This window comes from Vibrio sp. LaRot3, assembly GCF_027587025.1.
In the GTDB taxonomy this organism is placed as follows: Bacteria; Pseudomonadota; Gammaproteobacteria; order Enterobacterales; family Vibrionaceae; genus Vibrio.
The window spans coordinates 863484-921154 of sequence record NZ_JAPPTI010000001.1 but is presented as its reverse complement, the minus strand read 5'-3'; the positions used below and the strand labels follow the sequence as shown (position 1 = coordinate 921154).

55 protein-coding genes (2 of these 55 cut by a window edge) are annotated in these 57671 nt (G+C 44.5%); 23 read left to right on the top strand and 32 right to left on the bottom strand.

Annotated features, from left to right (window positions below):
• Window positions 1–186: the 3' portion of a DNA ligase gene (locus OH461_RS04235; protein ID WP_270019369.1), read on the top strand. 666 nt of this gene lie to the left of the window's left edge; 186 of the gene's 852 nt are visible here — the last part of the coding sequence; its start codon lies beyond the left edge, outside the window; it ends in the stop codon at window positions 184–186.
• 80 nt (window positions 187–266) lie between these two features.
• On the opposite strand, the gene OH461_RS04230 is transcribed toward OH461_RS04235, so the two are convergent.
• On the bottom strand, window positions 267–1268 hold the full coding sequence (locus OH461_RS04230; protein ID WP_270019368.1) for a DUF3080 domain-containing protein: 1002 nt from the start codon (window positions 1266–1268) through the stop codon (window positions 267–269).
• A gap of 149 nt (window positions 1269–1417) precedes the next feature.
• The gene (locus tag OH461_RS04225; protein WP_270019367.1) at window positions 1418–2788 is read right to left on the bottom strand and encodes an MATE family efflux transporter; all 1371 of its coding nucleotides are present in this window, start codon (window positions 2786–2788) and stop codon (window positions 1418–1420) included.
• A gap of 185 nt (window positions 2789–2973) precedes the next feature.
• Between OH461_RS04225 and OH461_RS04220 the strand changes: the two genes are divergently transcribed.
• Window positions 2974–3588 carry a riboflavin synthase subunit alpha gene (locus OH461_RS04220; RefSeq protein WP_270019366.1) on the top strand — a complete coding sequence of 205 codons (615 nt, stop codon included), beginning with the start codon at window positions 2974–2976 and terminating at the stop codon, window positions 3586–3588.
• A gap of 51 nt (window positions 3589–3639) precedes the next feature.
• On the opposite strand, the gene OH461_RS04215 is transcribed toward OH461_RS04220, so the two are convergent.
• Both OH461_RS04215 and OH461_RS04210 read right to left on the bottom strand, forming a co-directional pair.
• Entirely contained in the window at window positions 3640–3843 is a 204-nt protein-coding gene (locus tag OH461_RS04215; RefSeq protein WP_260258428.1) for a CPXCG motif-containing cysteine-rich protein, read from the bottom strand.
• 202 nt (window positions 3844–4045) lie between these two features.
• The gene (locus OH461_RS04210; protein ID WP_270019858.1) at window positions 4046–4912 is read right to left on the bottom strand and encodes a fructosamine kinase family protein; all 867 of its coding nucleotides are present in this window, start codon (window positions 4910–4912) and stop codon (window positions 4046–4048) included.
• Between the two features lie 323 nt (window positions 4913–5235).
• Between OH461_RS04210 and OH461_RS04205 the strand changes: the two genes are divergently transcribed.
• Window positions 5236–5577, top strand: a complete 342-nt coding sequence (locus tag OH461_RS04205) for a DUF3802 family protein (protein ID WP_270019365.1) — start codon at window positions 5236–5238, stop codon at window positions 5575–5577.
• Between the two features lie 8 nt (window positions 5578–5585).
• Here the strand turns inward: OH461_RS04205 and OH461_RS04200 are convergent, their stop codons facing one another.
• Window positions 5586–6095: an NlpC/P60 family protein gene (locus OH461_RS04200; RefSeq protein ID WP_270019364.1), complete on the bottom strand. Its 510-nt coding sequence runs from the start codon at window positions 6093–6095 to the stop codon at window positions 5586–5588.
• Window positions 6096–6189: 94 nt separating this feature from the next.
• Here OH461_RS04200 and OH461_RS04195 point away from each other — a divergent pair, with 94 nt between their 5' ends.
• Window positions 6190–8232 (top strand): methyl-accepting chemotaxis protein, encoded by a 2043-nt coding sequence (locus OH461_RS04195; RefSeq protein ID WP_270019363.1) that lies wholly within the window; start codon window positions 6190–6192, stop codon window positions 8230–8232.
• Window positions 8233–8278: 46 nt separating this feature from the next.
• On the opposite strand, the gene OH461_RS04190 is transcribed toward OH461_RS04195, so the two are convergent.
• A complete protein-coding gene (locus OH461_RS04190) occupies window positions 8279–9067 on the bottom strand; it encodes a sterol desaturase family protein (RefSeq protein WP_270019362.1) in 789 nt (262 codons plus the stop codon).
• Between the two features lie 81 nt (window positions 9068–9148).
• Here OH461_RS04190 and OH461_RS04185 point away from each other — a divergent pair, with 81 nt between their 5' ends.
• Together OH461_RS04185 and nagK are read left to right on the top strand one after the other, a co-directional pair.
• A complete protein-coding gene (locus OH461_RS04185; protein WP_270019361.1) occupies window positions 9149–9886 on the top strand; it encodes a tRNA-uridine aminocarboxypropyltransferase in 738 nt (245 codons plus the stop codon).
• 108 nt (window positions 9887–9994) lie between these two features.
• The gene (gene nagK, locus OH461_RS04180; protein ID WP_270019360.1) at window positions 9995–10903 is read left to right on the top strand and encodes an N-acetylglucosamine kinase; all 909 of its coding nucleotides are present in this window, start codon (window positions 9995–9997) and stop codon (window positions 10901–10903) included.
• A gap of 74 nt (window positions 10904–10977) precedes the next feature.
• On the opposite strand, the gene OH461_RS04175 is transcribed toward nagK, so the two are convergent.
• The 6 genes from OH461_RS04175 to OH461_RS04150 form a co-directional block, all read right to left on the bottom strand.
• Window positions 10978–11241 (bottom strand): DUF2960 domain-containing protein, encoded by a 264-nt coding sequence (locus OH461_RS04175; protein WP_260258436.1) that lies wholly within the window; start codon window positions 11239–11241, stop codon window positions 10978–10980.
• A gap of 80 nt (window positions 11242–11321) precedes the next feature.
• Complete coding sequence (locus tag OH461_RS04170; protein WP_270019359.1) at window positions 11322–13091, bottom strand: bifunctional molybdopterin-guanine dinucleotide biosynthesis adaptor protein MobB/molybdopterin molybdotransferase MoeA; 1770 nt, start codon at window positions 13089–13091, stop codon at window positions 11322–11324.
• A complete protein-coding gene (gene mobA, locus OH461_RS04165; protein ID WP_270019358.1) occupies window positions 13088–13672 on the bottom strand; it encodes a molybdenum cofactor guanylyltransferase MobA in 585 nt (194 codons plus the stop codon). Before mobA ends, OH461_RS04170 begins: the two co-directional genes overlap by 4 nt.
• Entirely contained in the window at window positions 13650–14366 is a 717-nt protein-coding gene (locus tag OH461_RS04160) for an energy-coupling factor ABC transporter ATP-binding protein (protein WP_270019357.1), read from the bottom strand. Before OH461_RS04160 ends, mobA begins: the two co-directional genes overlap by 23 nt.
• An 8-nt stretch (window positions 14367–14374) precedes the next feature.
• Window positions 14375–15073, bottom strand: coding sequence for an ABC transporter permease (locus tag OH461_RS04155; protein WP_270019356.1), 699 nt, complete (start codon window positions 15071–15073; stop codon window positions 14375–14377).
• Window positions 15074–15079: 6 nt separating this feature from the next.
• Window positions 15080–15895 (bottom strand): substrate-binding domain-containing protein, encoded by an 816-nt coding sequence (locus OH461_RS04150; RefSeq protein WP_270019355.1) that lies wholly within the window; start codon window positions 15893–15895, stop codon window positions 15080–15082.
• A 302-nt stretch (window positions 15896–16197) separates the two neighbouring features.
• Between OH461_RS04150 and OH461_RS04145 the strand changes: the two genes are divergently transcribed.
• Both OH461_RS04145 and OH461_RS04140 read left to right on the top strand, forming a co-directional pair.
• The gene (locus tag OH461_RS04145) at window positions 16198–17634 is read left to right on the top strand and encodes a sigma-54-dependent transcriptional regulator (protein ID WP_270019354.1); all 1437 of its coding nucleotides are present in this window, start codon (window positions 16198–16200) and stop codon (window positions 17632–17634) included.
• A 4-nt stretch (window positions 17635–17638) separates the two neighbouring features.
• Window positions 17639–19660 (top strand): sensor histidine kinase, encoded by a 2022-nt coding sequence (locus OH461_RS04140; RefSeq protein WP_270019353.1) that lies wholly within the window; start codon window positions 17639–17641, stop codon window positions 19658–19660.
• Window positions 19661–19720: 60 nt separating this feature from the next.
• Here OH461_RS04140 and OH461_RS04135 read toward each other — a convergent pair whose 3' ends face one another.
• The 3 genes from OH461_RS04135 to OH461_RS04125 form a co-directional block, all read right to left on the bottom strand.
• Window positions 19721–20596: a mechanosensitive ion channel family protein gene (locus OH461_RS04135; protein WP_270019352.1), complete on the bottom strand. Its 876-nt coding sequence runs from the start codon at window positions 20594–20596 to the stop codon at window positions 19721–19723.
• A gap of 1 nt (window position 20597) precedes the next feature.
• The gene (locus tag OH461_RS04130) at window positions 20598–22943 is read right to left on the bottom strand and encodes an AAA family ATPase (protein ID WP_270019351.1); all 2346 of its coding nucleotides are present in this window, start codon (window positions 22941–22943) and stop codon (window positions 20598–20600) included.
• Between the two features lie 194 nt (window positions 22944–23137).
• Window positions 23138–24112 carry a DUF2860 family protein gene (locus OH461_RS04125; RefSeq protein WP_270019350.1) on the bottom strand — a complete coding sequence of 325 codons (975 nt, stop codon included), beginning with the start codon at window positions 24110–24112 and terminating at the stop codon, window positions 23138–23140.
• 202 nt (window positions 24113–24314) lie between these two features.
• On the opposite strand from OH461_RS04125, the gene OH461_RS04120 reads away from it, so the two are divergent.
• Complete coding sequence (locus tag OH461_RS04120; RefSeq protein ID WP_270019349.1) at window positions 24315–25907, top strand: ABC-F family ATPase; 1593 nt, start codon at window positions 24315–24317, stop codon at window positions 25905–25907.
• Between the two features lie 236 nt (window positions 25908–26143).
• A complete protein-coding gene (locus tag OH461_RS04115; protein ID WP_270019348.1) occupies window positions 26144–26941 on the top strand; it encodes a substrate-binding periplasmic protein in 798 nt (265 codons plus the stop codon).
• Window position 26942: 1 nt separating this feature from the next.
• Here the strand turns inward: OH461_RS04115 and OH461_RS04110 are convergent, their stop codons facing one another.
• From OH461_RS04110 to OH461_RS04100, 3 genes are all read right to left on the bottom strand, one after another.
• The gene (locus OH461_RS04110; RefSeq protein ID WP_270019347.1) at window positions 26943–28985 is read right to left on the bottom strand and encodes a putative bifunctional diguanylate cyclase/phosphodiesterase; all 2043 of its coding nucleotides are present in this window, start codon (window positions 28983–28985) and stop codon (window positions 26943–26945) included.
• 310 nt (window positions 28986–29295) lie between these two features.
• Window positions 29296–31179 (bottom strand): methyl-accepting chemotaxis protein, encoded by a 1884-nt coding sequence (locus tag OH461_RS04105; RefSeq protein ID WP_270019346.1) that lies wholly within the window; start codon window positions 31177–31179, stop codon window positions 29296–29298.
• A 162-nt stretch (window positions 31180–31341) separates the two neighbouring features.
• Window positions 31342–32166, bottom strand: coding sequence for a formate dehydrogenase accessory sulfurtransferase FdhD (locus tag OH461_RS04100; protein WP_270019345.1), 825 nt, complete (start codon window positions 32164–32166; stop codon window positions 31342–31344).
• A gap of 260 nt (window positions 32167–32426) precedes the next feature.
• Between OH461_RS04100 and OH461_RS04095 the strand changes: the two genes are divergently transcribed.
• From OH461_RS04095 to OH461_RS04055, 9 genes are all read left to right on the top strand, one after another.
• Window positions 32427–32888 (top strand): DUF3305 domain-containing protein, encoded by a 462-nt coding sequence (locus tag OH461_RS04095; protein ID WP_270019344.1) that lies wholly within the window; start codon window positions 32427–32429, stop codon window positions 32886–32888.
• Window positions 32878–33465 carry a DUF3306 domain-containing protein gene (locus OH461_RS04090; protein ID WP_270019343.1) on the top strand — a complete coding sequence of 196 codons (588 nt, stop codon included), beginning with the start codon at window positions 32878–32880 and terminating at the stop codon, window positions 33463–33465. Before OH461_RS04095 ends, OH461_RS04090 begins: the two co-directional genes overlap by 11 nt.
• Before the next feature lie 178 nt (window positions 33466–33643).
• Window positions 33644–35305, top strand: a complete 1662-nt coding sequence (locus tag OH461_RS04085) for a 4Fe-4S dicluster domain-containing protein (RefSeq protein WP_270019342.1) — start codon at window positions 33644–33646, stop codon at window positions 35303–35305.
• 11 nt (window positions 35306–35316) lie between these two features.
• Window positions 35317–35940 (top strand): TorD/DmsD family molecular chaperone, encoded by a 624-nt coding sequence (locus OH461_RS04080; protein WP_270019341.1) that lies wholly within the window; start codon window positions 35317–35319, stop codon window positions 35938–35940.
• A gap of 70 nt (window positions 35941–36010) precedes the next feature.
• A complete protein-coding gene (locus OH461_RS04075; protein ID WP_260258456.1) occupies window positions 36011–36208 on the top strand; it encodes a twin-arginine translocation signal domain-containing protein in 198 nt (65 codons plus the stop codon).
• A 10-nt stretch (window positions 36209–36218) separates the two neighbouring features.
• Window positions 36219–39074, top strand: coding sequence for a formate dehydrogenase subunit alpha (locus OH461_RS04070; RefSeq protein ID WP_270019340.1), 2856 nt, complete (start codon window positions 36219–36221; stop codon window positions 39072–39074).
• 11 nt (window positions 39075–39085) lie between these two features.
• The gene (gene fdh3B / locus OH461_RS04065; RefSeq protein ID WP_260258458.1) at window positions 39086–39694 is read left to right on the top strand and encodes a formate dehydrogenase FDH3 subunit beta; all 609 of its coding nucleotides are present in this window, start codon (window positions 39086–39088) and stop codon (window positions 39692–39694) included.
• 14 nt (window positions 39695–39708) lie between these two features.
• Window positions 39709–40761, top strand: a complete 1053-nt coding sequence (locus OH461_RS04060) for a formate dehydrogenase subunit gamma (RefSeq protein ID WP_270019339.1) — start codon at window positions 39709–39711, stop codon at window positions 40759–40761.
• Window positions 40745–41161, top strand: coding sequence for a hypothetical protein (locus OH461_RS04055; protein WP_270019338.1), 417 nt, complete (start codon window positions 40745–40747; stop codon window positions 41159–41161). Before OH461_RS04060 ends, OH461_RS04055 begins: the two co-directional genes overlap by 17 nt.
• 53 nt (window positions 41162–41214) lie before the next feature.
• On the opposite strand, the gene OH461_RS04050 is transcribed toward OH461_RS04055, so the two are convergent.
• Complete coding sequence (locus OH461_RS04050; RefSeq protein WP_270019337.1) at window positions 41215–41370, bottom strand: hypothetical protein; 156 nt, start codon at window positions 41368–41370, stop codon at window positions 41215–41217.
• Between the two features lie 137 nt (window positions 41371–41507).
• Here OH461_RS04050 and cobB point away from each other — a divergent pair, with 137 nt between their 5' ends.
• Entirely contained in the window at window positions 41508–42239 is a 732-nt protein-coding gene (gene cobB / locus OH461_RS04045) for a Sir2 family NAD+-dependent deacetylase (protein WP_270019336.1), read from the top strand.
• 42 nt (window positions 42240–42281) lie between these two features.
• Here the strand turns inward: cobB and OH461_RS04040 are convergent, their stop codons facing one another.
• The 6 genes from OH461_RS04040 to potA all read right to left on the bottom strand — a co-directional run bounded on the left by OH461_RS04040 (window position 42282) and on the right by potA (window position 48274).
• Entirely contained in the window at window positions 42282–43061 is a 780-nt protein-coding gene (locus OH461_RS04040) for a GGDEF domain-containing protein (RefSeq protein ID WP_270019335.1), read from the bottom strand.
• A 107-nt stretch (window positions 43062–43168) separates the two neighbouring features.
• Window positions 43169–44206, bottom strand: coding sequence for an extracellular solute-binding protein (locus tag OH461_RS04035; RefSeq protein ID WP_270019334.1), 1038 nt, complete (start codon window positions 44204–44206; stop codon window positions 43169–43171).
• Between the two features lie 174 nt (window positions 44207–44380).
• On the bottom strand, window positions 44381–45415 hold the full coding sequence (locus OH461_RS04030) for an extracellular solute-binding protein (RefSeq protein WP_270019333.1): 1035 nt from the start codon (window positions 45413–45415) through the stop codon (window positions 44381–44383).
• 114 nt (window positions 45416–45529) lie between these two features.
• Entirely contained in the window at window positions 45530–46300 is a 771-nt protein-coding gene (potC, locus tag OH461_RS04025; protein ID WP_270019332.1) for a spermidine/putrescine ABC transporter permease PotC, read from the bottom strand.
• The gene (gene potB, locus OH461_RS04020) at window positions 46300–47157 is read right to left on the bottom strand and encodes a spermidine/putrescine ABC transporter permease PotB (protein ID WP_260258466.1); all 858 of its coding nucleotides are present in this window, start codon (window positions 47155–47157) and stop codon (window positions 46300–46302) included. The genes potC and potB overlap by 1 nt, the downstream gene beginning before the upstream one ends.
• Window positions 47141–48274, bottom strand: coding sequence for a spermidine/putrescine ABC transporter ATP-binding protein PotA (potA, locus tag OH461_RS04015; RefSeq protein WP_270019857.1), 1134 nt, complete (start codon window positions 48272–48274; stop codon window positions 47141–47143). The genes potB and potA overlap by 17 nt, the downstream gene beginning before the upstream one ends.
• 421 nt (window positions 48275–48695) lie before the next feature.
• Here potA and OH461_RS04010 point away from each other — a divergent pair, with 421 nt between their 5' ends.
• From OH461_RS04010 to OH461_RS04000, 3 genes are read left to right on the top strand one after another with little or no spacing between them, the layout of a single operon-like run.
• Window positions 48696–49502, top strand: coding sequence for a hypothetical protein (locus tag OH461_RS04010; protein WP_270019331.1), 807 nt, complete (start codon window positions 48696–48698; stop codon window positions 49500–49502).
• Entirely contained in the window at window positions 49495–50316 is an 822-nt protein-coding gene (locus OH461_RS04005) for a glucosaminidase domain-containing protein (protein WP_270019330.1), read from the top strand. The genes OH461_RS04010 and OH461_RS04005 overlap by 8 nt, the downstream gene beginning before the upstream one ends.
• Before the next feature lie 3 nt (window positions 50317–50319).
• Window positions 50320–50976, top strand: coding sequence for a DUF2987 domain-containing protein (locus OH461_RS04000; protein WP_270019329.1), 657 nt, complete (start codon window positions 50320–50322; stop codon window positions 50974–50976).
• 74 nt (window positions 50977–51050) lie between these two features.
• Here the strand turns inward: OH461_RS04000 and ttcA are convergent, their stop codons facing one another.
• The 7 genes from ttcA to OH461_RS03965 form a co-directional block, all read right to left on the bottom strand.
• Complete coding sequence (gene ttcA / locus OH461_RS03995) at window positions 51051–51983, bottom strand: tRNA 2-thiocytidine(32) synthetase TtcA (protein WP_270019328.1); 933 nt, start codon at window positions 51981–51983, stop codon at window positions 51051–51053.
• A 164-nt stretch (window positions 51984–52147) separates the two neighbouring features.
• Complete coding sequence (gene uspE / locus OH461_RS03990) at window positions 52148–53095, bottom strand: universal stress protein UspE (protein ID WP_270019327.1); 948 nt, start codon at window positions 53093–53095, stop codon at window positions 52148–52150.
• A 143-nt stretch (window positions 53096–53238) separates the two neighbouring features.
• Window positions 53239–53988, bottom strand: coding sequence for an FNR family transcription factor (locus OH461_RS03985; RefSeq protein WP_260258473.1), 750 nt, complete (start codon window positions 53986–53988; stop codon window positions 53239–53241).
• Window positions 53989–54079: 91 nt separating this feature from the next.
• Complete coding sequence (locus OH461_RS03980) at window positions 54080–54751, bottom strand: sulfite exporter TauE/SafE family protein (protein ID WP_270019326.1); 672 nt, start codon at window positions 54749–54751, stop codon at window positions 54080–54082.
• Window positions 54748–54924: a cbb3-type cytochrome oxidase assembly protein CcoS gene (gene ccoS / locus OH461_RS03975; protein ID WP_270019325.1), complete on the bottom strand. Its 177-nt coding sequence runs from the start codon at window positions 54922–54924 to the stop codon at window positions 54748–54750. Before ccoS ends, OH461_RS03980 begins: the two co-directional genes overlap by 4 nt.
• Complete coding sequence (locus tag OH461_RS03970; RefSeq protein ID WP_270019324.1) at window positions 54925–57297, bottom strand: heavy metal translocating P-type ATPase; 2373 nt, start codon at window positions 57295–57297, stop codon at window positions 54925–54927. It abuts the gene before it with no gap.
• 7 nt (window positions 57298–57304) lie between these two features.
• Window positions 57305–57671, bottom strand: the 3' portion of a protein-coding gene (locus tag OH461_RS03965) for a FixH family protein (RefSeq protein WP_270019323.1). 119 nt of this gene lie beyond the right edge of the window; 367 of the gene's 486 nt are visible here — the last part of the coding sequence; its start codon lies off the right edge, out of view; it ends in the stop codon at window positions 57305–57307.

The following is a 57671-nucleotide window of genomic DNA, read 5'->3' as shown; positions in this document are numbered from 1 at the left end:
GGTATGATGGGGTCGATTTTGGTGAAATGGCAAGATGGAGTCGAGTTCTACATTGGCAGCGGATTTTCAGAGCAACAACGTAAGAACCCACCGCCCATCGGTAGCACGATTACGTTTCGCTACAATGGGTTAACGCAAAATGGTGTGCCTAAGTTTGCCCGCTACGTTCGAGAACGAGTTGAGTAGTGCGTTAATCCATTGCCGCTATGGCTATATTGCCTTTCCACTAGGGGCTTTTGTTATTACCAAGCTCTCTAGCGTAAGATCTACTGTCCAACCTTAACACCACATCGCTTAAACAATCCTTGCCAATACTGAACATGGTCAAGGGTCGCTTTGCGAAACGCTTGATGCGCTGACGCTAATGGATATTCATAATCAGGATGCGCTGATTGTAATAGTTGTGCAAATGGCTCTATTTGTAGATAGAGTTTATCTAAATTAGCTAAGTAGGGCTGAACCTTAGTTAGGAAGATTCGGTTAAACACGTTATTTAAATAGCGGAACTGCTTTTTGTCTCGGTTTGCTTGGCAAACTACCCGGCTATCATAGAAATTGAGCTGCTTAGTCACCGTATTCAAATAGGCCGTACTCAGCGTTAATGAATACCAAAGTTTGCCGAGCATCGGCGCTTTATCCAGTGTTTCTTGATGGAGTGTGATTGGTCGATAGCCTGCATCTTGGCTATAGGGTTGGTCAAATGAGCGTGAGGTCTGTAGCATGACGTCAAGCGCAGTAAGCAATTGATGAGGGACAACTTGCTGTTCGTCAGATAGCCAACCATTTGGACTTAGCTGATTTCTCATTGCATCACTGGCGAACAATAAGTTGGCAAAGTGCAAGGCAATGTGCTGCTGCTTTTGAACCAAAACGGTCTTCAGTTGATTGCGAAGTTCTAGGTCAACTTGTGGATCGTGTACACAATGGTTTAGCCCAGTGATCAGCGCATTTTGATAATCAAAGTCACGAAATGGGTCTTGTACCTTACCCAGCACAGAGTTCTTCTGAGCGATAAGCTCAAACAAGCCACATTTACGCAACTGATAGCTGTCGAGCAAGCCTATCGATATTGGTTCAATCTCTATATGTAGGTCTCGTTTTTCAGGTAAGGTGACCGTGTCACCTTTATCAACGACTAAAGCGTCTTGTCCCTGCACCGTCGCAATGCGTTGTAAGTAATCGTTGAACAGTTCGTCGTTGGGGGGCGTGCGAAACTCGCAACCCACGAGTGTAATAGTGAGCAGAACAACAGCGGTTTTCCACATCATGCGTTACCCATATAGATGATTCAATACACTTTAATACTTAACTATGGTGAGAATAGTTTATTTGGGGCAGCTAAATGACTTTGGCTTAGTACAAGTATGTAGCAAAAAGGCCAGCATTGCTGGCCTTTAGTAAGGAAGAGGATGGGAGTTTACTTAGCCGCGAGGTTCAGTTGAACGTCAGCGGGTTGCTTGTGCATCCAGCGCAGTCTTAAACCGAGCATGACCGCCGCTGATGACAAGCCAGTAATGAAGCCGATCCAGAAACCGTGAGCGCCCATAGGTTCTACGATCCAATCGGTCATACCTAATACATAACCCGTCGGTAAGCCAATAATCCAATATGCGATAAAGGTACGGTTGAAAATCGCCGCCATATCTTTATATCCACGCAGAGCACCCGCAGCAACGACTTGAATCGCATCGGTACATTGATAAATTGCCGCTAGCAGAAGAAGCTGCATCGCTAACGTAATTACCTCGGTATTATCCGTGTATAGAAGCGAAACTTGTTCGCGGAATACAACCGTAAATAAAGCGGTAATAAGCGCTAGACCTAAAGCAACTATCAAACCAACGTGTGAGGCAATTCGCGCACTTTCAACACTGCCTTGACCCAAGCGGTGACCAACGCGAATACTGGTGGCTGCACCAATACTCATTGGTAACATGAAGATCAATGATGAGAAGTTGATCGCTACTTGGTGCGCCGCAACAATTAGAGGCCCAAGTGGCGCAACCAATAGTGCAACCACAGCAAATAATGTCACTTCGAAAAACAATGCTGCTGCAACTGGAAAGCCGAGTTTGAACAGACGAACCAGTGCTTTACCTTGTGGTGCGTGAAAGTGTTTAAACAACTCGATATGAGCAACACGTTTCGCGGTTAACACGTAGAGCAGCATTAGCGAAAACATGATCCAGTAAACAATTGCGGTAGCAACGCCACAGCCGACACCACCAAGCGCTGGCGCACCAAATTTACCGTAAACAAATATCCAGTTAAGTGGGATGTTACAAAGTAGGCCGATAAAGCCAATGAACATCGCAGGCTTAGTCAGTGAAAGGCCGTCGGTAAAACTGCGCAATGCTTGGAATAACAAAAACGCCGGAACCGCGTACATCACCGCATGCATGTAGCCGTTGGTTTTGTCGGCCATGACTTGTTCCACATCCATTAAATTAAGGATGGTTTGAGTTTGGAACAAGACACCAACGATCGGCAGAGAGATTACCAAAGCCATATAAATGCCTTGTTGAATCTCGTATGGGATCTGTTTGTAGTTTGCAGAGCCATTTAGCTGGGCAACAACAGGCACAAGCGCCATTAGCAAGCCAACTCCGAACAGAATAGAAGGTAGCCAGATACTCGCTGCGATAGATACTGCCGCCATGTCGGTTGCGCTGACGCCACCGGCCATAACGGTATCAACAAAGCCCATACCAGTTTGTGCGACAGAAGCGATCAATACCGGTGTAGCCAACTTAATGAGCGTGTTGGCTTCTTGCTTATAACGATGCACGAAAAAACTCCAAAAAAGGGAAGAACAACATTCGTGTTGCTGTGTCTCAATGACGGCCGCATTATACAGAAACAAATGACTAAAAGTGATCTTTCAATGTGAAGTGAAGCGTATTTGGTTTTGTCGCTACACAGGCTACGAAAATTACGTTAATTTATGCTCATCACGAATAATTGGGAATCTTCATGTTTACAGGAATCGTTCAAGGTATGGCAAGCGTCGTATCGGTGGAAAAGAAGCAAGACTTTCAAACTCACACGGTTAAGTTAACCGATGAACTCGGCGCAAACCTTGCGATAGGCGCTTCGGTTGCTCATAACGGTTGTTGTTTGACGGTCAGTAAAATTGAAGGTGACCTGGTGAGTTTTGACCTCATGCAAGCGACGTTAAAACTGACCAACTTAGGCGAAGTTGAATCCGGCAGCTTAGTAAATATCGAGCGTGCAGCCAAGTTTGGCGATGAGATCGGTGGTCATAGCATGTCTGGTCATATTTCACTGATGGCGACGGTTGTCGATGTGATTGACTCACCAAACAACCGAACCATTTGGTTTGAGCTGCCAAGCGATAGTATGAAATACGTGTTGGCAAAAGGCTATATTGGCCTTGATGGCTGCTCCTTGACGATTGGCGAAGTAAACGAAAACAAGTTCAGCGTTCATCTTATTCCGGAAACGTTGCAACGCACTTTATTTGGTCAGCGTAAAGTAGGGGATAAAATTAACGTCGAGTTTGATCCTCAAACTCAAGCGATTGTCGATACGGTAGAACGTGTTCTGGCGGCTAAACAGTTAGGCTAGGGCTGAACGAAACATAAAAAGAGCGCTTTTCAGCGCTCTTTTTTGATGGGTTTAGAAAATTTGTTCATCATCCGCATCGATAGAGAGATCGATACGATTCATTTGCTCATTAACCACTAGATTATAGTGAACGGCATTACAACAAGCTGGGCAATCATCATAGAATTCTTGATTGCCATTGGAGGCGTCGAGGGTGATACCAATAGAGTGGCCGCAGTGAGGGCAAGATACCTGTTTCTCAGTGAAGTTACGCATGGACATTACCTCTTTAAAGACTTCAAGTTGCTAGCTGAAAGTGAGAGATTTCACCTAGCGCTTAATTAAATATTATCGATAGAAGTTAGTAATGGACGTGAATTAAGTACAAAGTTTGACTAGCGACAGAAAATAACAATAGAGGTGGTTTAAAAACCACCTCTATTGTTGCAAAACGTTGCTAAAACACTTTGAAAATTGCTTAAAAAGCCTGAATTCGTTTAATTAAGGATTCAGCTTGCTCAAGGTAATGACCACCAAACAAATTGTAATGATTAAGTACGTGGTACAGGTTATAAATCGGCATACGTTGTTGGTAGCCCGAATCGAGCGGACTGACACTTTTATAGCCACGATAAAACTCTTGGTTAAAGCCACCAAACAGTTCGGTCATGGCGAGGTCACACTCTCTGTCGCCCCAATAGCAAGCGGGGTCATAGCAAATTGGCCCGAAAGGCGTATTGGCAACGTTTCCATACCAAAGGTCACCATGAAGTAGTGAAGGGCGCGGTTGATGTGAGGCGAGTTGTTCTCTAATAACCTGAGTGAACTCATCAATATCGACAAGTTTAATGCCTTTTTCACTCGCTAACTGCAATTGCCAACCAATGCGTTGTTCGGCAAAGAAGCGGCACCATTTTTTGTCCCATTTATTGGGCTGAAGGGTGTGCCCAATGTAGTTATCTTGGTCAAACCCAAACTCTTTTTGTTCACCCCATAAATGGAGTTCTGCCAGCTTTTGCCCAAACGCATAACTGTTGTCTGAGTCATCGAGATTTTTCGTCGGTAAATAATTGAGGATAAGGAAGGAGTTATGTTTGCAGTGTCCAATATGAACCAGCTCTGGCACAAACACGGTAGAAGTATCACGCAGCGCTTTGATATTGTCAGCTTCAACTTGGAATTGAGGTAGGAACTCACGCTGATTGATCTTGATGAAATAGCGCTGCTCTCCATCACTGATCATATAAGATTCACTAATATCCCCGCCACTCAACCTCACCTTCTCATGGATGGTGAAATCAAACATCAAGGTTTCAGACAATTGCTCTGCGATCGCTTGCCACATAGTACGCCCTTCAATCAGATGATGACTGGAGTAATTGTAGGTCATGCTTTGATTAAAAACCGAACGATGCAGCAAAGAATTCAACGATTTGGGCTGAAATAAGCAACTGCATTTATAAAGTGTGAAGAACATCAATAGATTAAGATATCTTGCGGAAGGTTGATCTGCATTCCGTTAAATGCACGCGAGAACTGATATGTTTTCGCTTCGTTTCTATATTTGTGTTGTATTTATAAGCAACTGGCACCAGAGTCATTGTTAAGTGACTGAACAATGCCGTAGTATAGGCAAGTCATCTAAAATTATAATTAATGGAGAGGAATGTGGTTGTTGATACTGATGGCTATCTAGCTCTTGTAGAATATCTTGCATCAAACCTTGATGTGTTCGCTGCTGACGGCGATACAGGAACAGAAAGTATTGAAGATGTTGTCACTGATATGGTGGCTTCCAATATTATGTCTATTTTCGAGCAAAACCCAGAGCTGCATTCAAGTGTACGTTTTAAGCTTCTTAAAGAAGCGGATTCTGTTGTTGCCGATCTTGGCGAAGTCCTTGCGGGTGTATGGGGTAAACCAGCTGCCAATGAGCAAATTGCCTTTCTTGATGAATACATCGCGCTAGTAAAAAACCTGTTTGACAGTGCAGTCGCTAAATACGACTGATTCAAAGGTTATAAAGGCGGGGACATTACCCGCCTAAACTGCCAGAAATTCCCCGCCCAATATGGGTTATCCAATCTAGAAATAATCACCCCTTTTGACGTAGAAGCATGCATAAACTGCTTGTTGCCTAAATATATGCCAACGTGCCGAGTGGTATAAGACGTCTTAAAGAACACCAAATCGCCTACTTTAGCTTGGTCATAATCCACTGCTCGTCCAATTTCTACTTGTGTCTTTGTGGTTCTAGGTAAGTTGACTTGTAATCCATTTGAGTAAGCCGTTTGCACAAATGCCGAACAATCAACACCATTTAGGCTTGTTCCACCTAAACGGTAGGGCGCACCTTGCCAAATTTGGTACACATCCATCAGCTTCTGTTTGGTTTGTAACTCTTCCGGGCTCAAACTGGACTGGTTACTGCGCGAAAAATCAGGGCTTGAAGAACACGCGACTAACAACCCGATGGCACAAATTGCCGACACACCGCGTGATAGATGAGATAGAAGATTAAGAAACATAAAGTATTTCATCGTCCTTAATGACATTTAACTGTAATAGTCCGGCCATACACTGCAAAAAATTGACTTAAGTATTAAACATAATTGCATAGTAATGGAATCTAAAAAAAATCAATTTTCACTCTCGCTGATCCAATCAATCAGTGCGATTTTTATTTGCTTCGCACTGCTCATTACCGGGCTATCAGTATTGAGCCAACGAGGATTAGAGCGAGTAGGTGTTCAATTTACCGGGCTTTCTGACCAAGCGTTACCTCTTTCTTTAACAAATGCGAAGCTAACGCAATCTCTATTAGAACAAGCAAAGCAGCTAAGTTATGCAACTCAAGTGAGTTCGGAGCAAGAACTACAGACGCTAGTGAATACAATGAGTGTATTGAGCGAGTCATCATTGCAATATCGCAAACAGGTCAACGAAATACTAAAAACCTTACCGCAAGTCGTTAGCCAACAGCAAAAACAACAGCTTCTGCAAGATTCTGAGCAATTAGAAACGTTATCCGATTCGATTTTGTCAATGCAACAGAGGTTACTTGCCTTGCAAGGCGAAATTGACAGTAAAGTCGGTGAGTTTCGGTATGGCATTAGCTCGATTGGCCCAGAAATGAACCGAATTTCTTCATTTTTAGCCATCGAGAATCCAGAATCTTCCGATGCCGCAAACCGTTTTATCGCCAGCGCGAGTTCAATGGAAAGCACTTTTCTTATGCTGCTGATGCAACAAGATCAAGACAAAGCACGTAAAGAGCTCAAGCAGATGAAGTATCGTAATGCCGCCATCAATCTCGCATATGATGATTTCAAAGAGTGGCACCCTGAGGTGACTGAATTTTCAAGCCTGACTGCGCCCTATCAAATGGTGCAAGCTGGATTTTCGAAAGATGGCGTACTCAATCTCATCATGACCAAGTTAGAACTGGCTGAGCAGCAGAATGATTTGCTAGCAGAGGTTCGCGTTAAAACGGCGTCTGTGGTTGAAACGTTAAATCAAATATCAGCAAGCTCAGAAAACCTCATTGTTCAGAGCGAGCAAGTGGTGAAGGGTACGATCACAACGATCACAACAACGCTGATTAGCTCGACGATTGTGATTGGCTTGCTGGTTCTGGTGGTTTGGTTCGGGCTAAAACGCTGGGTTCAATCAAGCTTAAAGCAAATTATCAGCCATTTATATCTAGTCACAAAACATGATTTAAGCGGTAAAGTGCCGATGACTGGGCCAAACGAAATGCGAGAAATCGCCGAACATTTGAATGAAGTGATTGTTTCAACCGGCGATTCTTTGCAAAGCGTGACTGAGAATAGCCAAACGCTTAATCAATCGGCAGCCGATAATTACCGCGCGGCAGAAAAGTCCAAATCCAGCTTAGCGCGTCAAAATCAATCTCTCACTGATATGGTCACCACGGTAAATCAATTGGAAGCGTCAATCCGCGAGATCGCCACAGTCACCAATGAGTCCTACGACGAATCAAAACAGGCGAAACAGCACACAACCGTTGGCGTAAAAGCGATAGAACAAAACCGCACCCGCTTAGCGTCATTAGAAACGACGCTAAATGACAATGAAAAAGCAATGGTGAAACTCGACAAGCGAGTCAATCAAATCAATGAGATGGTGGATATGATCTCTGGTATTGCAGAAAACACCAATTTACTCGCATTGAATGCCGCAATTGAAGCTGCTCGTGCGGGTGAACAAGGGCGGGGATTTGCAGTCGTCGCAGATGAAGTGCGTAAGCTAGCCAGCGATACGTCGGAGCAAACAAGGAATATTCAAGTACGGATGAATGATTTGGTTGTGGCGGCTGAGCAGTCTCGTAAGGCGGTCGCGGACTCTCGTGAGGAAATGGCGCAGGCGCTCGTTTCTAGTGAAGAGGTCAAACACACCTTTGAAGATATCGATCAAGCAGTCAGCCTAATTGGTGCGCGATTTGAACAAATATCGGTGGCGACTGAAGAGCAAGAGCGTGCCACCGCGGATGTGAGTCGCTCAATTAGCCATGTTTCAGAGCAAGGCGATCAAACTAACTCGCAGTTAGTCACGATGCTAGATATTTCGCAAAAAGTGTCTGACATTGCTAAGTTGCAAACTAACATGCTAGAAAAATATCAACTGACCAAATCCATGATTTAAACTGGTGCAAGGTGCGCCAAATAAGTAGAAGGGGACATTCGTCCCCTTATTTTTTACGAAAAGGTTGGGTCAGCATTTTGTCTAGCCACTGCTCGCGCGCGGTTTGGAAATAGGGCAGACCAATGGTGGCGTTATCATGACCCGCTTTGGGTTGGTCAATGTAAGTGTTAAACATCTGGTCCCAAATCGATAAGAAAAAACCAAAGTTTGAGTGGGTTTCTTTTACCTCAACGGAATGATGCACTCGATGCATGTCGGGCGTTACAACGATTTTACGAAGCCATTTATCAAGGGATAATGACAGTTTTGCGTTGCTATGGTTAAACATGGCACTGGCGTTTAACAATACTTCAAACACCAATACTGACATTGGGTTAATACCTAACATGACGACAACAGCCATCTTTATCCACATCGAAAGGAGGATCTCAATTGGGTGAAATCGTGCGCCTGTGGTGACATCGATGTCTTGATCAGCATGGTGCATTCGGTGCAAACGCCAAAGAATCGGAACACGGTGGAAAACTAAATGCTGTAAGTAAATGGCTAAATCTAGAAGAACCACTGCAATCACAATCTCTAATGCCATGGGCAGCTCAAGTTGGTTAAGCAAACCGAAATGGGATTTTTCTGCCCATACCGCTGCTTCAATGGCGAGTATTGGCATTAACAGCGTCAAAAACAACGAATTTAAGCCGACTAAACATAGGTTATTGAGCCAGCGTTGCCATTTAGATTGGGTGAGTGTTTTACGCGGTAACACCCATTCCCATAATGCGCAACTGAGCAATACAATTAAGAATATAGACAGGCGAATAACATCAGCTTGTTGCATTTAAGATCCTCACTTGCAACTTCAAATAGGGTGAGTAGAATCTCACGCCTTACTCGTTTCTATCATTATCGACGATTCACTATGAGAATTCACGGATTTCACCATCTATACCAACTTCGCCAACAAAACTCGACCAAAGCATTTGCTGCGCGAGGTAGTAAAGTAGAGCGCTGTCAGTACTGCCAAGTGGCACAAAAACATTGTATCTGTGGGTATCAGCCAGATGTTGATAGTGATGTGGCAGTGATGCTGCTCGTATCGGAAAACGAGGTGTTTAAGCCGAGTAATACCGGCCGCCTAATTGTCGATACCATAAAAGAAAGCTACGTGTATCAATGGAATAGAACAGAACCTGATAGTGATATGTTAGCGTTGATTCAAAACCCACAGTATCAACCTATTGTCGTATTCCCTGATGAGTACGTAGAAGATAAACAGCGCTTAATGGCTAAGCAGTCGTTGCCGTTAACGAATGGCAAAAAGCCGCTATTTATCTTTCTTGATGGAAGCTGGCGCGAAGCTCGCCGAATCTTTCGCAAATCGCCATACTTACAAGATCTACCGGTGTTATCTATCCAACCTGAGCAGCTTTCTCAGTACCAAATGCGTAAATCTGATAACGAACAACACCTTTCAACAGCGGAAGTTGCTGTTTTAATTTTAGAGGCGGCGGGAGAGTTAAAAGCATCGAACACACTCGAACAATGGTTTGCGGTTTTTCGCGAAAGCTACCTGCTATCAAAGACTCGTCTAAAGCCCGATTTTACTCGTCCCGAGTTAAAACGCTACCTTGCCGCAAATCCGCACCATCAGGGTTGATTTTACATTTCATTTAACAGATAAACAGGGACAGGTCACGGATTGTGAGAATCGCTCTGTGGATAATGAGCGAGTTTAGATTTATGTATTTTTCTGGGAGAAAGTAAGATGTACTACGGCTTTGACGTGGGCGGCACCAAAATCGAGTTTGGCGCATTTAACGAGAAATTAGAACGCGTCGCGACAGAACGTGTCCCAACGCCAACCAGTGATTACCAACTACTACTTGATACAATCGCTGGCCTAGTGAGCAAATATGACCAAGAATTTCAGTGCGAAGGTACGATTGGCCTTGGTCTACCTGGCATGGAAGACGCGGATACAGGCGCGATCTTAACCGTGAATATTCCAGCAGCTAAAGGTAAAACTTTACGTAAAGATTTAGAGGCGATCATTGGGCGCACGGTCAAAGTGGATAACGATGCGAACTGTTTCGCGCTGTCTGAAGCTTGGGATGATGAACTAAAAGATTCTCCATCAGTACTTGGTCTTATCTTAGGTACAGGTTTTGGTGGTGGCATCATTTATGATGGTGCAGTGTTCTCTGGTCGTAACCACGTAGCGGGTGAAATGGGCCATATGCGTCTGCCTATTGATGCTTGGTTCCACCTTGGCGAGAACGCACCACTACTAGATTGTGGCTGTGATAAGAAAGGTTGTATTGATAACTATCTATCAGGTCGTGGTTTTGAGCTTCTTTATGCTCATTACTATGGTGAACAGAAGAAAGCGATTGATATTATTAAAGCGCAAGCAGAAGGCGAATCCAAAGCGGTTGAGCACGTAGAGCGCTTTATGGAGCTACTGGCGATCTGTTTTGCTAACCTATTTACTGCCAACGATCCGCACGTAGTTGTGTTAGGTGGTGGTCTATCAAACTTCGATATGATTTACGAAGAGATGCCAAAACGCATTCCTAAGCATCTTCTTTCTGTAGCGAAGTGTCCTAAGATCGTAAAAGCGAAACACGGCGATTCAGGCGGTGTTCGCGGTGCAGCATTCCTAAATATTAAATAATTGTATTTAGTTAATAAAAAAGCATCAGCTAATGGCTGATGCTTTTTTGTACATCTAATCCGAATCAAATGGGATTATTTCTTCTTACCTACACCAAGGTTTTCTTTTTGTTGTAGGGTAATTTTACCAAAGCCTAGCTTTCTAAAGTGGTTGTCGCGATAGTTGCGAACGGCTTTCGTATCAGAAATCGCTTCAATTTGCTGTTCCATCTTTAGGAACTCTGAAATATCAATACCTTCTGCTTCTGCTACCGCTTCATGAATATTGCGGTGCTGCTGGTATGAGAAAGTCAGCGTCTTCTCTTCGTCTTTGTAAGTATAAAGGATGGTACGAGCCATGGATTTCACTCTTAAATAAATTCTATTGAAACAAATAGTAGAGCCAGCGAAGTGCTGGCTCTCATCTAAATGGTGTTGGGCTAGATTCTGCCTTGAAGAGGGATGATTGTCACGCTTTCTCCCGCTTTTACTGTATCTACCGCAGGCGAGATTTCAATTAAGCAGTTGGCCTCGCTCATTGAGCGCAGAATGCCTGAGCCTTGTTTACCGGTAGTACGTACCAGTAATCGACCAGAGGCATCTAACTCATAGACACCACGACTGAACTCAGTACGACCTTGGCGAGAGCGCAGGTTTTCCGTTGCGATTGCGGTAACTTTCAATGGTTGCCAATCAACTTCACCCTGCATTTTACGTAATGCAGGTTCAACGAAGTTAATGAATGACACCATCACAGCAACAGGGTTGCCCGGTAAACCAAAGAACGGCTTGTCGTTGATTTGCCCGAAAGCAAGAGGGCGTCCCGGACGCATGTTAATACGCCAGAAATCGATTTGACCAAGCTTATCAAGTGCAAGCTTAATGTAATCAGCATCACCGACAGAGACACCGCCAGAAGTGATCACCACATCGGCTTGTGCGCTGGCTTTTTCAATCGCATTAATCATCACTTCTTCGTTGTCTTCAAGAATACCGAAGTCGATGATTTCACAACCAAGCTTCTCTAACATGCCCATAATAGTGTAACGGTTAGAGTCATAAATTGTATTTGGCTTTTGCTCACTACCTGGCGCTTGAACTTCATCGCCGGTAGAGAACAAGGCAACTTTCAGTTTACGCATAACAGGGCAGTGGCCAAAACCAAGCGATGCCATCATCCCCATTTCTGGTGACGCAATTCGAGTGCCTTGGGTAAAGACATCGGCGCCAATAGCAAGATCTTCTCCGGCTTGGCGAACGTTTTGCCCAGCTTGTATGTCTGCATCGCCAAAGGTTACCGCGTCACTATTACATTGCGCTTGTTCACGCATTACTACGGTGTCAGCACCTTTGGGCATAGGGGCTCCCGTCATGATTTTAACGGCTTGACCTGTTTGTAATTCACCCTCATATGCATGACCAGCCAGCACTTCGGCAACGACTTGATAACTCTCTCGCTCTAAATCGTCACTACGAATCGCAAAGCCATCCATCGCAGAGTTGGTGTATTGAGGTACGTTCACTGGTGAAGTTACCGCTTGCGCAAGCACACGGTTATAACATGTGTCTACGGGTACCGACTCGTGCTGCTCAACAGGGTTGACCAAAGAAAGGATCTTTTCTTGACCTTGGGTAACAGAAAGAAACGCAGGCGAAAGCGTATCGCAACATGCAGCAACAGATTTCTGTTGGCCATTATTCGCAACATAGCCGATCACAAATTGCGTAATGGCATCTAGGTCGTTGATATTGAGCTGAGGCAACTCTGAATCATTAACTTGGCTATCTGCTGCAATAGCGATGATGTTTTCATCGTTAGGGTAGAGCCATGGTTTACCCACTTCTTCGCGATGTAATTCAATTTTTGGGAAAGCAATGTTCTTACAACCCTCAACCAGAACTACATCCAGTTTCTGTTGGTCAAAGCGGCTTAATAGGTAATGGAACTCAGACTCTTCTTCCGGCGTTTCGGTCATTAATGCGTAACGATTACGAGAAGAGATCAGCATTTGGCTTGCACCCGCTTTACGTAGGCGGTAACTGTCTTTGCCCGGTTTATCAACATCAAAATTGTGATGGGCGTGTTTTAGCATGCCAATGCGTAGACCTGCTTCTGTCAACTTAGGCAGTAAAGCTTCAATAAGGGTTGTTTTGCCCGTACCAGAGTAGGCAGCAAAACCAAGAATAGGGACGATATGGTTATTGTTCATCGGATTGTTCCAAACTGAGCCAATTCTTGTGGCGTATTAAGATTCACAAAGCAGTCTAATGAGTCGCTAAAATCGACATAAGCGGTATTGCACTCTTTATAGAGTAGGATGATTTTTCTATCGCCACGTTCTAAAAATGCGGTCAGTTTTGGCAACACACGTTTATGGTAGAGCGTAAACACAGGTTGCTGATGGTCGCCATCGTGCGCAACCAAAATGTCAGTATCTGCGGTCACTTGAGAGCAAAATCTTTCCACGAGGTCGTGATTGATTTGAGGGCTATCACAAGGGACAAAGCCAACCCAATCCGTTTCGGCTTCAACTAACCCAGCGTGGATTCCGCCCATAGGGCCGGGGTAATCTTTGAATTGGTCTTGAAATACATGACCGTACTTGGCGTAAGCTTCAAGGTTACGGTTAGCGTTAATTAGTATTTTAGGGGTTTGTGGCGACAGGCGTTCAATAACGTGCTGTATGAGTGGTTTATTATTTAGTTCGATAAGACCTTTGTCTTGTCCACCCATACGGCTGGCTTGTCCGCCAGCCAAAATAACCCAACTAGTTTGCGTTGGAGGTAGCATAAGTGTTCTCTTGCTTCGCTTCGGTTATGATTTGTAACAAAGGAGACTCTACCAGAGTTGAGTCCTTGATCCACCATTGTTTACGACATAAGTCCGTTAAGGCGTTATTTTGATGGCTTGTGACCACAATGCTAGAACCACGGCTGATTAAGTCTTGAGCTAATACCACTAAGCGTTCAATCGACTCTTGATCAAGGGAAGCGCTTGGTTCATCCATTAGCAGGATCGAAGGTGTTAATATCCAAGCTCTTGCCATTGCTACACGTTGTTTTTCACCACCAGAAAGCACCGATATGTGCTCATCAGCCAGCGTTTCTAAACCCACTAAACGCAAAGCGTTGATAACCTTTGCGCGTTTGTCTTGTTGGGTATGTTTTTGGTAGCGGATACCGTAAGCAACATTTTGATATACCGTACCATCAAATAGGTAAGGGGATTGGTGCAAATAAACCACATCACGTCGACCACTTCGCGCAAAAAAGCGTTGGGCGAAATTGTCGTTCGGCGCAATAACTTTACCTGTGGTTGGTTTCAGCAATCCCGACAAAATTTTAAGCAGCGTCGTTTTACCCACACCATTCGCACCTTTAAGGTAGATGGCGTCGTTTGGGCCTATTGTAAGCTCAGGTATATGGAACAGAACTCGATCGTTAAAACGCATAGAGAGTTGCTGTGCAGCGATTTTAATTGTCATACAGCGCCTTAAGTTCTCAAATAGCCTTTACCGCGCATGCTAGTCAGCATGCAGTTCAGCACTAATGCTAATGAGAGTAATACAATTCCTAATGCAACACCTTGCGCAAACGCGCCTTTATGGCTTTCCATTGCAATGGCGGTGGGGATATTTCTTGTTACCCCCATAATGTTGCCACCGACCATCATCGAACAACCCACTTCTGTCACAATGCGAGAGAAGGCCGCGATGGTCGCTGCGAGTAACGGAAAACGCGTTTCCCAAATCATGGTTGCCGCCAAACGCGTCATGGATGCGCCAAGCGTAATGGCCGTTTCCACTGCGCGGCGATCACTGGATTGCAATGCGCCATGCATCATTGAAACCAACACAGGGAAACAAATCAGCATTTGACCAAATATCATGGCTTTTTGAGTAAACAGCATTTGCCAGTCACCCAAGGGACCTGAACGGGACAACAGCATATAAAGCAATAAACCGATGACCACTGTTGGCACTGCCTGCAGCGTATTAATTAAGGATAGCAGTAACCATTTGCCTCGAAACTCGGTGTAAGCGAGTACAAAAGAGAACAGAATTGCTGGTAGTAACACCAAGGTAATCGAGGTCAAAGAAACACTAAAGGAGACCGCAACGATCTCCCATAGTTGTTGGTCAAAGCTGACCAATAATGACAACGCATCTAAAGTGGTTTGCCACAGGCTCATACGTGATTATTTCTCGTTAGCGTTGGCAACAAACAGTTGTTTGCCATTCAGTTTAAAGCTGTTGATAAGCTCTTGGCCTTTAGGATTCACTAGCCAATCACTGAACACTTTTGCGCCTTGGTAGTTGATGGTTGGGTAGCGCTCTGGGTTCACCAGAATCACTTGGTAAGGGTTGAATAGCTTCTTATCGCCTTGGAACAAGATTTTAAGATCAAGCTTGTTGTTGTATGCCAACCAAGTACCACGGTCAGTCATTGTATAGCCTTGCATTTCTGAAGCCATGTTCAGAGTTGGGCCCATGCCTTGACCTACTGAGCGGTAACCACCAAAGTTTGGTTCGATGCTTGTTTGTTCCCAAATGCCTTTTTCTTTCTTATGTGTGCCTGAATCATCGCCACGAGAGACAAAAGTCGCGTTGCTTGATGCAATGTTCTTAAACACTTGAGCCACGTCTTTTTGATCAGCAACTTTTGCTGGGTCAGCAGTAGGGCCAACAATAACGAAATCGTTGTACATAAGTTTACGAGGTAGAACGCCGTAACCTTTCTCTACAAAGTTTGCTTCCGCTTTTGGTGCGTGAGTCATCACCAAATCTACATCGCCATTTTCCCCCATTTTAAGAGATTTGCCTGTACCAGCAGCGATAACATCGACTTTGTAACCGGTGTCTTTTTCAAATTCTGGTAGAAGGTAATCTAATAAACCAGAGTGGTAGGTACTGGTTGTGGTCGCCAAACGTACATGCGGTGCTTCTTCCGCAGTCGCTGAGTAACTTGCAAGGGCTAAAGACGCTGTAATGACTGTATAACTAATGGTTTTCATTGTTTTATTTTCCATGTTTTGCCTAATGCCATAAAAACTGGCTTGGTGCTTCCGACGTTAAATTATGTTTGATATCAAATCGCTGGGCGAGATCACAAAGCTGATTCGATGATCTGTGCGCAGGTACTTGCAAACTAGATGCCAAGTTTAAATGTCTCAATTTGCTTGTTTTTGCTACAAAAAATCTTCATTTCGGCTGGGATAAAATGGCTCATGAGACAATTTGTCTCAATTGTTCTCGATTCCTGCCTGATAAACTTGGTACACTCTGACCCAATCCCACAATAATAAGAGTAGAACTCATGTCGCCAACGATCGACGAAAATAAACTGTCCCAATACCAAGCGTTTTCAGTACTGGTGGTTGATGATGAAGTAGGGATGCAAACCATCCTGCAAAAAGCATTAAGTAAAATGTTTTCCAAAGTAGATACGGCAGGCAGCATTGAACAAGCTGAGGGTCTGCGCACATCAAACCATTATGATTTGATCATCCTTGATATTAACCTTCCGGGACGCTCTGGCATTGAGTGGGAAGAAGCCTTTACCGATGAAGATCGTAAAGCAGACGTTATTTTTATGACTGGATATGCGGATTTAGAAACCGCCATTTCTGCGCTAAAGCTTGGCGCGACAGATTTCATTCTTAAGCCGTTTAATCTGAGCCAAATGCTGCAATCTGTTCAGCGCTGCATGGACAAACGCCTTAACGAACGTTTGCAATATGCGCTTCGTCATGACTTTAATCGTCACATTACCACCGAAATTGTCGGCAATTCAGAGCGAACTAAATTACTTAAACAGCTGATTACCCAATTTGCTCCATCACGCGCTTCGGTATTGATTGAGGGTGAATCAGGTACGGGTAAAGAGTTAGTTGCCCGTGGTGTTCATGAAGCGAGCCAACGTAAAGGGCCGTTTGTACCGGTCAACTGCGGGGCAATAGCGCCTGAACTTCTTGAAAGTGAACTGTTTGGTCATACATCAGGCGCGTTTACTGGTGCGAAGAAAAACCGCGAAGGCCTTTTCCGCGTGGCGAATGGCGGCACATTGTTCTTAGATGAAATTGGTGAGATGCCGCTAGCGATGCAATCAGCGTTGCTGCGCGTGCTAGAGCAGAGAACCATTCGACCTGTAGGTAGCGAAAAAGAGATCACCGTTGACGTTCGAGTTGTCGCAGCGACCAACCGAAACCTTCAACAAGAAGTAGAAAAGGGTAACTTCCGCCAAGACTTGTTCTACCGCTTGAACGTATTAAAAATCGATGTAACACCATTGCGAGATAGAAAATCTGATCTCAATGATTTGGTGCCGTTCTTTACTAAAATGCTGTCTAAAGAACTGGCCATGCCTGATCCAAAATGGGCGCACGAAGACATTCAAGCCATGCATGACTATCAATGGCCGGGTAATATCCGTGAGCTAAAAAACTTGATTGAACGTTGCATTTTGCTCGGCAAGCCTCCTGCGCACTATTGGCGTGAAGTGGAGGGTATCCATGATAAACCGAGAGTATCGATGACGGTTTCTTCCGGCGCGCAATTGATTGAGCTTGAGCAACCCACCAAAGAAGTCGGCCAAGGTTACCCGAACTCTTGGACGCTGAAAGAAGTCGAAAAATCGCATATCCAGCAGTTGGTGGATTTTCATGATGGCAACAAATCTGCCGCTTCTCGTGATTTAGGTGTTGCGCGTAAAACGTTAGAGCGTAAATATAAAGAATGGGACGCTGAGGAATAAGCCGATGCCAAACCGCATTAACTTGATCGCTAAGTGGCGATATCGCTTCAAAACCATGGTGCGTTATCGCCTAATGTTTCTTACCTCAGCGCCTATTATTTTCACTTTGATTGCGCTGATCGGTATTACTATTTATTGGTCTATCCACTATACATGGCAAAGCGCGTTAGTGGATGTGTCCGAGCGTTTAGGTGTCGCGAACAACAGTGTTGTGTTGTTGCAGCAAAAGCAAGCCAACCATGTTAAATCTTTCGCCGAGTCTTATGATTTCCGAACTCGTTTGGCAGAGTCCCAAGACGATCAAGCTCTCCAACAGTGGGTGTCTGAACAAAAGAACCGCTACAACTTAGACTTTTTATACTTGCACCGCGATGAAGACATTTCTCATCAGGTGTTGACGGGGAAAGAGTCATTCTTTGATGTTCTTTCTGCTCAAGAGCTTAATAAGCTGGATAAGAACTTGGCGAAAAGCGCGCAAGTCGCGGTGTTAGATGAGCGTAAAGTTGAGCAGCGTGGGTTAGTTAGCCGTACCATCATTCCGGTGCGAGATAACAATTACAAGATCGTCGGCTTTCTTGATGGTGGTTTGCTGCTAAACAACAGTACGGTTTTAGTCGACCAAATACGCGACCTGATTTATCCATCAAGCCATGATAGCTTGCGCCCAATCGGCACGTTGACCTTGTTTTTGGATAACTTGCGCGTCAGTACTAACGTGCCATTAGACAGTGAGCAACGAGAAGGTCGCGCCATCGGTACTCGCGTATCGGATGAAGTGGATTACGCGGTATTAACCCAAGGCAAGCAATGGGTGGATAAAGCTTTCGTTTATGATGCTTGGTACATTACCGCCTATGAGCCGATTAAAGATCAGCACGATAAAGTGATCGGTATGCTCTATACCGGTTATCTGATTTGGCCATTCCTCAAGGCGTACATGACTAATATTGCCGAGGTTAGTGTCACCACATTAACCTTGCTTCTCATCTCTGGGGTGTTCGTTTATCGAGGCTCAAGAGACTTGTTTAACCCCATCGAACATATACACCGCGTAGTAAAGATGATTCAAATGGGTAAAGACACCCGTATCGGTCCTTTAGGCTTGGATGAAGAGCACGAATTGGCTCAACTCGCTAAGCAGTTTGATAACATGCTTGATTTGCTTCGTCAGCAAAAAAACGAATTGGAGCAAGCGGCCATTCAGCTTGAAGCCAAAGTACAACACCGAACGGCAAGCTTAGAAGAGAAAACCTCTGAGTTAGAGCTGCATATTCAGTTGCTCAACCAAACACGCGATAAACTGGTCATTCATGAAAAACTCTCGGCATTGGGAGAGCTGACCGCAGGTATTGCTCATGAAATCAATAACCCGAGCGCAGTGATCTTGGGTAACGTTGAGCTGATCCAGTTCGAGTTAGGGGATGACAGCGATCGCGTTAAGGATGAGCTTGAAGCTATTCACGCGCAGATCGACCGTATTCGCAATATCACCCGAAGCCTTTTGCAATATAGCCGACAGGGTGGCGTACAAGATGAAATTACGTGGCAGCACGTTAATCCGATTATCGAAGAAAGCATTACCTTGGTGAAAACCGGGAGCAAAAAGCGCGATGTTGAGTTTGTCTCTAACCTCAAAGCGCATACTTCGGTAGAGGTGAACCGCCATCAGTTGCTGCAAATATTAGTTAACTTGCAAATGAACGGCATTCACGCCATGCAGGGCAAAGGGAAACTGACCATCAGCAGTGAAGACTGGATTGAAGATGGGCAAGACAGAGGCGCGGTGGTGCATATTCAAGATGAAGGTTGCGGTATTAAGCCTGAAAACTTAAAGCGTATTTTTTCACCTTTCTATACCACTCGCCGTGATGGAACAGGGTTAGGTTTATCGGTTTCACAAAGTATCTTAAGCCAGACCGGAGGCGAGATTACTGTGGAGTCAGAGTGGGGCAAAGGTAGCTGCTTTAGTGTCTATTTGCCGAAAAAAGTTGAAAACAACATCGATCTACTGGTGACAACTCGTTAGCTTGTTGTTTTGATTGAACTAAATGAACGGCTCGCATTGACGAGCCGTTTTTCTTTGTTGTTATGGGCTGTTTACCGCGATCTTCGGCGGTTTAATACCATGTTGTTTGAACTCTTTCATTACGCGTAACGTTATGTCGGTTTCAAACAGTTTTTCATAAGCAGTATCAACCACATACGCTTTACAGGTTAACTGAATCGCTAAGTAGTTATCGGCAATGGTTTGCTTTACCAACACTGTCACAGGCTTAGGTAGATGAATGTAACGGCTTGATGACGCGGCTTCTTGAATCAAATCGCGAGCAAGTACGATATCTTCATCCATTCCGACGTAAAATGGGATGACAACCTGCATATCCAATGCGCCATAGTTACCGCTTACCGTAACCTCGTTAAGGAATCGGTTATTTGGAATAGTAATGATGTCGTCATTGAGAGTACGCATTCGTACTGAGCGAAGGCCAATAGCAATAATGTCACCATAATTTCCTTCAAAGGTGACGCGGTCACCGACTTGGAATGGTCGGTCAACCATCACCGTCATCCCAGCAATAAACGATGCTGCAAGGTCTTTCAGCGCAAAACCAACGGATACCGCTAACGTACCACCAATCAGGGCTAAGATTTGGTCGTTGATTCTAAAGCTCATCATAAACACCAAAATACCCGCACCCATGTAGATGAAAAATTGGGTAAAAGATTGCAGCTTTTGCAGCATCATTCGGTATTGAGCGAACTGGCTACCAATACTATCAACCAGTGAGTTTAAGAATTTTAGCAACAACCAAGTGGCAGCGATGATCAATAACGAGAAGAACACGCCGCTCCACCGAATCAAGCTGGCGATTTGTGAGATATTCTCAACGCTGGCCACTTCTTCGCTGGCAAAGCTCGGAGCCGAAACGAACACTAAAACGAAAAATAGAAATCTCATCATGTTACTTCACCAATAGATGTTGTCGGTCTAATACATTGGTAATGTGTCTAAACCAGTGGTCAGACACTCGAGCTTTGTCTTCACTCCATTCGATATACCCGCGGCTTTGGAAATAGCGCAGTGTGCCGGTGATTTCTGCGATACTAAGCTGAGTACATTCGGACAAAACTTCCGGAGAGGCGATCTCTAACTGCACAATAGAGCGTAGTACCGCCAACATTGGCTTAGGCATTTTTTCGAGTTCGATCGACTCAGGTGCGTGGAACAATCGTACAACGGCTTGGTCAGTTTCTTTATCTCGATTAAGCGATAAGCGGAAAAATCTTAGTGCGACGGTTGGGTTGCCGTCTGAATAGTGCCAAAGGATACGATAAAATCCGAGCTTAGCGCGCTCTTCTTCGGTGACTTCTTCTTGATCCCACTGCTTAGGTACGACTAAACCATCAAACGAAAGTGGCGGTTGCTCAGGTTGATTCACGCGGGTATCTAATAACTCACAGATCTGTTTTTCTGTCCATCTTGGTAGGAAGCAGACCAAATCAAACAACAAACGCTCACCACGCGCTCTATCCACAAAGCGCCAGCTTGCTTTTTCAATAGAAAAGATAGCGCGGTGATTCTTTTTAGAACGGCGCAGCAAGTTAGTCAGCTTCATCAAATCAGATAAACCACCAACCATCGGCTTAACCAAACGTTGAGCATTATCAATGGCAATAAGATAGGCCGTTTCACTTTTGCGCAAATGCGCCAAGATTTGAATTTCAGTGGCATCTTCTTCAAGCCCAATACTCACCGCAAGATGAGCAAGTAACTCTTTGTAACCTGAGTAAGGGCAATTGAGATAAATAGGCTCTGCGTTTTTCACCTTAGTCAGCAGCGAAGTAAGTAGCGTGGTACTGCCTACGCCGCGCTCGCCGCTTAAAACGCAAATAGCAGGGCTATCTGTCATCAGATAGCGATTCAGCTGCTTAACTTCCTCTCCTGCGTAGTCAATAAGTGTGCTGTGGTACGAACCCGGTGAAACCAGCTCGAACGTTTGCTCACCTTTAATGCGTACCAAGTGCTCGTGGCTACGGTTGAGGTTGGTTTGCTTCGCCACCTCAATTCTAAATAAATAAGCCAGAGCCTGACTGAACAAGGTGTAATTGGATAGCGCAGCGATAATGCGATGTTTAAAGTTATAAACAGTCAACCAAACCACCGCAATGGCGGTTGCAATGGTACGCAGCAAGTAAACGTTTTGTCTTGATACCGCCCAATTGACCCAAACAGGTTTATCAGACAGCTTTTCAATGGTTGAAAAAACCTTATCACGCCAAATGCCCAATACTGAGATGGTAATCAGTACGAACCAGAAGAACAACGCGCTGTAGATCCAATAATAAATGGTGCCTTTGCCTAAGGTATGCAGCGACAATTGCAAGATAACGCCAGCGATAATGGCGCTCCAAACGTAGCGGCGGATAGTTGAGAGGCGCAATGCAATACTCTCAGCGCTTGATGAGCGACTGTTACGGTAGGCAAATTCGAGTATAAAACTGATCGCAATTGAGCCACCAAGTACCCACCACGTAAAGATTTCGAGCAATATGAGGTGCTGCAGGCTAGGGATAGCAGCCAAAACTCTCAGTGACAAGGTAATGGCAATCAGCCAAGCAATTGCTCGATGTGCTCGGCTGATGTACCAAATCAAACGGACCCAAAGAGCAGGCTTAGTCTGGTTTTCCAACTGAGTTTCTCTAAACAAGTTAATAAGGCGCTGGCTGTTGGCTAACCACCATGTTAATCCGATATAGATGAAAAAGACTTTAAGCCCGGCCCAAATTACCGGAATAGGTGAAATCAAAATATCATTAATCAGAGATTTAAAGCTGCGGATCTGAAAGTAAATCAGGTATTCACTGTTGAGCTGAGTTAGCTTCCACTCTTGTTTAAATTGTGTCACTCCATATGGGCCAAACCCTGTGAGTTGATCTCTGACCGTTGCATCACTAAGTTCTAACAAGGCTTGTTTGCTTTGACTCAAGCTGCGTAGAGTCGAATAGCTTGATTGCACCAAATGCCAATTTTGCTCGTTGTCTTCTTGTCGGTAATGGTCTAGTTGTTGAGCGAAGGCGCTTATTTCACGGTCTTGCTGCGTCAAAGTGGTTGAGAGCAAGCGTCTGACATTGTTTCTGTCTTTGTTGCTCATAAACAAAGGCTCAGGCAGGGCATGAACTTGTGAGGCGATGTTCGTTGCTTGCTCAGAAACTTGTGGGGAGTATTGGTCGTCGTATTGCCAATTTGCGGCAGCTGAAAATGAACCTATGAGGCCCAACCAACACAGAAAGCGCAAAAATGTTCGCATAATACACTCTTGATTTAATTAATTAGATTTATTGTAGACCCTCTAAGCACTTAGCGTGGTTTAGCGGGCTTTTACAGCATACAAGATTGATAAACGTGAACAATACGTGGGAGTTAGAACGGGACTTTATTGACAAAGAAATGAAAAAAGCCAGCTGAAACTCAGCTGGCTTGAAGGAAAATTAGGCGGTTGTACTAGAAAGAGTATGAAACCGCAGCGCCTAATTGGTACTCGTTGACATCGTAAAAGTTGATATCAGAGTCGCCCACTTCATAAGAAGCGAGACCAAGTAGTGACACATCTTCCCATCCCATAAAGCCTTGATATTGATAAAGTGCGCTAAAGCCATATTCGCTATCAGTGCGTTTCTTGTCATCGAATAGTGGGTTAGCGCCATCAAACGCAACATTGTTGTAGAAACCTTGCAAGCCTAAGGCGTGGTTACCCATCACTTTCAAGTAAGTTAACTCGCCACCGATCGTCGTATTGCTAAACGCGTCACCGTCCGCAGAGAACGAACCATAATTTAGACGAGGCGTCAGCGTAGAGTCGTTGGTCAGTTGCATTTCGTATTCAAAACCCAACTCAAATCCAGACCCACTGCGTTGTAATAGATTGGTATCAACCGCAAGGCCTTCACCTGAACGCTCGCTGTCGACATCTTCGCTGTAGTAAAGACCTTCAAAACCAAAACCAGAGCCTGCGATATTGTCATACTCCAGTCTAAAGCCGCTGCTAGAGACTTCTGTTACTTCACGTTTTTGGTTAACAAGGTATGGATTAGCCCACGTTTCGTCTGCTGCAAGGGCAGTTAAGTAACTTACCGATAGAGTCGAATCGTCACTAAAACCAGTTCGGTAACCCAGTTCAACGGCTAGGTCTGCGCTGATGGTTTCTTCATTATTGGTAGAGATGAAAACTTGATGGTTGCCTTGTTGGCCAAAGGTGTAATTAAGCTCACCAATAATTTCTGGATTGAGTTCAGCTTCAGCGCCTAGTGTTTGTTCTGGATTATTCAGTTGAGTGTCATTTGCTGTATTCAGGTTACCGTCTTGAGAGAAGTAACTGATACCAAGGCCAATTTCGCCCCCAAAGCCTGTCTCTACTTCTTCCGCCATAGCGTGCGAGGATAGTGCTAGGGTAATGCTTACCGCGATTAGTTTTTTCATAGGGATTCCCTGATTTTTCTGTTTAGCGGTACTCTATTTAAAGTGACGTCAAATTAGTGTAATTGACTTTTTTTAGACATTTTCAAATGTTTTATCCGCCTATCTATTGGTAAAAACAAATCAAAGCTTGCAGTTGGTCACCATAATCAGTAACGTTGCGCGGTTTTATACTCTTATTCCATAACCAGCTAAGGTAAAGATTTTGATCTCCACAGCGAATATCACTCAACAGTTTGGTGCGAAGCCACTTTTTGAAAACATCTCAGTCAAGTTTGGCGAGGGCAACCGCTACGGCCTAATCGGTGCGAACGGTTGTGGTAAATCGACATTCATGAAAATTCTGAGTGGCGAACTTGAACCATCGGGCGGTAACGTAAGTTACGATCCAAACGAACGTGTGGCGAAGCTGAATCAGGATCAATTTGCTTACGAAGAGTTCACGGTAATCGACACGGTTATCATGGGTTTCAAAGAGCTTTGGGCAGTAAAGCAAGAGCGTGACCGTATTTACTCGTTAGCAGAAATGAGTGAAGAAGATGGCATGAAAGTAGCCGATTTAGAAGTTCAGTTCGCTGAAATGGACGGTTACATGGCCGAGGCAAAAGCAGGTGAACTGCTGCTTGCGGTAGGTATCCCTGAAGAGCAACACTTTGGCCTAATGAGCGAAGTTGCACCAGGTTGGAAACTGCGTGTGCTATTAGCACAGGTACTGTTTGCTGACCCGCACATCATGCTACTTGACGAACCAACCAACAACTTGGATATGGATACTATTCGTTGGTTAGAAGAAACGCTAAACCAACGTAACTGCACCATGATCATCATCTCGCACGACCGTCACTTCCTAAACTCAGTATGTACCCACATGGCTGACTTGGACTACGGTGAACTGCGTGTTTACCACGGCAACTACGATGAATACATGACAGCAGCGTCACAAGCGCGTGAACGTCTACTGGCAGATAATGCGAAGAAGAAAGCGCAAATTGCTGAGCTACAAACTTTCGTAGCGCGTTTCTCTGCAAACGCATCAAAAGCAAAACAAGCCACATCTCGTGCAAAACAGATCGATAAGATCCAACTTGATGAAGTAAAAGCATCAAGCCGCCAAAACCCATTCATCCGTTTTGAGCAATCAAAAGAACTATTCCGTAACGCATTAGAAGTTGAAAACCTAAGCCAAGGTTTTGAAAACGATTTGTTTGCCGACTTTAACGCGATTTTCGAAGTGGGTGAGCGTGTTGCTATCATCGGTGAGAACGGTGTTGGTAAAACAACGCTGCTTAACACTATCGCAGGCGTATTAGAACCACGCACAGGTTCTTACAAATGGTCTGAGAACTCAAACATTGGTTATTACGCACAAGACCATGCTGATGATTTCGAAAAAGACATGAACCTAATGGATTGGATGGGGCAATGGCGTCAAGAAGGCGATGATGAGCAAGTTCTACGTAGCTTCCTTGGTCGTATGCTGTTTGGCCAAGACGACATCAAAAAGTCGGTAAAAGTACTATCTGGTGGTGAGCAAGGCCGTATGCTTTTAGGTAAAATCATGATGCATAAACCAAACATGCTGCTAATGGATGAGCCAACTAACCACATGGACATGGAATCTATCGAGTCATTGAATACGGCACTAGAGCAGTACAAAGGCACATTGTTTTTCGTATCGCACGACCGTGTGTTTGTAGACTCTCTTGCAACACGTATTCTTGAAATTCGTGATGGTCAGATTCACGATTTCCGTGGCACGTACGCAGAATTCCTTAAAGCGCGCGGTATCGAAGGTTAATCGCTGACTGACGTCAGATAATGTTGAAAATCCCCTCCATGAGGGGATTTTTTATATCCGCCATTTACCTAAATAACGTAATATTTATCGGTACTTAAGTTTGTCATTAGTGAACTAAAAGCCACGAAAGTGCTAACGGGCTCACAGCAACAAATACTAATATAGCCAACGATGTAAACTTAGTGACATCATTGCGGACAAAGACGAAATAGACACAGTTAAAAAGCGCTATTTGCATGAATAAAAAAAGAAAACAGCTCACATTATTGATTTCTAGCTTACTTGCATCCGCGACCTGTATGGCAGCGCCGATTAAGTTGGATCTTTACACGCAAGAGTTCCCACCTTTACAGGTGAGAGTTGATGGGCAAGCAGATGGTTATACCATTAAGTTTGTACAAGCGGTGATTGATGATGCGGCGAAAACCTATCCAATGGAGGTCAATTCGTTACGTTTTGCACCTTGGAAGCGCGCGATTAAAAACACCCAACAACTTGAAAATGTACTCTTGTTCTCTATCTCTCGAACGCCAGAACGCGAAGCCTTGTACCAATGGATTGGTGAGGTTTCACCATATGAGGTCGCTGTTTATCGTAAAGCAGAAGGTCCGCAGGTTGCAGCAACGAGTTTAAGTGAGTTATCGCAATATCGTTTTGCAGCGCAAATCGCGAGCTCGTTTGAAGAGCTCATAACAAGCGAAGATTTCCACCACATTATTCCCGTTAATCAGGGCAAAGAAGCGATAAAACTGCTCAAAATGGATCGCGTGGATTTCGCACCCATGGTCACTGCAAGCTTCCCTTACCGCATGGAGCAATATGGCTACAACCCAAGTGAGTTCGTGGAAGTCGCTAAGGTGGACAAATTGTGTCAACAATTGTGGTTAGTAACAGGACACAACACACCGAAAGAAGTGGTTGATGCACTGAGTGCCAGTTTAAACAAATTGAAAAACCAAGGGTTACTACAACAACTGATCGACGATTATCAACCTGACAGCGCTGTAATGAAAAACTACCGTCAACAACGCTAGCTTAATGTTCTAATTCGACTTGTTGTTCTTTCACGTCATAACAGTAGTGTTTGAAGCGCTTAATCAGGAGCGCTTCAGGTAAGGGCTTATCAAACAAGTAGCCTTGGAACTGGTCACAACCGAGTTGTTTTAACGTCGCCAACTCATCGTTGTCTTCAACGCCTTCGGCAATCACCTCAAGATTAAGCTTTCTAGCGGTAAGAATGATCGTATCGACAATCGCTTGATCGTTTTCATCCAAGTGCAATTGAGTGACAAAGGAACGGTCGATTTTCAATACATCGGCAGATAAGTGTTTTAAGTATCGAAGTGACGAATAGCCTGTTCCAAAGTCATCGATCGAAATCTTAAGACCATGCTGTTTGAGCTCTCTCATCTTATCAATAGCACCTTCAACATTCTCAAGCAGCAAGTTTTCGGTAATTTCCAGCTCAATGTTCTCACCACTGATATTGGCGCGATTCAGAGCTTGGACAATATCAGATACAAAAGAGTGCTGAGCAAACTGCAAAGGGCTGATGTTAATCGCCAGTCGTTTAAATGAGTGAGGTAATAGGTCGTCGCGCTGCCATTGGGCGAATTGGTTAAACGCTTGGTTGATGATCCACTTACCAATGTTAATGATTTGCCCAGTCTCTTCGGCAACGGGCATGAACACACCGGGTGGCAGCAAACCTTTCTCTGGGTGATTCCAGCGAATAAGCGCTTCGACCCCAATGATTTCGTGCTTATCATTCACTTGAGGCTGATAAAACAGCTCTAATTGCTGACTATCCAGCGCTTCATGCAGCCCTTTTTCGATCTCAAGAAAAGAGGCTACTTGCGCTTGCATCTCAGCTTGATAGAGCATTGATTGGTTTCGCCCATTCGCTTTGGCTTTATATAACGCGGTATCGGCTTGTCTTAACAAATCGATGCTGGTTGAGTCTGCATTTGGGAATAGCGCTATACCTAGGCTCACGGTGCAATAAAGTATATGGCCATCGACATTGTACGGCTCATGATTAAGCGCGAGTAGGGCTTGAGCATGGCGATTCACCTCTTCAAAGTTTGCCTTGGGTAGCAGGATGGCAAACTCATCACCACCGACACGTGCTGCAGTCACATCTTCATTGATATTGTCAGACATTCGCTGCGCAATGGCCTTAACAAGGTTGTCACCCACAGTATGCCCAAGTGAATCATTAATGGTTTTAAAACGATCTAAGTCGACATAAATAAGCGCGCCGGTATGGTTTAAATTGGTCGCGTCTGAAATAGCAAATTCAAGTTTTTCAAGGAGCAAGCTGCGATTGGCTAACCCTGTCAGCTCGTCGTAATACGCCAATTGATTTAGTTGTAGCTCGGCTTGTTCGCGTTCTTTCCAAACCGTATGAAACGTGTTAGTCAGTTTACCCAGTTCGTTATCTTCAAAATGGCTAGGTGGTAATACATCTGAGCCTTTTTTTAGTGAGCCAACCCAATTGATTAATAAAACCAGTGGTTTAGATAATTTGAAGTAAAAGAAAATCAATAATATCGATGTAAGAAGCACGTTTCTAAGCAGATCAAACAGCAAAAGTTTGCTGGATTTAGCGATAAATTGTTTTGCGACTTCTTCGCCATCAACAGTCACCGTTAGTGTACCTACAACCGTATTGGAATTGGGTTGATGTAAAGGCGTTGAATAGTTTGCGTCTTCAGAGGTGAGGTATTGGGACAAATGGTAAGAAAAAACATTACTTTTACTTGCTGGGCGATTTCGCTCAGCCAGAACATCACCAAAGTCGTCAATGATCGTCACTTTACTGAGAGTCTTATCCATCATTAGACTATGGGCTACTTGTTCGGCAAGCTCCGCGTTTAAATGATAGGCCGCAAGGCTCGCGTTCGAGTAGCCTTGCAATAACTCAAAACGATAGCGCTGCTCTAAACCTTGCTGCTCCTGATGTATCCCCATCAATATTTGATAGAAGCTAAAACATAGACCTAAGGTGACGGAGACGAAGAAGACGGTTTTAGCTTGTCGAACGGCGAGTGAATTTATCTTTTGACTACTGAGCATAGAAAGCCCCCTGATAATGGTCATAGAGGTCACGGGTTATTGAAAGCAGTACTTTTACGCTATGTAAGAGACCATTTACGGTAAAAACACTAAACCGCGAATCTTTTATGTGACATCGTCCTTTATACCAATTTAAGTAAATCAATGGTATAGCGTTGCATGATAATTATCACATTCAGTTTACAAATAGTGTAGGGGGGCAATAATAAGATAGAGCTTCCCGCTGGGTTGATTAAAGAAAGCATCTAATAAAGGTTAAGAAAGCGGGAGCAAATACCTCCCGCTAGCAAACATTTCTAAGCTTAGAGATTTAGTACCTAAATTGAGCGACTATCGCATCCAGTTTAAGGCTAACTTGGCTGACCTGTTCGCTGCATTTCACAGAGCCCGTCACTTCGCGGTGCGTATCATTCGCCAGTTCGGCAATTTGGGTGATATTGCGGTCTATCTCGTTAGAAACCATGGATTGCTGTTCCGAAGCCGTCGCAATCTGGGCATTCATGTTAAACAGGTCTTCAATTTGTTGATTAACACTGCCAATTGCAGCAACCACCTGTTGAGTATCTTCTTTGGTCGCTTCCGCTTGCACTTGGCTCTCTGCCATGAGGCTAACCGTCTTATGAATTCGGTCAGTCAAATTACTGATTGTGGTTTCAATCTGACGAGTCGAGTTATCCGTTTTCATCGATAAATCGCGTACTTCATCAGCCACCACCGCAAAGCCTCGTCCGTATTCGCCTGCTCGCGCGGCTTCAATCGCGGCATTTAGCGCAAGTAGGTTAGTTTGCTCTGCGATACCTTGAATGGTGGAGATAACCGAGTTGATTTCGCGGCTTTGTTCTTCAAGCTGTTCAATAAGGGTTTGTGAATTGGCAATGTCATCCGCGAGGTTTTGCATGCTGGAACTTGCGGTATGGGTGATATCAAGCGCCTTGTGCGATTCTTCTTTCATTCGTGACGCATTGCTTGCGGCATGTTCAATATTAGACGTGATTTCATTGCTGGTTTGCACTAGCTGATTCACCGCTGTGGCGACCGATTCAGATTCAATCTTTTGCTGTTCGGCATTGTTCATGCTTTTCGAAGCGGCTTGCTCTGAACTGCATGAGCTCTCAGTTAAAACATTCTTAACATTCGCCACGTCTTTAATCAGGCCATGCAGCTTGCCCATAAAAGTATCGAAAGAGTTGGCGAGCTGGGCAAGCTCATCATTGCCAGTGGCATTCATACGTGCCGTTAAATCCCCAGTACCGCTAGCAATATCGCGCATCATGGAGTTGATGTCTTGAATACGGCGAATCACACTTTTACCAATGATCATCAACAAACCGGAGACAATAATGGCAAGCAGCGCTCCAAATAGGTGAAGTTGGTTTTTTACGCTATCCGATGCCGCGATAATGGCCGTTTCAAGTTCCCCTTGTAGTAGTAGGATCTCTTCCTCGGTTTTATGAACGGTTGCACGTAGTTCACCTCTAAGGCCTTGATTCGGAGTCAAACCGAGCACTATGTTTGCTTCAAACAATGACACCACCGCATCTTGATACTCTCTAAAGGCGATAGGTGCAGCGTAACCATACTGTTGTTGGAAGGCTTGCAACGCTTGAGAGAATGTAAGCTCGTTTTGCTCAGAAGTATAAGCGATGTATTGGAAGTCTTTCTCTAACAACTCGGACAGGGCGACTTTAGCACTTAGGTCATTCATCCCGATGATACGTTGTTTAAGCTGCTCTCGAGCATAAGAAAGTTTATTGATCAGTGAAACGCCACTTTGTTTGGAATCGATATACTCAACTTGCTTGACCATCTGCTCAAATTTTTCATGGTATTGCTGCAAGGTAGAGGAGATAACACTCATTCGGCCATCGAGAGGCAAACCGTTTTCTTCAATGGTGGCATTCAGTCCTGCTAGACGAGCGAGGAGTTTGTCGTAGGTAACATTAAACTTGTCGTGGTACTTAGTATCGTGACGGGCAAGGAAGTCTTTTTCATGTCTGCGTAAGGTGAGCAAATCAACTTCGGAGGCCATGTTTTCGACGGAAGCGACTTCTAGCCGGTGGAGATTATCTAAGCTGACTTGTTCAAATATGCCATAAAAGATTACGCCAATAATCAAAACGGCATTAATCGAAAGCAGTTTGGCGCGGATACTGAGCCCTTGTAAGGCTCTAGACGGTTTCAATGACTCGACCATGAGCACATTCCTCTAGCTGATGACGTTGGTGTTATTAACCGCTTTATTATTTCAATAACTAAATTTTGTGATGCGGATATTAAACTAATAGCATTAGAGGAGGGTTTTGCAACAATGAGAAACGATTATAAAGCCCTAAATAAATTAGGGCTTTGCAGAGATTTACTGTTGGCCTTTAACGTCAAACTTAATTTTTTCAGCACCAGTAAACACTTGGAAGCGAAGGCCCTTGGCACGCGCGATGGTCGTGATGCCGAATTTTTTTGCTAAATCTAATCCCATTTGTGTCACGCCAGAACGGGAAAGCAACACTGGAATTCCCATTTGTGCCACTTTTATCACCATTTCAGAAGTTAATCGGCCCGTGGTATAGAAAATTTTATCGTCGCCAGATTCTTCGTTAAGCCACATTTCGCCAGCTAGAGTATCCACCGCGTTATGACGGCCTACATCTTCAACAAACGAAAGCACTTGGTCATCTTTACAAATCGCACAGCCATGAACAGCGCCCGCTTTTTTGTAAGTGTCATTAAAGTGAGTTAATGCTTCTAACGCTGAATAGATTTGAGACTGTTTAAGCGGTGTTTGTGGCACTTGATAGTTCTCAAGTTGCTTCATCACGTTGCCATACATAGTGCCTTGGCCACAGCCAGAAGTGACGGTCTTTTTCTTCAATGCACCTTCAATATGCTCGGTGTTTTCTTTGGTAATGACCGCTGCAGTGTGGGTTTGCCAATCGATAATGACAGATTCGAGCGCAGCAGGATCAGATAAAAAACTTTGATTCTTTAGATAGCCAAGTACTAACGATTCTGGTCGCGATCCTAGCGTCATTAGAGTCACGACTTCTTTCCAGTTCAGCATCACCGTAAGAGGGCGCTCGCAAGCGATTTGCTTCGTCAGCTTCTCCCCGTACTCATCGAATACTTGAACTTCAATGGTCTGTAGTGGGTTTTCACTGGTTTTAATAATATTGGCTTTAACCACGAGTATTCCTATTAGTTTGTTATTGGCTCTACACGTTCAACACAAGTGAGGTGTTTTACAATTGAAACAAGCATTAAGCAATTAGCGTTCCTGATTTTGGTATTGATCATAGTTTAGCAACAAGCCGTCACGAGTTGATATTCCCATGACCAAATGAACATTACATTTTCATATACCTAATCCGCAACAAAGCAAACTGAACTCAACAGTAGGAACAGTTATTGCTTACAACGTCAGTATAACGAAAAAGTAGGTGTACCATGCCCAATAATAACCAAGCTATTCCACTTAGCAAAAATGAAGAACTTTGGCCTATCGAATGCGATATTGTTGCCCATGAGATAACCACTGGAATCTGGACGACCACACAAAAGCAATTAAAAGGCTTTAACCTCTCACCAGACGCGCATTCAGCGCAACTGGGGTTACTTCAATTACATCGAGACGAGCGTACCGACTATCGTTTTAATTTAAGCTCTCAGCAGCCTAAGCTATTCCTTGTGCTCGATAATTTAGAAGACAGCGACGAGGTTAATATCGTGTCACTGACCGCCTCGCAAAGTGTTGCAAGTCAGTATATGGATGGCGATTACCTTGTACTGTCGAATGATATGCCATTACCTGTGCAAGCTTGGATGGAAGCCTTCATTGGCCGACACGGCGAGTTGTTAGAGCAACGCCGTAAGAAACGTAAAGGGGCAGGTAGAGCGAGTGGCAACTAATTTTTTCTCTCGTTGGTCGAAAAGAAAGTTAGATCAATCTGAATCGGCACAAGAGGAGCACAGCCCTGAAACTCAACAAGTTGAAGAGCAAACCTCTGATGTTGAACAGCCTGAGCTTATCTCAGATAAAGCGCAGTCAAACGATACTCGTGTTGAGGATCTTGATTCAACACACCTAGAAGACGCGCCTGAAACAGAAGCCAGTTTAGGCGCTTTACTTGCGTCTGATACAGAGCAGCATCTAAAGAAAATGGCGATGCGTAAGTTGTTCATGTCTGAGTTTAATCAGGTGGATGCACTAAATGATTATGATCATGACTACAGCCAAGTGAAATCATTGTCATCTGAGATCGCAAGCCAGTTAAGAGATTGGGTAAATCAATCGCAAGAAGCTGACTCAAAAGAGACCGAAGAACCAGCTCGAGATACTGCGCAGAGTGAGCATGAGAGCAGCAGCATCGAACCTCAAGCAGAGCAACCAAGTTCGGTTGAGCCAACCACTATTGATGAACCAAGCGCTATCGAACAACCGACGCTTAACGAACAAGTGGGACAAAATATACCACACGAAAAATAGGTACATTTTGACTATTTCGCTCATTAGTCGGTTGGGACAATTTGTCTCAATCGACTTTTTTATATGTCCAGAACGTAGAGAGTTACGATAAACAACTGATTTTTATATAAATAAAAGTTGGTACAGCAATTGCTATAACAGGTGTAAACATAATCCGGTTTAAATCTGGAACTGAGCAATGCTTAAACAATTACTACAAGAAGCAACAACGAATAACGGTAAAGCTCGTCTTTACGCGTATGAAAATACCGTAGAGCTTAAAAACCTTATTCCACCCACAGTGAGCTATGAGAGTGGGGGCAATACATTAATTGTCGGCCCTACAGCTATCATCGAAAGTGCTGCGCAACAATTGAGCGAAATGCACAGCTTAACCCTCCTTTCGACAGATGGAGAGCAGGGCACTCATAGCCAACTCTATTTTGCTAACTCAGTGAGTGTTAGCGGCTTTCTAGGCACATTTAATGTCACTGTTGAAAATAATGGTGTTGAGAGCAATCTCGCTAAAGCCGCCATTAACTATGACTGTTTCGATATTGTGCTCGATCTTTGTCTCAATAGCTGTATGACAGAAGAAGTACCTGTACCGGGTTATTACCCTGTTGGTCGTGGTTATCCAAAGCTTGCTGAGGCTCTAGAAGAAATCCCAACCTTAATGGGTACATTCGATAAGCCAAAATTCTTTCGTCTAGATACCGACTTATGTGCACACAGTTCTCGTGGTGTGAAAGGCTGTGACCGTTGTGTGGATGCATGTCCTGCTGGCGCACTTTCTAGTCAAGGGAACGATAAAATTGGTCATCGCATTGAGATCAACCCTTACCTTTGCCAAGGCGTAGGGACATGTGCATCGGCTTGTCCTACCGAAGCGATTCATTACGCACTTCCTGAGCCTCAAGATACGCAAAAATTCATTGAACGCACGCTAGCTAACTATGAGAAAGCGGGCGGTGTTGATCCTATCGTTTTGATATGCAGCTCTCGCCATGAAAATTACAACGTAATGGCTCTTAAAGCATTGCCAGATAACGTTATTCCAGTGGTTGTTGAAGAACTGCCATCCATTGGTATTGATACTTGGTTTGCGGCATTAGTGAATGGAGCGACGCAAGTGCTGTTCGCTGCAAGTCGCTTTATGCCAGCAACGATTATTCGTGTACTTAGCAATGAAGTGGCGACGGCTCAAGAACTGCTTGGTCAGCTTGGTATTCAAAAAGAGTGTATCGACATTCTTTACCTAGAGTCTTTGCGTGAAGGCCCGCCAACACTTTGCACCGAGTCATTTGACCTTGCGTTAGGTGATCTTGAAGGGGATAAGCGTCAGCGGCTATTTACTGCATTAGATGCGCTGGCTATTTCACGTATTCCAGTTGAGAACGTCGTTGAGCTTGCGACTAACGCACCTTATGGTAACGTCGAGTGTGAGAGCAAAGACTGTACGTTGTGTATGAGTTGTGTCGCGGTTTGCCCAACCAGAGCTCTCCACACTGATGGCGTTTCACCTTCACTTAAGTTTGTTGAACAAGATTGTGTTCAATGTGGGTTATGTGCAAAAGCTTGTCCAGAGCAGGTTCTAACGCTTACTCCACGTATGAACTGGGATAAAGAAGCGCGTCAAACTGCTCAAGTTATCCATCAAGAAAAAGCCGCCGAATGTGTGCGTTGTCATAAGCCATTTGCGCCGCAGTCTATGATTGACATGCTGCAAGATAAGTTACGCGGTCACTCTCATTTCGCAGATGAAGCAGCAATTAACCGCATTGCGATGTGCGAAGACTGTCGTGTAATCGATATGTTTGAAGCCATGGCGGATGACCCAACAAAACAGTTGAACTATTAGGAGAGAGCGTAGTGAATCCAGAACAACAAAGTCTACGTGCTGACATCTACCTACTACTGGCGACGCTTTTACGCCAAAAGCCAAGCTCAGAGCTTACTGAGTTTTTAACTCAACTTGATATCGAGCCAAGCCAAAGCGATATGCAGCAAGCATGGCAACAACTTAAGCAAGCGGCATTGAATACAAATGACGAACAACTTACCGATGAATATCAAGATCTATTCATCGGTATTGGTCGTGGTGAAGTGGTGCCATTTGCATCATGGCATTTGACGGGTTCACTGATGGAAAAACCATTGGCAGAGATCCGCAAAGATCTTCAATTGCTTGGCCTAGAACGCGATGAGCAAGTGAAAGAACCAGAAGACCATATAGCGGCACTGTTTGAAGTGATGGCGGCGTTAACCGAAGAAGATGTAGCTATTCAGCAAGTGTTCTTCAATAAGCACATTGCACCTTGGTTTGTTGCACTTTGCGAGCAAATCCAACAAGCGAAAAGTGCACAGTTTTACTTAGCAGTGGCGGCGTTACTGCGCGGTTTTGCCACGGTCGAGCAAGTCCAATTTAGTCAAAACGTTCAAAGTACGAAAACCAGTTTAAAAATTGATGTGAAAAACGTGACTACTTACGAGTAGTTACACGGACGTCACGTCGATAAGAGGGGCTTAAGCCTCCAAAACACTACCGTAAGGTAAGGAAGCAACAATGAAAGATAATAATGAAATTAATTCAAGCCGCCGAGATCTTCTCAAAGGCTTAACAACTGCTGCCGTAGCTGGTGCGGTTGTCGCTGGTACAAAAGCGGCAAGCGCTTCAGAAACTGTAGATATTAAACAAGAAAGCGTGAAGAAGACGGGCTATCGCGAAACTCAGCATGTTCGCGACTACTATGACTCACTATAGGAGCTAACCAATGAAATTAGTCAAACGCTCCGATTCTGTGAGCAAAGAACAAAACCAACTTGGCGTATCTCGCCGTACGTTTATGAAGAACACTTCATTTGCGGCTGGTGGTGCAGTGGTTGGCGCAAGTTTATTCGCGCCGGGCATGATCAAAAAAGCTCAAGCGAAGTCGGTTGATCCAGATGCAAAAACTGAAGTGAAACGTACTATTTGTTCTCACTGCTCAGTGGGTTGTGGTATTTACGCTGAAGTACAAAACGGTGTTTGGACAGGTCAAGAGCCTGCATTCGACCACCCATTCAATGCTGGTGGCCACTGTGCCAAGGGTGCAGCACTTCGTGAGCATGGCCACGGTGAGCGTCGCCTTAAATACCCAATGAAGCTTGAAAACGGTAAGTGGAAAAAGCTCTCTTGGGAACAAGCTATCGAAGAAATCGGTGAGCAAACATTAAAGATTCGCCAAGAGTCTGGCCCTGATTCGGTTTACTTCTTGGGTAGTGCAAAGCACAACAACGAACAAGCGTACACCTTCCGTAAAATGGCGTCACTTTGGGGTACCAACAACGTTGACCACCAAGCGCGTATTTGTCACTCAACCACTGTAGCAGGTGTTGCAAACACTTGGGGCTACGGTGCAATGACAAACTCGTTCAACGATATGCACAACTGTAAGTCGATTCTGTTCATCGGTTCTAACCCAGCAGAAGCACACCCAGTAGCGATGCAGCATATCTTAATCGCGAAAGAGAAGAGCAACTGTAAGATTGTTGTTGCTGACCCACGTCGCACACGCACTGCGGCTAAAGCAGATCATTACGTATCACTTCGCCCGGGTTCAGACGTTGCCTTTATCTGGGGGATTTTATGGCACGTATTTGCCAACAAATGGGAAGACAAAGAATTCATCCGCCAGCGTGTGTTCGGTATGGACGAAATTCGTCAAGAAGTGGCGAAGTGGAATCCGAAAGAAGTTGAGCGTGTCACTGGCGTATCTGAACAAGACGTTTACCAAACAGCAAAATTACTGAGCGAACATCGCCCAGGTTGTGTGGTTTGGTGTATGGGCGGTACTCAACATACCACGGGTAACAACAATACTCGCGCTTACTGTGTGCTTGAACTTGCACTGGGTAACATGGGTAAATCTGGCGGCGGCGCAAACATCTTCCGTGGTCACGATAACGTACAGGGTGCAACTGACCTTGGCGTGCTATCTCATACTCTTCCGGGTTACTACGGCCTATCTGATGGCGCGTGGAAACACTGGGCTGGCGTATGGGGCGTTGATCATGAATGGATCAAAAACCGATTCGACCAAAAAGAATACCGTGGTAAGAAACCAATCAACAACATGGGTATCCCTGTGTCTCGTTGGATCGATGGTGTTCTAGAAAACAAAGACAACATTGAGCAGAACGACAACATTCGCGCCATGTTCTACTGGGGTCACGCAGTTAACTCTCAGACTCGTGGTCCAGAAATGAAAAAAGCGATGCAGAAGTTGGACATGATGGTCATCGTTGATCCATACCCAACCGTGGCTGCGGTAATGAACGATCGTACTGACGGCGTTTATCTGCTTCCTGCAACCACTCAATTTGAAACTTACGGTAGTGTGACGGCATCAAACCGTTCAATCCAATGGCGTGACAAAGTGGTTGAGCCGTTGTTTGAATCTAAGCCTGACCACGAAATCATGTACCTGTTGACCAAAAAGCTTGGCTTTGCCGATCAGCTGTTCAAAAACGTTCGTGTTGAAAACAACCAACCGTTGATTGAAGACATCACTCGTGAATTCAACAAAGGTATGTGGACCATCGGTTACACAGGCCAAAGCCCAGAGCGTCTAAAAGCGCACCAACAAAACTGGCACACGTTCCACAACACGACTTTGGAAGCAGAGGGTGGCCCAGCACACGGTGAAACTTACGGTCTACCTTGGCCATGTTGGGGTACACCAGAAATGAAACACCCGGGTACGCATATCCTTTACGATACCTCTAAGCCAGTAGCGCAAGGTGGCGGTAACTTCCGTGCACGTTTTGGTGTTGAATTTGAAGGTAACAACCTACTGGCAGAAGACAGCTACTCAGCGGGTTGTGAGCTTGAAGATGGCTACCCAGAGTTCAGCGATAAACTACTGAAACACCTAGGTTGGTGGGATGATCTGACTGAAGCAGAAAAAGCAGCAGCAGAAGGTAAAAACTGGAAAACCGATACCTCTGGCGGTATCCAGCGCGTAGCAATCAAACACGGTTGTATCCCATTTGGTAACGCGAAAGCGCGTGCGGTAGTTTGGACATTCCCTGACCGCGTACCACTTCACCGTGAGCCGCTGTACACACCTCGTCGTGATCTGGTCGCAGACTACCCAACTTGGGATGACAGTGAGTCTATTTACCGTCTACCAACGATGTACAAATCAATCCAAGACCAAGATAAATCAGGTGAGTACCCAATTATCTTAACCTCGGGTCGTCTAGTTGAGTACGAAGGTGGTGGTGAAGAAACCCGTTCAAACCCATGGCTTGCTGAACTGCAACAAGAGATGTTCGTGGAAGTAAACCCGAAAGATGCTAACGATCTTGGCTTCAAAGACGGTGACATGGTGTGGGTTGAAGGTGCAGAGAAAGGTCGTATCCACGTTAAAGCGATGGTGACACGACGCGTTCGTCCGGGCATGGCATTCATTCCTTTCCACTTCGGCGGTAAGTTTGAGGGTGAAGATTTACGTCATAAGTACCCTGAAGGTACTGATCCATACGTAATTGGTGAATCTGCAAACATTGCAACGACATACGGTTATGACCCTGTCACGCAAATGCAGGAAACCAAAGTCACCCTATGTAACATTCGCCCAGCGTAAGGAGTTAAAAAATGGCACGAATGAAATTCCTATGTGACACCAAACGCTGCATCGAATGTAACGGCTGTGTGACTGCATGTAAAAACGAAAATGATGACGCATTAGAGTGGGGCATTCAACGCCGCCGCGTAGTGACGTTGAATGATGGCGAACCGGGTGAAAACTCAATCTCAGTCGCTTGTATGCACTGTACCGATGCGCCTTGTATGGCGGTTTGTCCTGCTGACTGTTTCGAGCACACGGAAGATGGCATCGTACTGCATAACAAAGATCTTTGTATCGGTTGTGGTTACTGCCTATTTGCTTGCCCATTTGGCGCGCCTCAGTTCCCTAAACAAGCGGCTTTTGGTGAGCGCGGTAAAATGGACAAATGTACTTTCTGTGCAGGCGGCCCTGAAACTGAGCCGGGTTCAGTAGAAGAGCGTGAAAAGTACGGTGCTAACCGTATCGCAGAAGGCAAACTGCCGATGTGTGCATCGCTTTGTTCAACCAAAGCTCTGCTTGCTGGTGATGCTGAAAAAGTATCAGAGATCTTCCGTCAACGTGTGGTTCAACGTGGTGCTGAAAATGCGGGTTGGACAAACGGTGAAGATCTTTCATACGACGCGACTAAAAGCTAAGCGTGGAGAGAGGTATGACACATCTGTTTAAGCGTCTATCTCTTGCAGTGCTGCCATTATTGGCAGCGCTGTGTATGGCATTGTCGCTGCCAGCTTCTGCTGAAGATGCCAAATCTCCAGTAGTCGAGAAAGAGATGACTCAACTTGCGGGCGCTGATTTCTGGCGTGAAGTCCGCGAAGGGCAAGAAGGCTATACCACTTCTAAGTTTCCTGAACACGGTGTACTTATCAGTACTCCGGGAGAAACTTGGTTTGTATTAAAAGAGAAGTGGATGTCGCCTGCAGGCGCGATTGCCATTTTCGGTAGTATTGCACTGGTAATCATGGCTTACGTACTCGTTGGCCCGCTGATGCTAAGCAAACCGCGTACAGGTAAGAAGATGAAGCGTTGGTCTCGTTGGGATCGCGCACTGCACTGGAGCATGGCGTTTACCTTTTTGACCCTTGCATTCAGTGGTTTGATGCTGGTTTACGGTAAGCACTTCTTAAAACCTTACGTACCCAGTGAGTTTTGGGGCTTTATTATCTATACAGCCAAGCAATACCATAACTACGTCGGCCCATTGTTCTTTATTTTGCTGACGTTTGTACTATTGAAGTGGTGGCGTAAATCTATCTTCAACATGACTGACGTACGTTGGTTCATGAAGATGGGCGGTATGGTCGGTAAGTATAAAGGCACGCATCCATCTGCTGGTTTCTCTAATGGTGGCGAAAAAGCCATTTACTGGTTACTGATCGTATTTGGTGCGGTAGCAGCGGTAAGTGGTTTGATTCTAGACTTCCCAATTTTTGGTCAAACACGCCGAGATATGGAACTTTCAAACCTTGTGCACATGGCATCAGCTTTAATCCTGATCTGTGGTTTCATTTTCCATATCTACATTGGTTTGTTTGGTATGGAAGGCGCACTTGAAGGCATGGTGACAGGCGAAGTTGATGAAACTTGGGCGAAAGAGCACCACGACCTTTGGTATGAAGAAGTGAAAGCAAAGCAAGCAGAAGGCGCAGAGCCAATCACAGCAACAAAAGAAGCGAAAGGAGAGGTCAATGAACAAACCTCATAACGGGATTTGGGTAGCGTATATTCTTAGCTGCTTTACGCCTTTTACTTTCTTAATTTCTGGCGTGATTGCGATTATTTACGCAGGTTATCGATTAGATAAGAACGAAGACAGCGAAGTAGTGAACTCACACTACTATGGTTTAATTCGTACTTTCTTCTTGTACCTTACCTTCTTCGTAGTGTTGATTGTGACCATCGCAACTTCAAATGGCCTTTTGGCAGGCATTGAGCGTTACTGGTTCCATAACCCGATTTTGGACAAGGTGGCTTACGTGATACCCATTGTTGGTATGGTGTTCGCAGCATTGGCGATTTTGATTTGGTTTGTGCGTATGTATCAAGGCATGCAGCAGCTTAAAAACGACCAACCTCATCGACCATCAACTGGTCCAAACCTATAAACTCAAAAGCCCCGAAAGGGGCTTTTTTGACGGTATGAGTCGACTAGCTATCGCTAACCGCAATGACCTTTTTTCGCTTGTCCGGGAGGGCAAAATCCCCAATCACCATCTTTGTTATGATGATCCTCATCTTTGGTCGATACTTTTATCTCGACGTCATCAACTTCACCTTCCACCCGAGTTAATTGGCAGGCCGACAAAATAAACACTCATAGAGCCACAATTCCGAATATTTTCATACGCATACCTTTCCTATGCTTACGACTATGGTCTAAACCCTTACAGCTACTGTTGTCTCTATTTCAGTGTTAATATTAATTATGAACGCAGCTAACAAGGATTGTGTATGGATTTCCCTTATCAAAATATTGTAGTACTTACTGGAGCAGGTATCTCTGCTGAGTCAGGCATACAAACCTTTCGCGCCTCTGACGGGCTATGGGAAAATCACCGAATTGAAGATGTCGCGACGCCAGAAGGCTTTGAGCGCGATCCGGATCTGGTTCAAGAATTCTATAACCAGCGACGTCATAAGCTGCAGCACTCAGATATTCATCCTAACGCTGCGCACAAAGCGCTCGGGGAGCTAGAAGCAAAACTGCAAGGCACAGTGACTATTATCACGCAGAACATCGATAACCTGCATGAGCGTGGCGGTAGTGAGAATGTGATTCACATGCACGGCGAATTATTAAAAGCTCGCTGTAGCGAATCCAATCAAGTCATAGACCATAACGAAGACATCCAAACCGGTGAGCTTTGCCACTGTTGTCAGATCCCTGCACAAATGCGTCCTCACATTGTTTGGTTCGGAGAGATGCCTTTACGTATGGGCGATATCTATTCTGCGATTGAGAAAGCCGATCTGTTTATATCAATAGGCACTTCGGGTGTTGTCTACCCAGCGGCAGGGTTTGTTCATGATGCCAAAATGCATGGTGCCCACACGATTGAAATTAATCTAGAGCCAAGTGCGGTGCAAAGCGAGTTTGAAGAAAAGCGCTACGGAAAGGCGAGTATTGAAGTACCGAAACTGGTCAATGAGTTACTTGCATTAGATAAGGCCAAAAGCGCGTAAACCAAATACGCATCAAACTGTTATCGTACCCATCAGATCGAATTAAGCCTCTTTAGAGGCTTTTTTCATTTGATACATACTCAAATCGGCTTTTTCTAACGCCTGTTCTAAGTTCTGCTTAGTGCCATATTGAATGCCAAAGGCGAAACTAATCTGTTCACCTTCGAGAGTTTTGGTAATGTCTTCTACGTACTCTTGACCACGGCGAGGATGGGTGAGGGCGACAAACTCATCGCCGCCAACACGAGCAATAAGCTCATCTCTATGGGCTTGATCTTTTAGTACCTGGGCAAAGCGAATGATCATGAGATCCCCAACCTTATGACCCTTGGTATCATTGAGTTTCTTTAGGCCATTTAAGTCGAAATAAACCAGATCAAAGCAGTCTAAATCGGTTGCTGTAAGCTTTTTACGGTTATATAAACCTGTCAGCTCATCTTTAGTGGCTTGCTCTCTCAATTTGGCACTGATCTCAGTCAGACCAAAGGCAATAATCAAGAACGCCAGCTGAATCAAGCCATCTTCTAGAAAGGTATCTAAGAATTCAAATGGGTCTAAGAAAGTATCAACCACCGCTAACTCGGTGAACACATCGTAGCCTTTGTTAAACAGCAAGATGGCGGCACCGATTTTCAGCTTAGCGTTAAGGCGAATGTAGTCTCGACCGATATAGGTGATATAAATCAGAATCGCGAACGTATTGGCTTCAAAGAACAGATCGTAAGTGGAGTCGATATGAAGAACACTGCTCACCATAAGCATAACGGAGAGTACGATGAGCATTAGGCTGATAAGCAGTATGTACGGGTTTTTCTTATACATTGCGAACCTATAACAAGTATTTCTACCATTAAAGCTACTTGAAGTTCACATAAAAGAAAAGCGGCCGAAGCCGCTTTTGTTAAGTAATTTGTGTAAATTGTAAACGTTTAGTTTTCAACTTTTAACTTTTGGAAGTACTCTTCGTAAAGTGCGCTTGCTTCGCCCACTTCATCTTGCCATTCACCGCTGTCCATCACCTCTTGAGGAGGGAAGATGCTTGTATCGTTAGCAAACTCTTCAGGCAGAAGCTTAACCGCACCTGCAACTGGTGTTGGGTAACCAATCTCTAGGGCAATCTTAGCTGCGTTTTCTGGGCGTAGTAGGAAGTCGATCATCTGATGCGCAGCATCAACGTTTTTCGCTTGCTTAGGAATCGCTAAGCTGTCCATCCAGAAGATAGCGCCTTTCTCTGGCCAAATGATGTCGATCGACGCACCTTCTTGACGCGCCATGTAAGCCGAGCCATTCCATAGCATACCCAGTGATACTTCACCCGCAAGGTAAGGGTTAGCAGGGAAGTCTGAGTTAAATACTAATACGTTCGGCATGAGCTTCTTAAGCTCTTCGTACGCGGCTTTGATCTCATCTGGATTTGTGGTGTTTGGTGAGTAACCAAGCTTAGTCAATGCGATATGGAAAACTTCACGTGAGTCATCCATTAGCATCAGTTGGCCTTCCCACTTGCTATCCCAGAAGTCGTCCCATTTAGTAACAGAAGACTTGTCTAGCATCTCAGAGTTAATACCAATACCGGTCGCACCCCAGATGTAAGGGATAGAGTAGTTGTTGCTAGGATCGAAAGGTTTGTTTAAGAAGTTTTCATCCAGCTCGGCAAAGTGAGACAGTTTTGACTTGTCGATTTGTTGTAGCATGCCTTCTTTGCGCATTTTAGAGACAAAGTAAGTAGACGGTACTACCAAATCGTAACCAGAACCTTGAGTTTTCAACTTCGCGTACATGCTCTCGTTCGATTCGTACGTTGAGTAGATAACCTTGATGCCAGTTTCTTTTGTAAAGTCTTCAAGAACTTCGTTTGGAATGTATTCCGACCAGTTGTAAAAATACAGTTCTTGATCAGCCGCCATCGCTGGAGTTGCGATTAGAGTGGCTGCGCAAAGCGCGCTTGCATAGAGTTTACTTTTCATTATGTTTCCGTTTTATATTCCTAAGTCAGCATATTACCAATCCTGATAATATTCTCTGAGGTAGGGGTGTAACACAGTAATTTATCGTGAAGATAAACGCAGCAAGCGGGAATTATATCAGCCGGAAACGAAAATAGGCAGCTAATGCTGCCTATTTTCGAGATTTAAGATGGTTTATTGGCCAGCTTTCAGTTTTAAGAAATACTCTTCGTATTTCACTGTCTTATCGCCAACCGCATCTTGCCATTCCACACGGTCAAGATCTTCTTGAGATGGGAATAATGGCGCAACATCCTTAAATTTCGCGTTTGATTCAGCAACCGCTGTTAGGTAGCCCGTATCACGCGAGATTTGCTCTGCAATTTCAGGACGTAGTAGGAAGTCGATCATTTTATGAGCCGCTTCTACGTTTTTCGCACCAGAAGAAATCGCGAAGTTATCAACCCAGCCGATACCGCCTTCTTTAGGGAATACCAGTTTAAGGTTCATGCCCTCGTTTTGAGCGGCTGCTGCGCTGCCGTTCCAAAGCATACCAACGCCAACTTCACCAGACATGTAAGGCGCGCCTGGGTTGTCAGAGTTAAATACTAGAACGTTTGGCATTAGTTTTTGTAGCTCAGCGTATGCTTCGTCAATCTCTTTATCGTTTGTGCTGTTACCTGAGTAACCTAGCTTACGCAGTGCGATGTGGAACACTTCACGAGTGTCATCCATCAGCATCAATTGACCTTCTAGCTCTGGGTTCCATAAATCAGCCCAGCTGTTGAAGTCATTTGGATCGTACATATCTGCGTTTACCGCAAGGCCAGTGATAGCAACAACGTGTGGGATAGAGTAGTCGTTGTTCGGATCGTATGGCTTATCCAAGTAGTTTTTGTCTAAGTTGTCGAAGTTAGACAGCTTTGACTTATCGATTTTCTGCAACATGCCTTCATCGCGCATTTTCGCCACGAAGTAAGTTGAAGGTACTACTAAGTCGTAACCTTGGTTATGCGTCTTTAGCTTTGCATAAAGGGTTTCGTTCGACTCGTAAGTCGAGTAGATCACCTTGATGCCCGTTTCTTTGGTAAATTGTTCTAGGATATTACTGTTGATGTAAGGACCCCAGTTCATAAATACCAATTCTTTGTTTTCGTCCGCTGCCACTGAACCAGAGAACAGAGAAAGCGCACATGCACTACCAGCTAATAAAGTAGCCCATTTTTTCATTGACGTTAGCTCCAAACTAAACGTTGCTGTTTCATCTAAAATATTGAATTAACAGCAGTAGATAGAAAAACAGAATGACAAATGTCATTCTGTTTAGTGAAATTGAACGCGATTCTACTTTATTTTCTCTCTTGCTAGCAACTGAGAAGTGATAACAAGAACTAAAGAGACAATCAGCATTACGGTTGCGAGTGCATTCACCTCTGGTGAAATACCCACTTTAACCATTGAGTAAATCTTCAATGGCAAAATTTCATACGTAGGACCAGTCACAAATGAACTGATGATTACGTCGTCCAGAGACAGGGTAAAACTTAGTAACCAACCTGCAGCAACCGCAGGTTTGGCTAATGGCAGAATAATCTGTTTTAAGATTACCCATTCACTTGCGCCTAAGTCTTTCGCTGCTTCCAGCATCTTCACGTCAAAGCCATTTAAACGGCTATACACAGTGATAACCACAAATGGCAAACAGAATGTAATGTGAGCAACTAACAAGGTAAAGAAGCCTAGCTGCGCACCCATTACTAAGAATAGTGCAAGTAACGAGATCGCCATAACAATATCTGGCGACATCATTACAACAAACAGCATGCCATTAACTAAGCCTTTGCCTTTAAACGAATAACGGAACAGGGCAACCGCTGTTAAGCTACCAATAATGGTGGCCGCTGTAGCAGAAAAGACCGCCACATTCAGAGAGTGCCACGCAGCTTGCATCAAACTGTCGTTATTCACTAAGGTTTCGTACCACTTAGTAGTAAAGCCACCCCATTTCATACCGAATTTGTTTGCATTGAACGAGTTCACGATCAACACAATGATTGGCAGGTATAAAAACGCGTATACCAGTGCCATAAAGCTAAATCTAACTGTGCGTCCCATTAGTCTAGCTCCACTTTCTTGTTCAATAGCTTACCCGCTCTGTAGTAGGCGTATAACATCACTGCCATGGCAATAGTGAGTGCGATACTGGTCGCAGCACCAAATGGCCAATCTCGCGCATTGAGCACTTGGCTCTTAATCACGTTACCGATCAGTAGGTTCTTCGCGCCGCCCAATAGGTCAGCAATGTAGAACATGCCAAGCGCAGGGAGCAGAACCAACAAACAGCCACCGATAATACCCGGCATTGTTAGCGGGAGAATCACTTTAGTGAAGGTTTGAATTTTGTTCGCACCTAAGTCACGCGCTGCTTCAAGGTAAGTGTGATCTAGTTTTTCAATCGCGCTGTACAACGGCAGAATCATAAATGGCAACAGAATGTAGACTAAACCAATCATTACTGCGGTTTCTGTGTACATTAAACGCATTGGTTTATCGATGATTTCAAGTGCAATCAGCGACTTGTTCAACACGCCTTGTGTGCCTAATACAATTTTAAGGCCGTATGTACGGATCAGTGAGTTAGTCCAAAACGGAACAATCACCAAAAACAACATAATTGGACGCCATTTCTCAGGCATCTTCGCTACGATGTAGGCAAATGGGTAACCAATCACTAAACAAAGTAGGGTGGCGATAATCGCCATATAGAATGAATGCCAAAGTACTTTTGCGTACAGAGGATCCATTAAGCGTAAGTAGTTATCGAAAGTAAACGTCATTTCGATAAGGTTGGCTTCATCACGGGTTAGGAAGCTGGTACCAATGATCATGACATTGGGAACTAACACGAACAGTGTTAACCAACCTACAATCAGCGCGATGATAGCGTTTTGTAGATTAATCTTGTTGCTCATCGTTCAGTACTACCTCCCAGCTTTCAACCCAAGTAATCGCTACTTTTTGACCTAAAGAGTGGTCTACGTCTGGATCATCTTCGTTGAAGAATTCGCTTACCATGACACGCATACCTGATTCGAGCTCAATCACAGAGTCCAGAGTCATGCCTTTATAGGTACGTTCTCTAACGTGACCAACGATGCCTTTCTCTTCTGATTCTTTAATCTCTTCGATACGCAAGTCTTCCGGGCGAAGTAATACTTGCAATTTGTCGCCTGCTTGAACGTCTTTATCGTAGTAAACAACACATTCAACGCCTTCAACTTGAGCGCGAATACGCTTCTCGTCGATACGCTCAACTGTTGTTGCACCGAATACGTTAATCTCACCGATGAAGCGAGCAACAAATAGGTTCTTAGGCTCTTCGTAGATTTCACGAGGTGAACCATCTTGCTCAATCACGCCATCGCGCATAACGATAATACGGTCAGACATAGAAAGTGCTTCTTCTTGGTCGTGAGTAACGAAAATAAACGTAATACCCAATTGACGTTGAAGCTGCTTAAGCTCGATTTGCATTTGTTTACGCAATTTGTAATCAAGCGCAGATAATGATTCATCGAGAAGAAGAACCTTAGGCTTGTTGACTACTGCACGCGCGATAGCAATACGTTGCTGCTGACCACCGGAAAGTTGGTGCGGTTTACGTTGAGCCATCTTTTCAAGACGAACCATACGTAGCGCTTCCATAACGCGAGGCTCAATCTCAGCGGTAGCGACTTTCTGCATACGTAGACCAAATGCAACGTTCTCAAACACAGTCATGTGAGGAAATAGTGCGTAACTTTGGAATACAGTGTTGACATGCCTTTGTTCAGCAGGAACTTGAGTCACGTTCTGATTATCGAGAATAATGTCGCCATTATCCGCGGTTTCAAAACCTGCAATCATCCTAAGCACAGTGGTTTTACCGCAACCAGATGGACCAAGAATGGTAAGGAACTCACCATGGTTCACATCAAGGTTAAGATTGCCGATGATTTCCTTACCATCGAAACTCTTGCTAATACCAGATAAACGAATGACTGGTTGTTCTGCTTGTTGTTTAGCGTTCAACGTCTGTTTTTCTCCCACATCGGTCATTTTCAAATCGATTATTTTAATGACCTGTAGTTACACAAAATAGAGGCGCGCATCATAATCACCAATAGTGTGAAATCAAAGCATTTTCTTATTCTGATACAGAAAAAATTTTGCAGGTAAAAGTAAACATTCTTTACCATACTGTGTTTATGCCAAAGACATTGTGTCTAGCGGGCTAACAACTGCTTTGATCATCGAAAAATTGATGCTTAGGTCGCGCTTTTATTGGTTAATTATCAGCCATATAGTCAATAAAGCAAGCCGCGAATCAATAATAGATGGTAGAGTAGAGGGCTAATCGCTTATTTTAGCTGTACTCAATAAATCGTACTCTCGTTTAGTACGTACAAGTGATTGAGTTGATCAACAACATGACAGGCTTAACGCTTAGCGTAAAGCCGCGGAAACGAAAATGAACAAAGACATCGAAAAAGACTTTAACTTAGGTGGCAGTATCGAGCGCGCCATCTCTGGGGACTACGAACTCAAGGCTGGCGACATCTTCCGTGAGGCGTGGGGCCACACCATTAAGAACTTTTTGTCATTCTCTCCAGCCATCGTTGTGTTGATGTTTGTTCAGCTGGGCATCTTCTACGTAGCACTGAAATTGCAGCTCGGTGACCCAACCGTACTATTAACGGCGCTCACGTCACCGGAATCTGGCGCATTAACTCCAAACATCATGCAGGCACTATTTATTGCCAATTTCAGCTATGAAGTAGTGAGTGCACCCATTTATGCGGGCATTTGTTTAATGGCGATGAGCCATTCTGCCGGTTTATCCACTAAACCTCGTCATATTGGCAAAGGCTTGCAATACACTATCCCAGTGATTCTTGCGACATTGTTTAGTCTACTTCTGCAAGGCGTAGCGAGCATGATCTTGCCATTTTTATCTATGTATTTGTCGCTTGCGTTCAGTAACTCAATTTTACTGATCTGCGAAAAACAAGTGCCACCAATGCAATCCTTACTGCTATCACTGCGCGCGGTAAACAAAAAGATTTTCGTTTTAGCCGGCATTTACGTCATGGTTATGCTGATGTTTGTCGCTGGTGCGATGTTCTACGGCCTAGGTTTGATCTTCGTGCTGCCATTCTTCTTCCACGTGAAGGGCATCATCTATCGCAATATGTTTGGCATTAAGCTCAGAATTGTTGCTACCGATCGCCCTAAAGATGACGACGACAATAACGACTCACAGGTATTTAATGCGTAACTTTGAATCCTTAGCTGTTGCAGCCACTCTTGCTGTAGCTGTATTTGGTTACTACCGATATGAACATAAACTGGAGATTAATGAGCCTGCTGAGGTTTATCAATCTTCAATTATTGCTCACGCTGTTGGCGCGGCGCCTGACTTTGCAGCCATTCAAAATGTGCAGCAAAAGAAACAAGCGTTTTTTGATTACCTGACCCCAGGCATTGCGTTAGAAAACCAGCGAGTGATGAATGAACGCATTCGCTTAGAGCGCATTGCTCAACACTTTGAAGACAATAAACTCACGGGTGAAGATACCAGTTACGCCAAGCGTCTCGGTAAACTGTATCGATACGAGCTACCAGCGCAAGGCATCGAGCAAGCGTGGCTTAGTGAAATGCTACATCGCGTAAACGTGTTACCCGCTTCTCTGGTTTTAACTCAAGCAGCCAATGAGTCCGCTTGGGGAACATCGCGTTTTGCTACGCAGGCGAACAACTATTTTGGTCAATGGTGCTACGTGCAGGGCTGCGGTCTTGTCCCTTTGCAGCGTAGTGAAGGCGCGAAGCATGAGGTCGCCAAGTTTAGTTCGGTTCAAGAATCGATTCATCGCTACTTTATGAACGTCAACCGTAACAAAGCTTACTATGCCTTGCGAGAGATTCGATTCGTTCGCAGTGAAAACAGCCAAACTCTGGACGATACTAATGCGGCACTCGCTCTGACCGATGGCTTAGTTAAATACTCTGAGCGAGGTGAGGCATACGTCAAGGACTTACAGGCAATGATCCGTCACAATGATGAGTATTGGAAAGCCAACAAAATCGAATAATAAATGAAGAAAGTCTCGCTCACATTTTTAACAACAGCGCTATTAGGCGCTGTTTGTTTACCTGCTTCAGCTCAAGAATATATGTTCACCTATTCCAAGCTGTACACCCACATGAAGCAGAACGCGAAGGAAGGGCATGATGATGTCAAAGTCGGTTTTTTCTTTACTAACGCAGACACCAAAAAGCTTTGCCGAGTAGAAAAAGCTTGGATGGAAAAGGAAGAGCATTACGAAGAGTTGGTTATATCTCCAAGCCAGGAGGTGATTGTTCCGGTTGATGCGAATTTAAAACAAGCCAATCCTTTAGTCTTTGTTGATACACCACAAGATCAGCGCTGCGACTTTTCCATGGTCGTTATGACCAAAAATCCGTTACAAGGTAACGTGAGTTATCAGCAAATCGAAGCTCTGCTACCTCAAATGCAGTCCATTTTAGAGCAGCTCGGCGGCATGTTCGCGAGTTGGTTTACGCCGGATGTTGAGGGCGTGACGTTAGAGTTTGCAAAGCAACAAGGTGAAGTCTCGTTTTCTAATGGATTAACCAAACCTATTGTGAATGGCAAACTGCAAGTGGCATTAAGTGAAATCGGTGAGGGAGGCTACATGACGCTGCCTGAGCCAACATTGCGAGTATTACCGTATTTACCTGACGCGAAATAACGCGCTAATCGTCCAAAATTAAACGGATACAAAAAAGGTCGCTAACGCGACCTTTTCTATTTATTCGGCACCGACTATAGGTTTGTCACGTCAAGCTGAAGGCTTGGATCAAACTCTTGTACGCGGTCTTCATCATCAAACTGCTGTACTGGCATTTCTTCTTTATCGAAACCAATATCACCGCCATTGATTACGCCTGAATCACGGTTGATTGATTTAAAATCAAATAGCTCGTGGTCTGCAAGATGGCTAGGAACGACGTTTTGCATTGCACGGAACATGGTTTCAATACGGCCCGGGAAGCGTTTATCCCAATCATTTAGCATTTGCTTGATGTTCTGGCGCTGTAAGTTTGGCTGAGAGCCACACAAGTTACATGGAATGATAGGGTACTCGCGCATATCAGAGTACTTGATAATGTCTTTTTCGCGGCAGTACGCTAATGGACGAATAACCACGTGCTCGCCATTGTCTGATACTAGCTTAGGTGGCATACCTTTCATCTTACCGCCATGGAACATATTCAAGAATAACGTTTCAAGAATATCGTCACGGTGGTGACCAAGCGCAATCTTCGTTGCTCCTAGCTCTTTTGCCGTGCGGTACAAAATACCACGACGTAGACGAGAACATAGTGAACATGTCGTCTTACCTTCAGGGATCTTATCCTGAACGATAGAGTAGGTATCTTCTTCAACGATCTTATATTCAACGCCCAGTGACTCAAGATACTCGGGAAGAATGTGACTAGGGAAACCCGGTTGTTTTTGGTCTAGGTTCACTGCAACCAAAGAGAACGAAATCGGCGCGCTCTTTTGCAAACTCATTAAAATGTCCAACATAGTAAAGCTGTCTTTACCACCAGATAGACACACCATGATGCGGTCGCCATCTTCAATCATGTTGAAGTCTTGAATCGCTTGGCCTGTGTTGCGGCGAATACGCTTTTGAAGTTTGTTGAAGTTATATTGTTGAGCTTTGGTACGCTCTTGAGTTTGCTCGGTCATTTGCTTGCAGTCTTTTCTTGTCATCATTGTTAATGTGCAGATTCCAATTAGCTGGAATAACTACGAAGGGCGTATGATACGGATAAATACAGCAGATGCTAGTTCTATTGAACGAGTAGAAGAAAAAATCCCCTCAGCGAGGCTAAGGGGATTGGATGGGTAGGTTATATTGCGGTAGTTGGATCAAGCGGGCTTATGTAACCTTCCGGTTTTAGCGCCAATATGTCGCAGTTAATTTTATCAATCACATGTTCGGCAGTATTACCGATAAATACCGCAGACAAACCAGTTCGACCGGTTGTGCCGACAATCACCATCGCTGCGTTTAGCTTCTCAGCCGCTTCAGGAATGATATCTTCCGGCAAACCTTGTTCTACAATAGTTTGCTCTTCATCATAACCATGCTTTTGGCGCAACGCTTTCATTGCAGTGAGATGATGACCACGGACTGCATCGGTGTAGGTGGCTGGGTCAAATTCAGGCAATTCAACCGTAATGTTCGCCGGTGTTACCGGATACGCATTGATCAAGTAAGGGGACGCACCTAAACGCTCAGTTAAGCTCTTTAGCTGTTCAACCATACTGTCATTCAGACCAAGATGAGTGTCATTTTCTGATCCCACATGAACAGAGGCCAAAATGCTCGCATTTTCAGGCCAATCTGAGTTTTTCACCAAGAGCACTGGGGACGGACATTTGCGTAGTAGATGCCAATCTGTCGGAGTGAAGATGACCGATTCCAACACATCATGCTTACGCGTTCCTTTGATCACGATATCATGACCACCTGAATACACCTCAGAAATGATCGCTTCATAAGGGCGATTATGCCACACCACAATGACATCGAAATCAACACTGTCATTCACATAAGGCTCAGCGACTTTTCGCATCCACTGTTCACGCTGATGAATCACGCCCTTACGCATCGCGTTACGTTCATCGACCGATAGCATAGAGGTCATGTCGTAAGAGAAATCGTAAATAGATAAGAAGAAAGTGACGTGACTACGCGAGCGGCTTTTGGCAGCAAGTTGCATGGCTCGAGCTAGAGCGGGTTGTTCATCATTGTTGATGTTGGCAACAACTAGAATTTTGTTATAGATACTCATAGTAAACTCCTTAGAGAAGAGGAGACTTATACTTAAGTCACTAAGTTTACTGTAGCGTATTTCGATGAAGGTTTTTAGAAAAACTATGGGGAAGATTGAAGAAGTATGATGTAGCTCAGTTTAGAGCTACATCATTGATGTTATTACGATTCTGTAGAAACACCCGCCAATTGCATCAGTGCATCATGGTCAAGAATAGTGATGTACTTGCCTTTAACGCTTAAAATTTCTGACTTTTGGAAGCGGCCTAGTAGACGGCTAATGGTTTCAACGGTTAGGCCTAAATAGTTACCGATATCGCCACGAGTCATTGTTAAACGAAACTCGCGCGGGCTGAAACCACGTTGCGAAAAACGAGTAGATAGGTTGTATAAAAACGCCGCTAGACGCTCTTCCGCATTCTTCTTAGAAAGCAGTAAGATCATCTCTTGGTCGCCTTTAATTTCGTTACTCATCAGACGCATGATCTGTTGACGAAGCTTAGGCATTTTACCTGATAGATCGTCTAAAATCTCATAAGGAATCTCACAAACCATTGATGTTTCAAGGGCTTGAGCGAAACTAGGGTGGCTATCGTCAGTGATAGCATCAAAGCCCACTAAATCACCCGCTAAGTGGAATGCAGTGATCTGTTCATCACCTTGTTCAGTGATGGTGTAACTTTTAATCGTACCTGAACGAATTGCGTAAAGAGACTTCAACTCATCGCCAGCTTTAAATAGCTCTTGGCCTTTTTGAATCGGTTTTTTACGTTCAATGATTTGATCTAACTGGTCCAGTTCAGATTCATTTAACGTAAACGGAATACAAAGCTGACTAATGCTGCAATCTTGGCAGTGTATTGCACATCCGCCCGATTGAATGCGTTTTGTCGCAGGCTTTTCAGAAATCATAACAACCTTTCACTATTTGATATACATCAATATTTTATCACTCTTAACGCATAAAAGGTAGTGAAAAAAGGTGCTTAAAAACAGCAATCTATCAACGTGACATCAAGATAATGAGAGAACCATACGCTGTATATACGCCATACGTTAAGATCGCAAGTGCAGCAATGTTTCTAAATACGATTGATTGTTGCAGGTTATGTAGATACGAGGCTCCGTAGCCAACTGCGAGCATAGCGGGCAAAGTTCCAAGCCCAAATGCCAACATAATAAGTGCACCATTTACACTACCACCAGAGACTACTGCCCAAGTGAGCGTCGAGTATACCAAGCCACAGGGAAGCCATCCCCAAATAAAGCCAAAGTAGATCGCATGATGAGATTTTTTTAGCGGTAAAAGGGCATTTCCCGCAGGAGAGATTTTCTTCCATAGTGATTGGCCAAGTTTTTCAATCACCAGTAATCCTTGCCACCACTTAGCGATGTAGCAGGCGAGCAACACCATAAAGATGGCAGCAGCAATTCTGAGCCAAGCGAACGCGTAGGTAATATTGGCAATATCAGTAAGAGAAGAAACGGCACCGCCGACTAATGCGCCAAACAGCGCATAACTGAAAAGACGCCCAATATTGTAATAAATAGGCAGGCTTTTCGCTGGGTGAGCCTGACCCATGGATAATAAAGAGGCGATCCCTCCGCACATACCCATGCAATGACCCGCACCGACAAACCCAATAAAAAACGCGGCCAACCAATCGGCCGTCATAACTTAGGATTCTTATCGTTGGTTGGCTTTTGTTCGTCTTCATCAAACAGAATGTTATGACCTTGACGCTCTAGGTCTTCAAACTGCTCATTTTTCACCGCCCATAAGAACACTGCAACTGCGAGACACACCAAAACAATCGCAATAGGGATAAGAATATACAAGCTTTCCATTTATTTCCCCTGTTCCTTAAGTAGACGTAATGAGTTCGACACCACAATAATAGAGCTAGCAGACATGCCAACCACGGCAAAATAAGGTGCAACTAAGCCAGCAACGGCAAGCGGTAATATTAATAAATTATAACCCAATGACCATGCAAGATTCTCGGCAATAATGCGACGAGTTCGGAGTGTTAACGCTCGGGCTTTAAGTAACCTATCCAACTTGTCTCCAAGTAATACCATATCCGCTGAGGCTTTCGCTACATCTGTACCGCCTCCCATAGCAACAGAGAGGTGAGCACCAGCCAAAGTTGGAGCATCGTTAATGCCATCGCCGATCATCATCGTAATGTCATCATCTGCACCGGATTTAAGATAAGCCAACTTATCATCAGGTTTTGCGTCCGCAACGATATCCGAAATACCCATCTTACTCGCGACGGCTTGAGCATTTAGCATGCTGTCTCCAGTCAGCAAAGTGACTTTTATACCTGCGGCTTTAAACTGCTCTATGAGAGTTTTTGATTCACTGCGGATAGGATCGCGGTACTCAAATGTCGCGCTGTGCTGACCATCAATCGATAGATAGACTGAGTTCGCTTGGCCTAACTGTTTATCACCTAGTACAAACTCAGCACTGCCTATCTTAACCAACTGTTCATGGTAGTAACCTTGTAAGCCACTACCAATCACGTTTTCAACCTCAGTGAGCTCGATAGATGAGTTTGAATATGGCTTAAAGGCGCGTGCAATCGGGTGATTAGCATGAGACTCCAATGCCGCAGCTAACGATAGTAAATGGTCTTTATCATGTACATTGAATACTTTGACCGAGCTGATCTCAATATCGCCATGAGTCAGTGTGCCCGTCTTGTCGACGATAAGATGATTTACCTTACACAGTGTTTCAAACACATGGCTTTTACGAAGTAAGATACCTAAGTTACCCATGCGCGAAGTCGCGCACGTTAGCGCTGTGGGCGTGGCCAAAGAAAGCGCACAAGGGCAGGTGGCAACAAGCACCGCTAACATAATCCAAAACGAATCTTCTGGCTTTTGCTGTGACCAATATAACCAAGTGCCAATCGCGATAACTAAGATAGCCCCTACGAAATAGCGAGCAACAACATCAGCGATTTCAGCAATCTTTGGCTTAGATAACTGCGCTTCGTCTTGTAAGCGAACAATATTAGAAATCACTGATTCCGCTTTCGACGAATTCACCTCTAGTTCAAACGCTTCATCACCATTAAGCGTGCCCGCGAAAACGGCATCTCCTGAAATTTTAACCACAGGTAAAGACTCACCTGTCAGCATGGATTCATCCACATGGATACGGCCAGACAATACCAAGCCATCAGCAGGAATATGCTCTCCCGGAAGCACTTTAACTTGATCGCCAATACGCAATGATTTTACGGGGATTTGCTCGCCATCAAGTTTGGTTGCCATTGCAGGGATGAGCTTTAACAAGTTGCCACTCGCAGCGGCGGCTTTACGACGGGCACGCATTTCAAGGAAACGTCCAACTAACAAGAAGAACGCGAACATGGAAATGGATTCGAAAAACACTTCACCTTTTTCTGTCACCGTGGCGATTAAGCTGGCGACATACGCAAATATCATGGCAATAGAGACGGGCACATCCATGCCTAAGGTTCGACTACGAATGCTGCGCCAAGCATTCATGTAAAATGGCAATGCCGAGTAGAGCATGACAGGAGTCGCGAAGATCAGGCTGACCCAACGAAAGTAGTTTTTAAACTCAGTATCTAAGTCACCAAAGACTTCCAAATAAAGCGCCACAGCCAACATCATCACTTGCATAGTAGCAAGGCCAGCAATCCCCAATCGGTACAGGTATTGTTTCATTGAGCGATGGTACGCGGCTTCTTGCTGGTCTGCCTCAAAAGGCGCGGCTTTATAGCCAAGCTTATGGATAACAGAGAGCAGTTCACTCAATCGAGTTTTCTGTTTGTCCCACGCAAGAATCGCGCGGTTAGTTGTTGTGTTAACACGAATTTGAGCGACGCCATTAGTGTGAGAGAGCTGCTTTTCAATCAACCATGCACAAGCGGCGCAAGAGATACCGTCTAGTGACAATGTCACCTCTGCGATATTGTCGTTGTTTCGCACAAACTCTAATTGGACTTCTTCATTGTCGTAATGAATCAGCGCTTTGAGTTGCTCAGGAACAAGGTCGGCTTTTTCTGCGGGAGCAGTACGATATTGATAGTAGGACACTAGGCCGCTATCGACGATGGTCTGAGCCACCGACTCACAACCCGGACAACACATGTCCCGAGTTTCTCCGAGGATTTCTACTTTGTAATCCGTGTCGACTGGTACATCTTCACCACAGTGATAACACGATTTGCACATAAACGACCTAATTCAAAAGTGGAGTAGGTAAAGATGAAGGAAACGTAACACGCCCTTGAACAATCCATTGCCCATCATGAGGGCTTAATTTAACAAACCAAGGGCCTTTAATTTTGATGCTTTCATCAACCACAAACCGATAATTACCGCTAGCGTCAGAAGACAACATACGCACAAAATCTCGATCTTCTAACGTACGGTGCGCAAACTCAGCGGAGAGAGCAGGGAAATGATCTAAATCCCCTTTATCAAAGGCAATAACAACCTCTCGGCCTTTGGTCATGACACTTGCTTGCAGATTTAACTCTTTTGCTATTTTGATCTTTGAAAGGTCAATATTGATGCCTTTACCTTTTTTATAGTAATCCTCGGTC

What these genes read in the sequence shown, in the direction of transcription:
- OH461_RS04170 (WP_270019359.1), bottom strand. Translation starts at nt 13,091, where the DNA reads ATGAACAATAACCATATCGTCCCTATTCTTGGTTTTGCTGCCTACTCT.
- OH461_RS04160 (WP_270019357.1), bottom strand. Translation starts at nt 14,366, where the DNA reads ATGACAATTAAAATCGCTGCACAGCAACTCTCTATGCGTTTTAACGAT.
- OH461_RS04010 (WP_270019331.1), top strand. Translation starts at nt 48,696, where the DNA reads ATGAACAAAGACATCGAAAAAGACTTTAACTTAGGTGGCAGTATCGAG.
- OH461_RS04155 (WP_270019356.1), bottom strand. Translation starts at nt 15,073, where the DNA reads ATGAGCCTGTGGCAAACCACTTTAGATGCGTTGTCATTATTGGTCAGC.
- OH461_RS04055 (WP_270019338.1), top strand. Translation starts at nt 40,745, where the DNA reads ATGAACAAACCTCATAACGGGATTTGGGTAGCGTATATTCTTAGCTGC.
- OH461_RS04110 (WP_270019347.1), bottom strand. Translation starts at nt 28,985, where the DNA reads ATGCTCAGTAGTCAAAAGATAAATTCACTCGCCGTTCGACAAGCTAAA.
- OH461_RS04220 (WP_270019366.1), top strand. Translation starts at nt 2,974, where the DNA reads ATGTTTACAGGAATCGTTCAAGGTATGGCAAGCGTCGTATCGGTGGAA.
- OH461_RS04145 (WP_270019354.1), top strand. Translation starts at nt 16,198, where the DNA reads ATGTCGCCAACGATCGACGAAAATAAACTGTCCCAATACCAAGCGTTT.
- mobA (WP_270019358.1), bottom strand. Translation starts at nt 13,672, where the DNA reads ATGCTACCTCCAACGCAAACTAGTTGGGTTATTTTGGCTGGCGGACAA.
- cobB (WP_270019336.1), top strand. Translation starts at nt 41,508, where the DNA reads ATGGATTTCCCTTATCAAAATATTGTAGTACTTACTGGAGCAGGTATC.
- OH461_RS04060 (WP_270019339.1), top strand. Translation starts at nt 39,709, where the DNA reads ATGACACATCTGTTTAAGCGTCTATCTCTTGCAGTGCTGCCATTATTG.
- OH461_RS04075 (WP_260258456.1), top strand. Translation starts at nt 36,011, where the DNA reads ATGAAAGATAATAATGAAATTAATTCAAGCCGCCGAGATCTTCTCAAA.
- OH461_RS04185 (WP_270019361.1), top strand. Translation starts at nt 9,149, where the DNA reads ATGAGAATTCACGGATTTCACCATCTATACCAACTTCGCCAACAAAAC.
- OH461_RS04125 (WP_270019350.1), bottom strand. Translation starts at nt 24,112, where the DNA reads ATGAAAAAACTAATCGCGGTAAGCATTACCCTAGCACTATCCTCGCAC.
- OH461_RS04210 (WP_270019858.1), bottom strand. Translation starts at nt 4,912, where the DNA reads ATGTGGCAAGCGATCGCAGAGCAATTGTCTGAAACCTTGATGTTTGAT.
- potC (WP_270019332.1), bottom strand. Translation starts at nt 46,300, where the DNA reads ATGGGACGCACAGTTAGATTTAGCTTTATGGCACTGGTATACGCGTTT.
- OH461_RS04135 (WP_270019352.1), bottom strand. Translation starts at nt 20,596, where the DNA reads ATGATGAGATTTCTATTTTTCGTTTTAGTGTTCGTTTCGGCTCCGAGC.
- uspE (WP_270019327.1), bottom strand. Translation starts at nt 53,095, where the DNA reads ATGAGTATCTATAACAAAATTCTAGTTGTTGCCAACATCAACAATGAT.
- OH461_RS04095 (WP_270019344.1), top strand. Translation starts at nt 32,427, where the DNA reads ATGCCCAATAATAACCAAGCTATTCCACTTAGCAAAAATGAAGAACTT.
- OH461_RS04230 (WP_270019368.1), bottom strand. Translation starts at nt 1,268, where the DNA reads ATGATGTGGAAAACCGCTGTTGTTCTGCTCACTATTACACTCGTGGGT.
- OH461_RS04105 (WP_270019346.1), bottom strand. Translation starts at nt 31,179, where the DNA reads ATGGTCGAGTCATTGAAACCGTCTAGAGCCTTACAAGGGCTCAGTATC.
- OH461_RS03985 (WP_260258473.1), bottom strand. Translation starts at nt 53,988, where the DNA reads ATGATTTCTGAAAAGCCTGCGACAAAACGCATTCAATCGGGCGGATGT.
- OH461_RS04005 (WP_270019330.1), top strand. Translation starts at nt 49,495, where the DNA reads ATGCGTAACTTTGAATCCTTAGCTGTTGCAGCCACTCTTGCTGTAGCT.
- OH461_RS04085 (WP_270019342.1), top strand. Translation starts at nt 33,644, where the DNA reads ATGCTTAAACAATTACTACAAGAAGCAACAACGAATAACGGTAAAGCT.
- OH461_RS04000 (WP_270019329.1), top strand. Translation starts at nt 50,320, where the DNA reads ATGAAGAAAGTCTCGCTCACATTTTTAACAACAGCGCTATTAGGCGCT.
- OH461_RS04035 (WP_270019334.1), bottom strand. Translation starts at nt 44,206, where the DNA reads ATGAAAAGTAAACTCTATGCAAGCGCGCTTTGCGCAGCCACTCTAATC.
- OH461_RS04195 (WP_270019363.1), top strand. Translation starts at nt 6,190, where the DNA reads ATGGAATCTAAAAAAAATCAATTTTCACTCTCGCTGATCCAATCAATC.
- OH461_RS04140 (WP_270019353.1), top strand. Translation starts at nt 17,639, where the DNA reads ATGCCAAACCGCATTAACTTGATCGCTAAGTGGCGATATCGCTTCAAA.
- nagK (WP_270019360.1), top strand. Translation starts at nt 9,995, where the DNA reads ATGTACTACGGCTTTGACGTGGGCGGCACCAAAATCGAGTTTGGCGCA.
- OH461_RS03970 (WP_270019324.1), bottom strand. Translation starts at nt 57,297, where the DNA reads ATGTGCAAATCGTGTTATCACTGTGGTGAAGATGTACCAGTCGACACG.
- fdh3B (WP_260258458.1), top strand. Translation starts at nt 39,086, where the DNA reads ATGGCACGAATGAAATTCCTATGTGACACCAAACGCTGCATCGAATGT.
- ccoS (WP_270019325.1), bottom strand. Translation starts at nt 54,924, where the DNA reads ATGGAAAGCTTGTATATTCTTATCCCTATTGCGATTGTTTTGGTGTGT.
- OH461_RS04200 (WP_270019364.1), bottom strand. Translation starts at nt 6,095, where the DNA reads ATGTTTCTTAATCTTCTATCTCATCTATCACGCGGTGTGTCGGCAATT.
- OH461_RS03980 (WP_270019326.1), bottom strand. Translation starts at nt 54,751, where the DNA reads ATGACGGCCGATTGGTTGGCCGCGTTTTTTATTGGGTTTGTCGGTGCG.
- OH461_RS04190 (WP_270019362.1), bottom strand. Translation starts at nt 9,067, where the DNA reads ATGCAACAAGCTGATGTTATTCGCCTGTCTATATTCTTAATTGTATTG.
- OH461_RS04175 (WP_260258436.1), bottom strand. Translation starts at nt 11,241, where the DNA reads ATGGCTCGTACCATCCTTTATACTTACAAAGACGAAGAGAAGACGCTG.
- OH461_RS04115 (WP_270019348.1), top strand. Translation starts at nt 26,144, where the DNA reads ATGAATAAAAAAAGAAAACAGCTCACATTATTGATTTCTAGCTTACTT.
- OH461_RS04130 (WP_270019351.1), bottom strand. Translation starts at nt 22,943, where the DNA reads ATGCGAACATTTTTGCGCTTTCTGTGTTGGTTGGGCCTCATAGGTTCA.
- ttcA (WP_270019328.1), bottom strand. Translation starts at nt 51,983, where the DNA reads ATGACCGAGCAAACTCAAGAGCGTACCAAAGCTCAACAATATAACTTC.
- OH461_RS04150 (WP_270019355.1), bottom strand. Translation starts at nt 15,895, where the DNA reads ATGAAAACCATTAGTTATACAGTCATTACAGCGTCTTTAGCCCTTGCA.
- OH461_RS04040 (WP_270019335.1), bottom strand. Translation starts at nt 43,061, where the DNA reads ATGTATAAGAAAAACCCGTACATACTGCTTATCAGCCTAATGCTCATC.
- OH461_RS04030 (WP_270019333.1), bottom strand. Translation starts at nt 45,415, where the DNA reads ATGAAAAAATGGGCTACTTTATTAGCTGGTAGTGCATGTGCGCTTTCT.
- OH461_RS04215 (WP_260258428.1), bottom strand. Translation starts at nt 3,843, where the DNA reads ATGCGTAACTTCACTGAGAAACAGGTATCTTGCCCTCACTGCGGCCAC.
- OH461_RS04070 (WP_270019340.1), top strand. Translation starts at nt 36,219, where the DNA reads ATGAAATTAGTCAAACGCTCCGATTCTGTGAGCAAAGAACAAAACCAA.
- potB (WP_260258466.1), bottom strand. Translation starts at nt 47,157, where the DNA reads ATGAGCAACAAGATTAATCTACAAAACGCTATCATCGCGCTGATTGTA.